Annotated in this window: 56 protein-coding genes (2 of these 56 only partly in view); 20 read left to right on the forward strand and 36 right to left on the reverse strand. The window is 59.0% G+C overall.

Going from position 1 to position 57,062, the window contains the following annotated elements; genetic code table 11:
• The 4 genes from BMZ67_RS16660 to BMZ67_RS16675 form a co-directional block, all read right to left on the reverse strand.
• On the reverse strand, nt 1-121 hold the beginning of the coding sequence (locus BMZ67_RS16660; RefSeq protein WP_092025868.1) for an ATPase. Its footprint begins 338 nt before the window's first position; only the first 121 of its 459 coding nucleotides appear in the window; its start codon is at nt 119-121; its stop codon lies off the left edge, out of view.
• Between the two features lie 205 nt (nt 122-326).
• Complete coding sequence (locus tag BMZ67_RS16665) at nt 327-1,070, reverse strand: copper resistance protein B (protein ID WP_092025871.1); 744 nt, start codon at nt 1,068-1,070, stop codon at nt 327-329.
• Nucleotides 1,067-2,782, reverse strand: a complete 1,716-nt coding sequence (locus BMZ67_RS16670) for a copper resistance system multicopper oxidase (protein WP_092025874.1) — start codon at nt 2,780-2,782, stop codon at nt 1,067-1,069. Before BMZ67_RS16670 ends, BMZ67_RS16665 begins: the two co-directional genes overlap by 4 nt.
• Before the next feature lie 18 nt (nt 2,783-2,800).
• A complete protein-coding gene (locus BMZ67_RS16675) occupies nt 2,801-3,373 on the reverse strand; it encodes a cupredoxin domain-containing protein (RefSeq protein ID WP_092025878.1) in 573 nt (190 codons plus the stop codon).
• 195 nt (nt 3,374-3,568) lie between these two features.
• Between BMZ67_RS16675 and BMZ67_RS16680 the strand changes: the two genes are divergently transcribed.
• Complete coding sequence (locus tag BMZ67_RS16680) at nt 3,569-4,234, forward strand: response regulator (protein WP_092025881.1); 666 nt, start codon at nt 3,569-3,571, stop codon at nt 4,232-4,234.
• Entirely contained in the window at nt 4,221-5,576 is a 1,356-nt protein-coding gene (locus BMZ67_RS16685; protein WP_092025886.1) for an ATP-binding protein, read from the forward strand. Before BMZ67_RS16680 ends, BMZ67_RS16685 begins: the two co-directional genes overlap by 14 nt.
• Before the next feature lie 42 nt (nt 5,577-5,618).
• Here BMZ67_RS16685 and BMZ67_RS16690 read toward each other — a convergent pair whose 3' ends face one another.
• Both BMZ67_RS16690 and BMZ67_RS18625 read right to left on the reverse strand, forming a co-directional pair.
• Nucleotides 5,619-6,968 carry a hypothetical protein gene (locus tag BMZ67_RS16690; RefSeq protein ID WP_092025889.1) on the reverse strand — a complete coding sequence of 450 codons (1,350 nt, stop codon included), beginning with the start codon at nt 6,966-6,968 and terminating at the stop codon, nt 5,619-5,621.
• Between the two features lie 183 nt (nt 6,969-7,151).
• Nucleotides 7,152-7,319, reverse strand: coding sequence for a hypothetical protein (locus tag BMZ67_RS18625; protein ID WP_175481955.1), 168 nt, complete (start codon nt 7,317-7,319; stop codon nt 7,152-7,154).
• 204 nt (nt 7,320-7,523) lie between these two features.
• Between BMZ67_RS18625 and BMZ67_RS16695 the strand changes: the two genes are divergently transcribed.
• A complete protein-coding gene (locus BMZ67_RS16695) occupies nt 7,524-8,453 on the forward strand; it encodes a LysR family transcriptional regulator (protein ID WP_092025891.1) in 930 nt (309 codons plus the stop codon).
• Between the two features lie 75 nt (nt 8,454-8,528).
• Here the strand turns inward: BMZ67_RS16695 and BMZ67_RS16700 are convergent, their stop codons facing one another.
• The 8 genes from BMZ67_RS16700 to BMZ67_RS16735 form a co-directional block, all read right to left on the reverse strand.
• Entirely contained in the window at nt 8,529-9,569 is a 1,041-nt protein-coding gene (locus BMZ67_RS16700; RefSeq protein WP_139214392.1) for a hypothetical protein, read from the reverse strand.
• Between the two features lie 163 nt (nt 9,570-9,732).
• The gene (locus tag BMZ67_RS16705) at nt 9,733-10,707 is read right to left on the reverse strand and encodes a hypothetical protein (protein WP_092025897.1); all 975 of its coding nucleotides are present in this window, start codon (nt 10,705-10,707) and stop codon (nt 9,733-9,735) included.
• Entirely contained in the window at nt 10,707-11,030 is a 324-nt protein-coding gene (locus BMZ67_RS16710; protein WP_092025900.1) for an antibiotic biosynthesis monooxygenase family protein, read from the reverse strand. The genes BMZ67_RS16705 and BMZ67_RS16710 overlap by 1 nt, the downstream gene beginning before the upstream one ends.
• Before the next feature lie 56 nt (nt 11,031-11,086).
• The gene (locus tag BMZ67_RS16715; RefSeq protein WP_092025903.1) at nt 11,087-12,232 is read right to left on the reverse strand and encodes an ABC transporter permease; all 1,146 of its coding nucleotides are present in this window, start codon (nt 12,230-12,232) and stop codon (nt 11,087-11,089) included.
• Nucleotides 12,229-13,161: an ABC transporter ATP-binding protein gene (locus tag BMZ67_RS16720; RefSeq protein ID WP_092025905.1), complete on the reverse strand. Its 933-nt coding sequence runs from the start codon at nt 13,159-13,161 to the stop codon at nt 12,229-12,231. The genes BMZ67_RS16715 and BMZ67_RS16720 overlap by 4 nt, the downstream gene beginning before the upstream one ends.
• Nucleotides 13,162-13,165: 4 nt before the next feature.
• On the reverse strand, nt 13,166-14,116 hold the full coding sequence (locus BMZ67_RS16725) for an HlyD family secretion protein (RefSeq protein WP_092025908.1): 951 nt from the start codon (nt 14,114-14,116) through the stop codon (nt 13,166-13,168).
• Between the two features lie 131 nt (nt 14,117-14,247).
• Nucleotides 14,248-15,081 carry a CPBP family intramembrane glutamic endopeptidase gene (locus tag BMZ67_RS16730; protein ID WP_092025910.1) on the reverse strand — a complete coding sequence of 278 codons (834 nt, stop codon included), beginning with the start codon at nt 15,079-15,081 and terminating at the stop codon, nt 14,248-14,250.
• A 19-nt stretch (nt 15,082-15,100) separates the two neighbouring features.
• Nucleotides 15,101-15,454: a hypothetical protein gene (locus BMZ67_RS16735; protein ID WP_092025913.1), complete on the reverse strand. Its 354-nt coding sequence runs from the start codon at nt 15,452-15,454 to the stop codon at nt 15,101-15,103.
• A 298-nt stretch (nt 15,455-15,752) separates the two neighbouring features.
• Here BMZ67_RS16735 and BMZ67_RS16740 point away from each other — a divergent pair, with 298 nt between their 5' ends.
• The 6 genes from BMZ67_RS16740 to BMZ67_RS16765 all read left to right on the forward strand — a co-directional run bounded on the left by BMZ67_RS16740 (nt 15,753) and on the right by BMZ67_RS16765 (nt 25,285).
• Nucleotides 15,753-18,941 (forward strand): hypothetical protein, encoded by a 3,189-nt coding sequence (locus BMZ67_RS16740; protein ID WP_092025916.1) that lies wholly within the window; start codon nt 15,753-15,755, stop codon nt 18,939-18,941.
• A gap of 8 nt (nt 18,942-18,949) precedes the next feature.
• A complete protein-coding gene (locus tag BMZ67_RS16745) occupies nt 18,950-20,713 on the forward strand; it encodes a hypothetical protein (RefSeq protein ID WP_139214393.1) in 1,764 nt (587 codons plus the stop codon).
• A 225-nt stretch (nt 20,714-20,938) separates the two neighbouring features.
• Nucleotides 20,939-21,724, forward strand: coding sequence for a DUF3348 family protein (locus tag BMZ67_RS16750; protein WP_092025921.1), 786 nt, complete (start codon nt 20,939-20,941; stop codon nt 21,722-21,724).
• A complete protein-coding gene (locus BMZ67_RS16755; RefSeq protein ID WP_092025924.1) occupies nt 21,721-24,012 on the forward strand; it encodes a DUF802 domain-containing protein in 2,292 nt (763 codons plus the stop codon). The genes BMZ67_RS16750 and BMZ67_RS16755 overlap by 4 nt, the downstream gene beginning before the upstream one ends.
• 12 nt (nt 24,013-24,024) lie before the next feature.
• A complete protein-coding gene (locus tag BMZ67_RS16760) occupies nt 24,025-24,666 on the forward strand; it encodes an OmpA family protein (protein ID WP_092025927.1) in 642 nt (213 codons plus the stop codon).
• Nucleotides 24,659-25,285: a DUF2894 domain-containing protein gene (locus tag BMZ67_RS16765; RefSeq protein WP_175481956.1), complete on the forward strand. Its 627-nt coding sequence runs from the start codon at nt 24,659-24,661 to the stop codon at nt 25,283-25,285. Before BMZ67_RS16760 ends, BMZ67_RS16765 begins: the two co-directional genes overlap by 8 nt.
• Nucleotides 25,286-25,288: 3 nt before the next feature.
• Here BMZ67_RS16765 and trhA read toward each other — a convergent pair whose 3' ends face one another.
• Nucleotides 25,289-25,948: a PAQR family membrane homeostasis protein TrhA gene (gene trhA, locus BMZ67_RS16770; protein ID WP_175481957.1), complete on the reverse strand. Its 660-nt coding sequence runs from the start codon at nt 25,946-25,948 to the stop codon at nt 25,289-25,291.
• A 403-nt stretch (nt 25,949-26,351) separates the two neighbouring features.
• Here trhA and BMZ67_RS16775 point away from each other — a divergent pair, with 403 nt between their 5' ends.
• A complete protein-coding gene (locus BMZ67_RS16775) occupies nt 26,352-27,542 on the forward strand; it encodes an RtcB family protein (RefSeq protein ID WP_092025932.1) in 1,191 nt (396 codons plus the stop codon).
• An 11-nt stretch (nt 27,543-27,553) separates the two neighbouring features.
• Complete coding sequence (locus tag BMZ67_RS16780) at nt 27,554-27,814, forward strand: hypothetical protein (RefSeq protein ID WP_139214394.1); 261 nt, start codon at nt 27,554-27,556, stop codon at nt 27,812-27,814.
• Here BMZ67_RS16780 and BMZ67_RS16785 read toward each other — a convergent pair.
• The 5 genes from BMZ67_RS16785 to BMZ67_RS16805 form a co-directional block, all read right to left on the reverse strand.
• Nucleotides 27,763-28,383: a DUF1326 domain-containing protein gene (locus tag BMZ67_RS16785; RefSeq protein ID WP_175481958.1), complete on the reverse strand. Its 621-nt coding sequence runs from the start codon at nt 28,381-28,383 to the stop codon at nt 27,763-27,765. The genes BMZ67_RS16780 and BMZ67_RS16785 overlap by 52 nt on opposite strands.
• A gap of 141 nt (nt 28,384-28,524) precedes the next feature.
• Nucleotides 28,525-29,211, reverse strand: a complete 687-nt coding sequence (locus BMZ67_RS16790) for a DUF4336 domain-containing protein (protein WP_092025940.1) — start codon at nt 29,209-29,211, stop codon at nt 28,525-28,527.
• A 105-nt stretch (nt 29,212-29,316) separates the two neighbouring features.
• Nucleotides 29,317-30,270: a homocysteine S-methyltransferase family protein gene (locus BMZ67_RS16795; protein ID WP_092025943.1), complete on the reverse strand. Its 954-nt coding sequence runs from the start codon at nt 30,268-30,270 to the stop codon at nt 29,317-29,319.
• A 60-nt stretch (nt 30,271-30,330) separates the two neighbouring features.
• Entirely contained in the window at nt 30,331-30,741 is a 411-nt protein-coding gene (locus tag BMZ67_RS16800; RefSeq protein WP_217642515.1) for a hypothetical protein, read from the reverse strand.
• 12 nt (nt 30,742-30,753) lie between these two features.
• Nucleotides 30,754-33,972, reverse strand: a complete 3,219-nt coding sequence (locus BMZ67_RS16805) for a type I restriction endonuclease subunit R (RefSeq protein WP_092025947.1) — start codon at nt 33,970-33,972, stop codon at nt 30,754-30,756.
• Nucleotides 33,973-34,170: 198 nt separating this feature from the next.
• Between BMZ67_RS16805 and BMZ67_RS16810 the strand changes: the two genes are divergently transcribed.
• Nucleotides 34,171-34,431 carry a hypothetical protein gene (locus BMZ67_RS16810; RefSeq protein ID WP_092025950.1) on the forward strand — a complete coding sequence of 87 codons (261 nt, stop codon included), beginning with the start codon at nt 34,171-34,173 and terminating at the stop codon, nt 34,429-34,431.
• A gap of 41 nt (nt 34,432-34,472) precedes the next feature.
• On the opposite strand, the gene BMZ67_RS16815 is transcribed toward BMZ67_RS16810, so the two are convergent.
• From BMZ67_RS16815 to BMZ67_RS16845, 7 genes are all read right to left on the reverse strand, one after another.
• Complete coding sequence (locus BMZ67_RS16815; RefSeq protein ID WP_217642516.1) at nt 34,473-34,862, reverse strand: type II toxin-antitoxin system YafO family toxin; 390 nt, start codon at nt 34,860-34,862, stop codon at nt 34,473-34,475.
• A gap of 2 nt (nt 34,863-34,864) precedes the next feature.
• On the reverse strand, nt 34,865-35,167 hold the full coding sequence (gene yafN, locus BMZ67_RS16820; protein ID WP_092025957.1) for a type I toxin-antitoxin system antitoxin YafN: 303 nt from the start codon (nt 35,165-35,167) through the stop codon (nt 34,865-34,867).
• Between the two features lie 132 nt (nt 35,168-35,299).
• Nucleotides 35,300-35,845, reverse strand: a complete 546-nt coding sequence (locus tag BMZ67_RS16825) for a DUF6933 domain-containing protein (protein WP_092025960.1) — start codon at nt 35,843-35,845, stop codon at nt 35,300-35,302.
• Between the two features lie 250 nt (nt 35,846-36,095).
• Nucleotides 36,096-37,016, reverse strand: a complete 921-nt coding sequence (locus BMZ67_RS16830; RefSeq protein WP_175481959.1) for a hypothetical protein — start codon at nt 37,014-37,016, stop codon at nt 36,096-36,098.
• Nucleotides 37,009-37,593, reverse strand: coding sequence for a DUF6932 family protein (locus BMZ67_RS16835; protein WP_092025966.1), 585 nt, complete (start codon nt 37,591-37,593; stop codon nt 37,009-37,011). The genes BMZ67_RS16830 and BMZ67_RS16835 overlap by 8 nt, the downstream gene beginning before the upstream one ends.
• A gap of 95 nt (nt 37,594-37,688) precedes the next feature.
• Nucleotides 37,689-39,008 (reverse strand): restriction endonuclease subunit S, encoded by a 1,320-nt coding sequence (locus BMZ67_RS16840; protein ID WP_092025969.1) that lies wholly within the window; start codon nt 39,006-39,008, stop codon nt 37,689-37,691.
• Complete coding sequence (locus BMZ67_RS16845) at nt 38,998-40,572, reverse strand: type I restriction-modification system subunit M (RefSeq protein WP_092025972.1); 1,575 nt, start codon at nt 40,570-40,572, stop codon at nt 38,998-39,000. Before BMZ67_RS16845 ends, BMZ67_RS16840 begins: the two co-directional genes overlap by 11 nt.
• A gap of 136 nt (nt 40,573-40,708) precedes the next feature.
• On the opposite strand from BMZ67_RS16845, the gene BMZ67_RS16850 reads away from it, so the two are divergent.
• Both BMZ67_RS16850 and BMZ67_RS18630 read left to right on the forward strand, forming a co-directional pair.
• Nucleotides 40,709-41,371, forward strand: coding sequence for an HAD family hydrolase (locus BMZ67_RS16850; RefSeq protein ID WP_092025976.1), 663 nt, complete (start codon nt 40,709-40,711; stop codon nt 41,369-41,371).
• Nucleotides 41,368-41,544, forward strand: a complete 177-nt coding sequence (locus BMZ67_RS18630; RefSeq protein WP_175481960.1) for a hypothetical protein — start codon at nt 41,368-41,370, stop codon at nt 41,542-41,544. Before BMZ67_RS16850 ends, BMZ67_RS18630 begins: the two co-directional genes overlap by 4 nt.
• On the opposite strand, the gene BMZ67_RS16855 is transcribed toward BMZ67_RS18630, so the two are convergent.
• From BMZ67_RS16855 to BMZ67_RS16890, 8 genes are all read right to left on the reverse strand, one after another.
• Nucleotides 41,521-42,426 carry an EamA family transporter gene (locus BMZ67_RS16855; protein ID WP_092025979.1) on the reverse strand — a complete coding sequence of 302 codons (906 nt, stop codon included), beginning with the start codon at nt 42,424-42,426 and terminating at the stop codon, nt 41,521-41,523. The two genes, BMZ67_RS18630 and BMZ67_RS16855, sit on opposite strands and share 24 nt — an antisense overlap.
• A 22-nt stretch (nt 42,427-42,448) precedes the next feature.
• The gene (locus tag BMZ67_RS16860; RefSeq protein WP_092025982.1) at nt 42,449-44,167 is read right to left on the reverse strand and encodes a putative 2-aminoethylphosphonate ABC transporter permease subunit; all 1,719 of its coding nucleotides are present in this window, start codon (nt 44,165-44,167) and stop codon (nt 42,449-42,451) included.
• Between the two features lie 45 nt (nt 44,168-44,212).
• Nucleotides 44,213-45,283 carry a putative 2-aminoethylphosphonate ABC transporter ATP-binding protein gene (locus BMZ67_RS16865; protein ID WP_092025985.1) on the reverse strand — a complete coding sequence of 357 codons (1,071 nt, stop codon included), beginning with the start codon at nt 45,281-45,283 and terminating at the stop codon, nt 44,213-44,215.
• A 195-nt stretch (nt 45,284-45,478) separates the two neighbouring features.
• Nucleotides 45,479-46,492, reverse strand: coding sequence for a putative 2-aminoethylphosphonate ABC transporter substrate-binding protein (locus tag BMZ67_RS16870; RefSeq protein ID WP_217642517.1), 1,014 nt, complete (start codon nt 46,490-46,492; stop codon nt 45,479-45,481).
• Between the two features lie 134 nt (nt 46,493-46,626).
• On the reverse strand, nt 46,627-47,454 hold the full coding sequence (gene phnX, locus BMZ67_RS16875) for a phosphonoacetaldehyde hydrolase (RefSeq protein WP_092025990.1): 828 nt from the start codon (nt 47,452-47,454) through the stop codon (nt 46,627-46,629).
• A 35-nt stretch (nt 47,455-47,489) separates the two neighbouring features.
• Nucleotides 47,490-48,641 (reverse strand): 2-aminoethylphosphonate--pyruvate transaminase, encoded by a 1,152-nt coding sequence (locus BMZ67_RS16880; protein ID WP_092025993.1) that lies wholly within the window; start codon nt 48,639-48,641, stop codon nt 47,490-47,492.
• 17 nt (nt 48,642-48,658) lie between these two features.
• Nucleotides 48,659-49,891 (reverse strand): NAD(P)/FAD-dependent oxidoreductase, encoded by a 1,233-nt coding sequence (locus BMZ67_RS16885; RefSeq protein ID WP_175481961.1) that lies wholly within the window; start codon nt 49,889-49,891, stop codon nt 48,659-48,661.
• 115 nt (nt 49,892-50,006) lie between these two features.
• Nucleotides 50,007-50,741, reverse strand: a complete 735-nt coding sequence (locus BMZ67_RS16890) for a UTRA domain-containing protein (protein WP_092025999.1) — start codon at nt 50,739-50,741, stop codon at nt 50,007-50,009.
• A gap of 120 nt (nt 50,742-50,861) precedes the next feature.
• On the opposite strand from BMZ67_RS16890, the gene cadR reads away from it, so the two are divergent.
• A complete protein-coding gene (cadR, locus tag BMZ67_RS16895; protein ID WP_092026002.1) occupies nt 50,862-51,311 on the forward strand; it encodes a Cd(II)/Pb(II)-responsive transcriptional regulator in 450 nt (149 codons plus the stop codon).
• A gap of 109 nt (nt 51,312-51,420) precedes the next feature.
• Nucleotides 51,421-52,050 carry a cation efflux transmembrane domain-containing protein gene (locus BMZ67_RS16900; RefSeq protein WP_092026005.1) on the forward strand — a complete coding sequence of 210 codons (630 nt, stop codon included), beginning with the start codon at nt 51,421-51,423 and terminating at the stop codon, nt 52,048-52,050.
• A gap of 3 nt (nt 52,051-52,053) precedes the next feature.
• Here BMZ67_RS16900 and BMZ67_RS16905 read toward each other — a convergent pair whose 3' ends face one another.
• Nucleotides 52,054-52,971, reverse strand: a complete 918-nt coding sequence (locus tag BMZ67_RS16905) for an AEC family transporter (protein WP_092026008.1) — start codon at nt 52,969-52,971, stop codon at nt 52,054-52,056.
• Between the two features lie 206 nt (nt 52,972-53,177).
• On the opposite strand from BMZ67_RS16905, the gene BMZ67_RS16910 reads away from it, so the two are divergent.
• From BMZ67_RS16910 to BMZ67_RS16925, 4 genes are all read left to right on the forward strand, one after another.
• A complete protein-coding gene (locus tag BMZ67_RS16910) occupies nt 53,178-53,573 on the forward strand; it encodes a MerR family transcriptional regulator (RefSeq protein ID WP_425434255.1) in 396 nt (131 codons plus the stop codon).
• Between the two features lie 87 nt (nt 53,574-53,660).
• The gene (locus BMZ67_RS16915) at nt 53,661-55,340 is read left to right on the forward strand and encodes an AMP-binding protein (RefSeq protein WP_092026011.1); all 1,680 of its coding nucleotides are present in this window, start codon (nt 53,661-53,663) and stop codon (nt 55,338-55,340) included.
• Nucleotides 55,341-55,392: 52 nt separating this feature from the next.
• Nucleotides 55,393-56,562, forward strand: a complete 1,170-nt coding sequence (locus tag BMZ67_RS16920; protein ID WP_092026013.1) for an isovaleryl-CoA dehydrogenase — start codon at nt 55,393-55,395, stop codon at nt 56,560-56,562.
• Nucleotides 56,563-56,573: 11 nt separating this feature from the next.
• Nucleotides 56,574-57,062, forward strand: partial view of a carboxyl transferase domain-containing protein gene (locus tag BMZ67_RS16925; RefSeq protein WP_092026015.1) — the start only. The gene runs 1,119 nt beyond the window's last position; the window shows 489 of its 1,608 coding nt (coding positions 1-489); it begins with the start codon at nt 56,574-56,576; its stop codon lies off the right edge, out of view.

Consider the following 57,062-nt stretch of genomic DNA (forward strand, 5'->3'; position numbering starts at 1 on the left):
CCAACAACATCTGGGCTCGCTCCTGTTTATGCGTTTCAGCACAATGGGACAGACACTCAGACAGGTGCTGGTGCAGATCCCGGGTCCAGTCGATCAGCTCACGAAAGGTCTTGATTTCCATAGTAGGCAGTTCCCCCTTGCTCTCATGTTATCTAACCAGAGTTGACTGAATTAAAACTGAAAAATTCACCATGACAGTGATTATCCACCGGCAATTTGACGCAGGTCAGTCATCGGACCAGAAGCACACGCCAGTCGCGCTCACCCATAAAAAAACCGGTAATGGACTACCATTACCGGCTTCATTGATGAGTAAAAACCAACACTCAGAACATCAGCTTAGCACCAATCACCGAAAACCATTGCTCGCGATCTCCACCACTGGCCCGGGTGAAATCAGCGGTATCGCCGTACTGGTTTTCATGGACCACGCCAAGGTAGGGAGAAAAGCTCCGGTCCCAAAGGTCGTAGCTCAGTCGCAGCCCGGCTTCGGTGCTGTTGAGCCCACGCCCCACACCAATCTCTTCATCCTCATCAATCCCATAAACCACTTCGAGCGAGGCGATGAGGGTCAGGTAGTTGGTGAACAACAACTCGTACTCAGCATCGAGCTCCGCCAATGCATCGCCGTCATCACTGAGGTAGAGGCTCGCATCCACTTCGAACCACAAGGGTGCCAGCCCGGAAACACCGAGCACACCATAGGTGCGATCCGGGCCTTCCGGCGTGTCAAACCGCACCCCCAGCTTGGCATCAAAGAAGTCCGACACCGGGGTCTGCACCAGCAACTGGTTCTCCAGCTGCTCATAGGCATCGTGTTCCTGCTCGTATTCGCCTTTGGTGAGCCAGCGGAGCTTCAGTTCATCACGGCCATAGAACAGGTCGCCGTCCCAGGTGAACAGGGTGTCATCCTCGTCACTGTAGCGATACTCGACTTCCTCGAACTGAGCCCCCCAGAAATAACGGGCAGACTGGGTATCTTCCTGTTCACTGCCGGCAGCCTGAGCTGTCGCCAGCGGAGCAGCCATCAACAGAGCGAGCCAAGAGGTGGCGACCATGTGTCTGATCATGCCTCACCTTCCTGGCCGTCAACGGCCTCCGCTTCTCCGTCAGCGACCGAATCCGGGCCACCTTCCACAATGACCTTGCGGAACATGCCGGAGGCTGCGTGATAGGAGAGGTGACAGTGGAATGCCCACTCGCCGGGAGCATCGACTTCCGTTTCCATATACACAGTCGTGGCTGGGGCGACACTGATCACGTGCTTGATCGGGTTCCATTTGCCCTGGCCTACGTCGAGGATCGACCACATGCCATGGAGGTGCATGGGGTGGGTCATCATGGTTTCATTGACGAACTTGAAGCGAACCCGCTCCCCGTATTGCAAACGGATCGGGTCGGCATCTTCGTATTTCACACCATTGATGCTCCAGACATACCGTTCCATATTGCCGGTCAGTCGAAGCTCAATCTCACGGGTCGGCTCCCGTTCTTCATACAGTGGTCGCTGTGCCCGCAGATCGGTGTAAGCCAGGAAACGGCCACCATCTGCAGCTTCGGGGATCAGCCCGCTGCCATCGGCATAGAACGGGTTGTCGTCTGCCTCAGGCATGGCATGCCCCATGGCCGCATGATCCATCACCATGGTGGAGCCAGACATATCCATACCGCTGTGATCCATGGTCATGCTGCTGTCATTACCAGGCATGTCACCATGGTCCATGCCACTGTGATCCATACCACTGTGTCCCCCCATATCCGCCATCGTCAGCAACGGCGCTGGACGCAGTTCGGGAACCTCGGCACTCATGCCTGCCGCCGTCGCCAGGGTGCCACGGGCATAGCCGGAGCGCCCCATGGACTCAGCAAAGATCGTGTAGGCTCGATCTTCCCGGGGGCGAACGATCACATCGTAGGTTTCCGCTACACCAATCCTGAACTCATCGACCGTGACCGGCTGGACATAGTTGCCATCGGCTTCCACCACGGTCATTTCCAGGCCCGGGATGCGCACATCGAAGTACGTCATCGCCGATGAGTTAATGAAGCGCAGCCGGATTCGCTCACCAGGCTCGAACAGTCCGGTCCAGTTCTGCTCCGGACTTTGCCCGTTGATCAAACCAACGAAGCCCTGAACATCTTCAATATCGGCCTTCATCATGCGCATATCACCCCACATCAGCCTGTCCTGCAGGGTGGACCAGAAGCCCTGGTCCGCCACGTCGGAAAAGAAGTCCCCAACGGTCTGCTGCTGGCGGTTGTAGTAGTCTGCCGACATTTTCAGGTTCCGCAGGATCCGATCACCGGAATGCGGGTGCTTGTCGGTCAGCTGTACCACGTATTCACGATCGAAACGAAACGGCTCCCGCCCTTCCGGCTCAATGATAATCGCCCCGTAGGCACCATCCGGTTCCTGAAAGCCACTGTGGCTGTGGAACCAGTAAGTCCCGTTCTGCACGATGGGAAACCGGTAGGTAAACGTTTCCCCGGGCTCAATGCCGTCAAAACTGATGCCGGGCACGCCATCCATCTGAAAAGGCAGGACCAGCCCATGCCAGTGGATGGACGTGGACACGTCCAGGTTATTGGTGACGTGGATAGTGACATCCTCGCCCTCTTTGAAACGCAGAACAGGCCCTGGCGAACTGCCGTTATAGCCGATGCCTGATTTGGTGAATTCCCCGGTGTCGATCATCACCCTGTCGACCGTCAGGTTGTATTCGCCTGCCTGGGCGGTCCAGGACAGCAGGCAAGCCAGCACAAATAGAGCCAATACTTTCATAATGAACGCCTACGCCCTTCAGATATCGATTTCGCCGTACATGCCCGCCTGGTAATGCCCCGGGACATTACAGGCAAACTCCAGGCTGGACTGCTGACTGAAGGTCCAGATGATCTCCCCACTCTGGCCAGGTTCCAGCAACACGCTGTTGGGGTCGTCGTGCTTCATGGTATGGCCATTGCCCATGTCCATGTTCATCATGTCGTGATCAATACGGTCACCGAGCAGCACGCCGTGCTCCACCATCATCATCATTTCTTTCTGGTGAGCCTGGTGCATAGCCGCCGTACCGATGTTGAACTCATGAACCAGGGCCCCCTGGTTCGTCACCCGAATGCGCACAGTTTCGCCCTGGCTGACATCGATCACTTCAGGCTCGTAGTAGTTGTCGTACATGGTGATATCGACGGTACGAACCACATCCTCGGCCTTGCCCGGCTGGCCAATGCTACCGGCACTATGGTGCCCATCTGCGGCGTGGCCGCCCTCTTCTCCGTGGTGGCCACCACCGTGGGCACCCGCGGCAAAGGCTCCGGCCGACAGGCCCAGGGTCACAGCAGAAACAAGAACTTTCAGCGACAGGGACGTCATACACGCTCCGTTTAATTATCTTCGTTAATCACATGGTTACGTTGTCAATCGGACAACCACCGTTCACACTGACGAGTACTCTGCCGGACAAAACTGAATTCTTTCTGAAAGCCTCCACCGGAAAGCCGTTTCAGTTTGAATTCAGCCGGCCACCGTAGACTTGCGGGTTTGGGAAAATCGCGGGAACACCACTGTATGCGTTTGCTGCTTGTAGAAGATGACCCACTCCTGGCCGAAGGGCTGGCACGACAGCTGGCCAATGCCGGCTACAGCGTGGATTGTGCGGAGACCGCCGCCCAGGCACGCCAGCTGGGCAATCAGGAAGAGTACCGGATCGCCATACTCGACCTGGGGCTGCCAGACGGCAACGGTCTTGATGTACTGCGGCACTGGCGCGATCAAAAGCAGGCACTGCCAGTACTGATCCTGACCGCCCGGGGGGACTGGCAAGACAAGGTCAATGGATTGAAAGCCGGTGCCGACGACTACCTCGCCAAACCGTTCCAGACCGAGGAATTACTGGCTCGTCTCAATGCCCTGATCCGCCGCAGCGAAGGCCGGGTCGAGAGCTGTCTCAGAGTTGGGAACTACGAACTGGATGAAAACCGCCAGTGGATCAAAACACCCAATGGCGAAGAACACGCCCTTACCGGCACCGAGTTCCGGCTGCTGCGCTGCCTGATGAGCCGCCCCAAGCAAGTCTTTTCGAAGGAAGATCTAATGGAACAACTGTACAACCTCAACGAAGCGCCGTCAGACAACACCATTGAGGCTTACATACGCCGCCTTCGCCTGCTGATCGGCAAGGAGGCCATTCTCACCCAACGTGGCCAGGGTTACCGCTTCCATGCTCCGGACTAGCCCCGCTCGTTCGATACGTACGACACTGTTTACCTGGCTGTTGCCCGCCGCTGTTGTGGTGATCGCCCTGGCCTGGCTGATCCATGGCCAGTTGCTGGCGCACATGTCCCGCTCATTCGCCGAGTCACGACTGCTTGAAGAAGCCAACTTCATTGAGCACCAACTGAGAAAATCCTGGGGAAACGACCAACCGCTTGGTGAAGCCGGCCGCTCGGTGGAGGAGGTTTTTCACCATGCGTTTGCAATCGGGACGGAAGGCCAGCGCCATATCTCTCCGGAAATCTGGCAACCGGCCCTGGCACCGCTGCTTGCATCCAGGGTCACCGGCACCATCAGCGGCAAAGCTGAATTAATCGGCGCAACATCCGCTACCTCCTTTCTCGCCTATCGCCGCAGTGGAAATATCGATGGCAGCCCATTCACCATCGTTGTCGCCGAAGATCTGACCGTACTGACGCAGGGGGAGAAAAGTCTCCATCTGTGGACAGCTGCCTTGTCGGGCGCCCTGTTGTTGATGCTGATTGGCATGATATTCCTGGCGGTGCACCTGTCCCTGCGCTCCGTGAAAGGCATACAGCAGTCGCTACTGGCACTCCAGGCGGGAGAACGGGAACGGCTGGATCAGGACACCCCGGTGGAATTTGCGCCTCTGACGGGCCAGATCAACGGCTTGCTCGACACCCTTGAGCAGCGACTCCACCATTCCCGAAATGCCCTTGCCAACCTGTCCCACAGCATTAAGACGCCGATTGCCGCCGTTCGTCAGGTGCTCGAAGACGACCAACGGCCACTGGACAAGCCGTCAAGGCAGCAACTGGTTCGCAAACTGGCCACCATTGACCAGCAGCTTGAAGCTGAACTGCGGCGGGAGAGAATTGCCGGCCCGCGGATCGGCCACCGCGCACATCCGGTCAAACAGGCAAGAGAGCTGCTTTGGATGTTGGGGCGACTGTATCCAGATAAGCGCTTTGACCTCACCACCGACCTGCCGCCAGACACGGTCTGGCCGGTTGACGAGCATGATCTCAATGAAATGCTTGGAAACTTGCTGGACAACGCCGGCAAATGGGCCACAACGCAAATTATCCTGGAACTGGCCGACACTGGTCAAAGGTGGGTGGTGCGGGTGAAGGATGATGGCCCCGGGGTTGAGGCATCGCAACTCAAGCAGCTGGGCACCCGTGGGGTTCGCCTCGACCAGCAAACGCCCGGCCACGGCATTGGCCTCGCCATCGTTCGCGACCTCGCTGGCCGCTACCAGGGATCGCTGACGTTCGGGATCACCAATTCCGGCGGGCTGGAGGCCTGCCTGGAGCTTCCGGCCACACTCACAACCCCATAAAAAAGGCAGGTCGACGTACGCCGACCTGCCTTTAGCTCGCTCTTATCGATGCTGAACCGACAGTGAGTAGATACCGCCGTTCTCTTCGTAGCTGCGAGCCGTTACGCGATAAACGCCTGGCTGGAAGGTCCCGGTGATGCGAGAGTTGTAGTTGTCACCGCCATCATCGTCCTCGGCACGGAAACCGTCCGGGCCCTCGACCGCCAGCACTGAGTCCAGCCTGGTGGATTTCATATCGATCTGATACACGCCTTCCGCTTCAATGGTCAGTGAATAGGTGTCAGAACCTGAACGCATCCACGCATTGATTTCCGAACCGACCTCCAGGGTATCGGTATCGGTAATGTCGATATCCATGTTGGAAATTTCGATGGTGTACAGACCGGTGCTCCGCTCTTCGTAGCTGCGAGCCGTTACGCGATAAACGCCTGGCTGGAAGGCCCCGGTGATGCGAGAGTTGTGGTTGTCACCGCCATCATCGTCCTCGGCACGGAAACCGTCCGGGCCCTCGACCACCAGCACTGAGTCCAGCCTGGTGGATTTCATATCGATCTGATACACGCCTTCCGTTTCAATGGTCAGTGAATAGGTGTCAGAACCTGAACGCATCCACGCATTGATTTCCGAATCGACCTCCAGTGTATCGGTATCGGTAATGTCGATATCCATGCTGGAAATGTCGATGGTGTACAGACCGGTGCTCCGCTCATAGGAGGTTGCCGTCAGGGTGTACTCACCCGGTGCCAGTATGTCATCAAGGCTGGCGTTGTAATCCTCACCACCATCATCGTCTTCCGCGCGGTAGCCGTTAGGGCCCTGCAATACCAGCTTGGTGTCAAAGTCGCCGGAGGTCATGTCGATCTGGTAGGCACCGGCGGTTTCCACGGTCAGGGTATAGGTACGCGGTTCCATCTGCAGCCAGCCCATGGTTGAGCCCGGCACACTGAGTTCGCCGGTATCGTTCAACTCAATAGTTCTGGAGACAAGTTTGAACGGGCCATAGCTGTCAGCCGTCGCGCCACTGACCACCACTGCGTAGTCGCCGCTTTCCTCGGCACGGAAGCGCAACGGCGACGCACTCGCCAGCAGCTCATCCTGGTCATCGTACAGCGACATTATGCCTTCAATGCTGCCATCGATCTCAATCTCAACCAGTCCCCCCTCAGCCAGCGACAGCCGGTAGGACTGGTATCGACTGCCATCCTTGACGTTGAGCGGGCTTTGCGTCGTCAGTTCACCACGCAAGCGCTCACCCACTACTAACTTATCAGCGCTGCTACCAACAATGGTCACTCTGGTATCAGAATCCGGGGTCGACAGCGGGCAGCCGGCCAGCATGGTCACCGTCGCGGCACCCAGAGCACCTTTAACCAGAGAAGAAGCCTTACTCATAATTTATCCCTGTACTTCCATAACTTGATGAATTTATGGGCACTTGCCGTGCGCCTTCCTTGCAGGAAATCAAACGGGCTACATCATAGCCGTTTATTCCGCCCAAGTTGAAGTTAGCGAAATTATCTTCCCGTTTTCGGATGAACAACTTCAGCCATCGACGGGCCACAGGGTTTCAGCCACTCAGGCACGCCAGAATGGCTTGCCGGCCTCTTCCAGCAAACTGCCTGCGGGCAGGCCAACATCCCGTTCCGCGTCAAAGGCCGATATTTCCCGCAGCTGGCGCCTCAACTGCGCCCGCGACCGATGGCGTTGCCACCACACTGTCAGAATTTGCCGAATCCGTTGCATCCTGCGTTTACCAGGCGAGGGCAAAGTAACGGGTTCATATGGCTCCAGTGGAGGAATGAATAGGGGTTTCTTTGCTTCGGCATGAGACGATTGCATGGTGTTTCCCTCCAGGAAATGTGAATTGAGGCAGGCCTGCCATTCACATTAAACTGCTGCTATAGAGGGCAATCCATCAGTCTTAATTGAAGGGAGCGTTCGCAAAACATGAATATAAAACTCGATAAGCTACGCTCCTTTGTACTGGTGGCTGAGGAGGGCAACCTGACGCGGGCGGCCAAGCGTCGGCACACCACCCCTTCCGCCGTCAGCGAACACCTGCGCCAGTTGGAAGAACTGTTCGGCCTCAGCCTGTTTGAGCGTTCGCCCCGGGGAATGATGCTCACCGACGCGGGTAAAACCATGCTGGTCCCGGCCCGCCAGGCGCTGCAACAAATCAAAGAGCTGGACGAAACCGCCCGGCGCCTGCGCAGCGAAACCCCTACCCGGCTGTTCATGGGGCTGAATGCCCCACCGGAATACCTCAAGGTGGACCAGATGCTACGACTGGCCGCCAGGGAGCTGCCGGATGTAGCCCTCGAGCTGTGTACCAGCTCGTCGTTTTTCATTGCCGAGCAGGTCCGTAATGGCGACATGGACCTGGGCTTTGTCTACGGTGAATTTGCCGATGATGACATTCACAGCATCGCCCTGGCCCCTATCCGGGTGTGCGTGGTGGGGCCAACCGACGGCTGCCTGGCGTTCCCCGAATCCCTGTCAGAACGGCGGGCCCTGCCCTGGATCTGGCCGTCAGCCAACTGCCCATTTTCGAAGATGATGCCCGACCTCCTCGGCGGAGGACGCGAGCAAGCCACCGTTGTGACCAGTTCCGAGGACGAACACACCACCTTGTCGATGATCCGTGCCGGGCTGGGCTATGGCGTTGTTGAAGGTGAACTGGCTGATCACTGGGCAGAACGAGGCGGCATTCGCATCTACCCACAACCGGAAATGAGTGTTCGGCTCAATTTGTTGATCCGCAGGGACCAACTGGAACGCCGGAGCAACGCAGCGATTGCCGCTCTGATCGACCGGCTTTGGCACCCGGTGCCAGCAAACAGCGATACCGAGGCTGTGGGCGAAGTGACGACCCCATAAAAAAAGGCAGGTCAACATACGCTGACCTGCCTTTGAGCATTGCGGCAAGCCTCACGGCCTGCCTTAAGCCCGCTCTTATCGACGCTGAACCGACAGAGTGTAGATACCGCCATTCTCTTCGTAGCTGCGAGCGGTTACTTGATAAACGCCCGGCTTGAAGGTTTCGGTGATACGGGAGTTGTAGTTGTCACCGCCATCATCATCTTCAGCATAGAAACCGTCGGGGCCTTCGATAGCCAGAACCGAGTCCATGCTGGTGGAGCGCATATCCAGCTGGTAGACGCCTTCTTCAGCGATGTTCAGGGTGTAGCTGTTGGGCGAGGAACGCATCCAGCCATTGATTTCAGAGTTCACTTCCAGGGTATCGGTTTCGGTGATCTCGATATCCAGGCTGGAAATCTCGATGCTGAACAGACCAGCGCTTTGCTCGTAGGAGGTGGCAGTCAGGGTGTACTCACCCGGCTCCAGCATGTCGCCGATGCTGGCGTTGTAATCCATGCCGCCGTCATCGTCTTCGGTGTGGTAGCCGTTAGGGCCCTGCAGCACCAGCATGGTGTCAAAGTCATCGGACAACATATCGATCTGGTAGGCACCAGCGGTTTCCACGGTCAGCTCGTAGGTGCGCGGTTCCATCTGCAGCCAGCCCATGGTGGAGCCAGGAACAGTCAGCACACCGGTGTCATTCAGCTCCATGCTCTTGGAACGAATATTGAACGGGCCGTAGCTGTCGGCGGTCAAACCGCTGATAACCACCGCGTAGTCACCACTTTGATCAGCCCGGAAACGCAGCGGCGAGGCGCTGATCAGCAGGTCATTCTGGTCGTCGTACAGGGACACAACGTTTTCCACGCTGCCATCCACTTCAATCTCAATCAGGTCACCCTCTTGCAGGGACAGGCTATAAGCCTGGTAACGGCTACCGTCCTTGAAGTTGAGCGGGCTTTGGGTGGTCAGTTCACCACGGGAACGCTCCCCGATCACCAGCTTTCCATCAGTGCTGCCAACGATGGAAGCGCCGCCACTGCTTGCGCCACTCATGGCCTGACATCCTGCCAGCATAACTACGGCTACACCGCCCAGGGTGCCCTTTACCAGAGAAGAAGAATTCTTGCTCATATACTATCCCTATACATCCTTAGTTTGACGATTGACTGGGCACACAATGCACCCATTCCTTGACGGAAATCCAACGACCTACATCATAGCGATAAATTCTTGTCTTATCGTTGAATTTTGAAAAATTTTGTAGAATCTTCCGGGGTCAGATCAGCCCCGGAGCTCAGGCGAGCTTCAGGTCATCATGGGCCTGACAAAGACGGTCATGCAGTACCCGTACCCTCTCGGCCTTGGGGTCAACCGTCCGGCTGCCGTAGCTGGCTTCAAAACGGCAGGCCGCATAATCCCGGGCCTTCTTGCTGTAGTCCTGAATCCAGGCATTGCGAGCGGGCATCCGCTCCGGACGAATCGGCCAAATCCCTGGCCGGGGCGTTAGCCGCTCCAGGCCAATACGCCAGGGCTTGGGACTGACCCTGGCCCGGAAACACTTCTGGTTGCGGCACATCTGCAGGTACAGTGGGTCCGCTTTCAGCGCCAGCAACAGCTGACGACTGTCCTCCGACATCGGGTCATACGTGGTGTGCATGGCCAATACCCGGTAACCCATGGGCGTGCGGTATAGCCTGAGATGAACGTCGGGATGACGCTGGGCGTAAGTTTCAACAGCACTACGAACAAGCGCAGGTTGACCTCCGTGGCGACGCTCATGCCATCGCACCAGCGTTCGGGCCAGCCCGCCCGAGCCCCAAAGTCCCAGGCCGGCAACGCCAACAAACAGCCAGCCGGAGCCCGCAGCCACCGCCAGTGCAGCGGCCAGCACCAAAACAATCAGCACAATGGCGAAGGTCAATCGCGTCGGCGGGTTCTGGGGAAAGTCGATATCGGCAAACAACACGTCCGGGGTGTTCAGGCACAGCGCGCCGTAGACGTTGCGGGTCATGACCGTTTCGCCATCACGGGACACGACCTCTTCCCGAATGGGAAGCCCCTCGGCACCGTTGTACGTCAGTTTGTGGTCAACACGGCGAACACGCTCACCAGCCCGGGCTCGGGTCATAGCCTCTTCGGCCCGCTGCCGGGCATGGGCTTCAGCCGCAGCCTCGCTGTCATCGGACCAACCAAAACGTTTGATGGTCACCTGCGCGCCGCTGATCCGATCTTTGACTTTGGCCTCTGCCCAATACTGGGGAACGATCATTACTTCTCCTTGTAACCTGCTGGCATCACCACCCACTCAGGGTCTTCAAATGAGCCTACCCGGTGAATTTCGACGAACGGGGCCGCGCTGCGGATGATACCTGCGATGCGTTCATCATGCTGGGCTTCCATCGCATCCCGGGCCGCCTTGCTGTCCCAGTGGGCGATGGCAATCAGGCCATTGGGATCTCCAATTTTCCGGTGCAGTTCCGTGCCTCGGGCCCCCGGCGCCTGCTGAATCAGTTCCGACGCCCGGACCCAGACATCCGCATACTGCTCGGCGGTATACCCTTCCTTGATGCGGACTTCGAATATGTATTTCATACGCCCCCCTTGTTCCTGCCTAATGACTCTTTCGTATCGAGCCATTCATCTGGCCGTCAGTCCAGCCGCTTTTTGAACCGCAACGACGCCAGCACCAGCCCCAGAACGGTGAAGCCGAGCAACCAGAACGCATCGTCAGACATGTCCGCCAGACTGGCATCCCGCAACACCACACCACGGACAGCCCGCATGAAGTGTGTCGCCGGCAGCACCTCAGCAATATGCTGGGCCAGCTCCGGCATGCCCTCGTAGGGAAACATGAAGCCCGACAACAGAATCGATGGCATCAAAACAAACACGGTCATCTGCATGGCCTGCAGCTGGTTTGACGCCAGCGTCGAGATCACCAGCCCGAGGGACAAGCTCGCCGCGATAAACAGACCGGTAATGGCCGCCAGGTGACCAAGGCCACCGACCACAGGCACCTGGAATACCCAATACCCCAACCCCAGGATGATGGAGACCTGAACAAACCCGATGAACACATACGGAATGATCTTTCCGAGCATCAGTTCCATCGGACGGACGGGTGTGTTGATCAGCATTTCCATGTTGCCACGCTCCCGTTCCCGCACGATGGCGGCCGACGTGAACATGATCATCGTCATGGTCAGGATAATACCCACCAGCCCGGGCACAATGTTGACCACGGTTCGTTGTTCGGGATTGAAATAGAGTGCCACTTCAAAGGTGGGCACATTCCGGTTGGCCGGCTGGCGAAACAGCTCCTGCAGAGGCATGGCGCGAAGCCCCTTGATGGCTGCGGCGATCATGGTATCGGAGCCATCCACCACCCATTGCGCCACTGGGCGGCTGGTTTCCTGATCCGTCGATGGCGGGGAGCCCAACCCCACCGCAGGGTGGCGGGCCACCCGCTCACTGAGGTCCGCCGGAATAATCAGTGCGGCCCTGACCGTGGCATCCACAATCGCGGCCTCGGCCTCCTGCGGCGTGGCATAACGCTCGGTGAACTCAACCACCTGGGTGGCCGCTATGGTTTGCATCAATACCCGCGACAAGCCACTGTTGCTCTGATCCACCACGGCGACCGGGATATGCCGGATGTTGGTATTGATTGCAAACCCGAACAACAGCAGCTGGATCAGCGGGATCATCACCACCATGCCAAAGGTCATTCGGTCCCGCCGCAGCTGGGTCAGCTCCTTGGCGATGATGGCCAGAATACGCCGGAGCCCGTTCACTGCCCCTCCCTGGCTGCGCCGGTGCAGGTCACAAACACGTCCTCCAGACTCGGCCGCACCGCTTCCAGGCTGGTCGCCATCCGGGCTTGCGGCAGCCCCGCCAGCCATTGCTGCGGACGCTCAACCCGGTCATCAACCAGCACGCGTAAGCGCGCACCAAGCTGTGCCGCAGACACCACCTCCGGCAGTCCCAACAAGTCCTGTTTGAGCTGCCGCAGATCGGGGGCCTCCAGCTCAACCACCCGCGCGCCCATGGTGGCCATCAGCACCTCTGGTGGCCCATCAGCCCGCTTCTGCCCTGAGTCCAGAATGGCCAGCCGGTGGCATCGTTCGGCCTCGTCCATATAGTGGGTCGACACCAGGATGGTGGTGCCACGGTCGCACAGGTCAAACAACTGCTCCCAGAAGTCACGCCGGTTCTGGGGATCGACCGCAGAGGTTGGTTCATCAAGAAACAGCAGGCTCGGGTTGTGGAGGGTTGCCGCAGCCAGGGCTAGGCGTTGTCGTTGCCCCCCACTCATACTGCCTGCCCGCTGTCTGGCCAGTGCCTCCAGGCCATAGGTCGATAGAAGCTGCTGAATCCGCTTGCGGGCTTCCCTGAAGCCAAGGCTGTAGATTCTGGCCACAAACTGGAGGTTTTCCCACACGGTCAGGTCTTCATAAAGGGAAAACCGCTGGGTCATGTAGCCGATCTGCCGCTTCAGCGCCTCGGCCTCTTGCGGCAGTGAAAGCCCCAGCACTGAAACGTGGCCATCGGACGGTTTGAGCAATCCGGTCAGCATCCGAATGGCGGTGGTTTTGCCGCTGCCGTTCGGCCCCAGAAACCCATAGATGGAGCCGCTCGGCACCTGGAGATCGAGACTGGACACGGCGGCCAGCTCGCCGAAGCGACGGGTAAGTGCCGTAGCCTCGATTGCCCATTGCGTCATTGAATCACTCCCCCGCCGGCATCCGGGCCTGTACCGGCACGCCGTTCGGCAGGTCGGCGGCAGACGGCGGCAACTGGATCTCCGCCAGGTACATCAACCGGCTTCGCTCCTCCTGGTTAAGCGCGTAATAGGGAGAGAACGCCGGGTCGGTACTGATCCAGCGGACGGTACCTTCAAAGGCGTCCGTCAGGCCATCCACCTGCACAGGGAGAGTGTCCCCCTCGCGGATTCTGACCCGGTAGGGTTCAGGCACATACACCCGGGCAAAGGGCACATCACCGGCCAGCACCACCGCCACCGGGCTGCCCACCGTAACCCGTTCGCCAAGGTTCCAGGGCAGGCTATCGAGCAGTCCGTCGCGGGTTGCGGTAATGGTCAGATCGTTCAGGCGCTTGCGTTCGCTGGCCAACATAGCCTGGGCAGCGTCCAGCTCTGCAGAGCCCATGCGCAGGTCCTCCTCCCGGGTGCCATTGGTCAGTTCACGCAACTGCTCCTGGGCGCTCCGCAGGTTGGCGCTGGCTGAATCCCGGTTGGCCAGTGCACGATCCAGCTCAGCCTGGCTGACCATCTGGCGGGCTCGCAGGTCACGATTTCTGAGGTAGGTATGCTGGGCGTCAACCAGGGTTGCCCGTGTACCCTCTACCCGGGCCTGTGCCGCAGCCACTTCCTCTTCCCGGGCACCGTTGCGCAACTTTTCCAGGTTGGCTTCGGCCCGGGCAACATTGGCCTGGGCCTGGGCCACCATCGCCTGCTGCTGGCGCGTGTCGAGCTGAACCAGCAGGTCGCCTGCGGCCACCATACTGCCTTCGGCAACCGGCAGTGCAACAATGACTTCGTTCACCGTCGCCGTGTGGGCCACCCTATCCCGCTCCAGGGTGCCAAGGGCCACGGGGGCAGAGCGGTCACTGCAAGCAGTGAGCAATACGCAAATCAGAATGACGACTGTCCATTTCATGCATGACCTCACGTCACGGGCGAAGCTCAGTGATCAATCGGTTGATGATTCGATCATAGGACAAAACCAGGGGCCGGCGCGATGCGAAGGCTCCTGCCGGGGCGCTGAACTCACAAACCTGGTCGCGTTCGTCAGGCCGAAAACGGGTATGTGAACAACATCAGGTGAGACAGGTTGAGCAGCCAGTGAACCAGAACGGCCCAGACCAGCCGCCCCGTCCACAAATACGTCAGGCCGTAGACCAGACCTGCCAACGAAGCCACAGCCACAAAGCTCCAGCCGCCGGGCACATGGGCCAGACCAAACAACAGCGACGTGCCCAGCAAAGCCACAATCCAACCAAAACGGATCTGTAACTGGCGCTGTACCAGACCCCGGAACAGCATTTCTTCGGCTATGCAGGTATTCAGCAAGTTGGCAATCGCAAACACCCAGAACCATTCGGGAAGCCCGTGCTGCCAGTGCACCAGCTCCAGCACTGTCGCCAGCAGCATCACCAGTGCCAGGCCGGCCAGCAACAAAAACGGAGTCAGCAAGGGCAGGAACCCGCGCCTTGGTGTCAGGCTCTGGCGTATCATCGGCAGCCAGCCCAACAATGACCAGGCCACCCAGATCTTGTCGTGATTGAAGTAGAGATCGATCGCTACGCTGGCAGGCTTCATGACCACCTGCTCCGCCAGCAGCAGACCGTCATAGCCCGGCGCGGTATGGACCAGCAGGGGTAGGCTCGCACCGCCCCACAGGGCGAAATGGAGGTATCGCAAGCCGTTCCGGGCCGGGCGTTCCACCATCCAGGCCGACAGCAGCAGGTATCCGAGGACATACACCGAAAACTGCCAGGAACTGTAACCCACCCACAGCGCCAGCAAGCAGGCCAACAAAGCACCGCCATAACGCAACCGGCGATCCAGACTCAGGCCGGAAGCAATCAACAGCACCGAATAGGCAATTCCAAATGCCAGCATGTATCAGCCTAAAAGGACGTTATAGGGGCCGGGCACCCTGCTTGCCCCGACTCTGCTCAACCGATTCAAGAATGGTCGCTGCCCGAAACCCGTATTCTGTGTCCGGGTACTTATAAGCAAGATAGCCATACAGGGCCAAAGCCGTCTGGTAGTCCTCCAGGTTCTGATAGCTCACGGCTTTCATGAATAGCAACTGCGCCCGTTGGTCATCGCTGTAGTCGTAGGCGTTCAACGCCCGGTCAGCAATGGCTATGGCATCGGCATAATCGCCATCGGCGAGGTTGTCCTGAACCCGGATAATAGCGCCGTCCCTCACCATGGATGCACAACCGACCAACATAACCGCCAATAACACCACCAGCACTGACTTCATGCTTACTTCTCCCTTTGAAGCTGGACACCCGGGCCTGGGCAGTAACATCGCAACGTCCGGCGGACGCCCGTTATTCGGCCTACCTTATCTCAAACCCCAGAGCGTTCACCAGTTGGGAAACGGCACAACGGGGTTCATAGGCAATTGTCACAATTACCAGGTCCCGCTGACCGGCAGCACCACCATCGCCAGCGACCGAGAATGTAAAGACCGGCAAAAGAATAGAAAAAACAACTTTTATATCAACTACCTACTGGTACTATTTCGCCTTTACCCCTGAACAGCGGCGAGCCTTCTGATGAACCAGTTCGACAAGCACATCCACATTCCCCTGAACCCCTCCAGTACCGACAGCATTCGCCACGCACTGGTTCGCTACCAAGAGCTGCTCCAGTCCGGCGACGCTTTCCGCCAGGAGTTTGGGCTGATGTTCAACGTCGAGTTTGTCGCCGAGACAGAGAACGGCCACCGCCGCCTGCAGCCCGACGATGCCGGAAAGAATCAGAAACTGTTGGCCTTCGCCCTGGAGATCACCCGGGAAGGCACCCACAAGGAAGTGGAAGCGGATGAGGAAACCTACATCAGTGAACCGATCCTGTTCGCCCGGGCGCTGACCTATCCGGAACTGACACCGGAGCTGCTGCGCACCGCCGAGGCCATGGTCGCCTTTGCCCGCCGCCGTAACGACAGCGCCGATTTTTGGGTCGACGACATGTACGTGTTTGGCCTCGAAGCCCTGTTCATGCTGGCCATCGAGCACGAAGAAACCGCCTGGCTGCTGGCCAGTTTCTTGATTCCGTACTGGGATACCGAACATGAGCACGCCCACGCCGAACTGATGCCCATCCTGGTTCAGGCCGGCGGCTGGACCCGCGACCTGATCAAGGCCTACGTCTACTGCGACAACACCGAGGTTCGCCGCACCTTCAACCATCCGGGCAACACCCCGGACCTGGCGGATTACCTGCAGCAGCACCCCGAAGACTACGACTGGTTCTGCAACCAACTGGCCGAACGTCTGCGCCGGCAGCCGTTGCTGGCTCACCCCGGCGAAGCCCCCAAAGGCGAGGCCTTCCCGGTACTGACCTTCTTCCATACCCTACGTGCTCGCTGGCCGGTGGACGCCGACCCGTACGATGAAGGCGACTGGATCGACGAGGTCAGCCAGTTGCCGTTCCTGGACACCACCCTGGAAGGTGCCGCCCTGGCAGTATTCGAGACCGTTCAGCAGCAGACCTCATCGCCCCTGATGGTGGTGGCAGAAGCCCATCAGGAGGATGACGAGTGCGGTGAGCCGTTTGGCAACCGATTCGAGAACGCCCTCAGTTTTGTCGGCAACCTCAACAATGGCCCGGACCTGCGGCGCTATGTCCTGGGCGAACTGACGCCCGACCAAGCCATTGAACTGCTGGCGCGGATAAAGCCCTACGACTTCGATGCCATGGGTCGCTTCGGTACCGGGCCGGATACGCTCTACCCATTTATCGTGAACCTGACAGACTGGCTGGAACCACCGTTCGCCACCGCCGACGTGATCGCGAACTTTCACGACTACTTCGCCTCCCTGCTGCCCAGCCTGCGGGCGAACACTGAGGGCGCAGAACGGAATGAAAATGCCCTGCGCATGCTGGACGTGTTCTGGCGAGCGCTGGGCTGCCCTCAATTCCCCTATCGCCTGTTAGAGAAGCTGCAGGAGTGGTCGTTGCTGAGCGAGGCCGACTACCGCCAGCGCTATCAGCAGCAGCCTGCCGCCGACGACCAGCGCTTTGTCGCCTTTGCCCATAGCCTGGATCGCCTCAACCACTCCGGGGAAGCCCTGCAACTTGCAAGACTCCAGACGCTGGATGACAAGGTCGCGGGGCACAAGGCCCTGCTCGATCCCGGCCATTGGCCTTCTCACTTGGGCGCCTTAACCTACGCCACCTGGTGCGCCCAAAGCCTGACCGTAGCCGACAAGCCTGCGCAGCAACTGACGGCCTGGCTGGAAGCCCGCTTGCCGGAGGCGATGTACGATGCCCTGAGTGACTGGGCAGACAGCGACACCCTGCCCCCGCAACTGCGGGAGTACCTGACCGATCGCCAGCCCGCGCCCTTTGATTCCGCGATCCATCAGGACATGTTCCGGATGCTGGAAAGCAGCCTGCACCGCGATGGCGGCCGGAGTGGGCCCCGTGTATCGGACCAGCAACCCGCCTACGCGCTGTTCCAGTTTGAAGGTGGATTCCAGTTGCCCCTGTTGAGTCTGTTCTGGCTCCAGGTCGCCGGCTGGCTGTCCCGGGTCTCGCCGGAGCTGATGCTGCTGCGGGAACGCTGGTGGCGTCTGATGCTCGACCTGGCTCCCCAGAAAGTGATTCGGCAGATACTGAAACTGCACTCCAACTACCCGCTGTACCAGGGTATTGATGACCCGGCGCTGGAAAACACCCTGCACAATCAGTTGACCAAGAGCGGCGTCCGCGAAGCCGAACTGGACGTTTTCCAGCTGTGCAGCGATGCCCAGGTGGCCGGTTACCGGCCCGCCAATGAACGCTACTGGCAGCGCTACGTTGGCCAGTTGGATCACTTCGGCGAGATCGATCCGGAGGACCGCAGCATGCTGGGCGCCAGTGCCCGCCGGCAGTATGCCGACATGCTCGAGGCGCTGCGTAAACGGGAAGACCGGGACCGCATCCGCTTCTTCACCGACCTCAGGAGTCGTCACCCCGACGCGCCCCTGCCGGACTGGCTGGAAGCCGATTTTGAGCAGGCACTGACCGAGTACCTGGTCGCCAACAGCAAGGTCGACAAGGGTCTGGAGTGGGACCAGGTTGGTCCGGCCAAACGCAAGGTGGGCGAAGAAACTGCGGCCCAGGTACTGGCCTACCTGAACGCGTCCGAGCCATCGCCCGACCGCAAGGCGATCCAGACCCGGCTGAAGAAAACCCTGGATCAGCAGCTCAGCTCTGATACCACCGCGGAAACGCTGGCGGGCCCGCAGTTCTACCTGTGGGGCTTGCTTGACGAGGTGCGCAGCAACCGCTTGCTGACACTGATGCTGAACCATTCCCGCACTGGCCTGAAAATGCTGGACTGGCAGGCCCTGCACCCCACCTATGTGCACCACCTGATCCAGAGCAGCGAACTGACGATGGAGGAGCGCTGGCACCATGAGATCGTCGGCCACAACAGCATCAGCGACCCGGACGTCAGCCAGGAACTGTATCGCCGTGCCGCCGCCTGGGCCCTGCAAAAACTGGAACCGCTGGACATTCCCGACGCCCTGCGCCTAGCCTTTGCCTTCGAGAACGGCATGACCGACTACCTGTTCGAACGTGCCAGCCAGGGCCCACTGCCGGATCTCAGCAAGGCCCTCAACGGCAAGGACCGACAACGCCTGGCAGAACTGCTGGGTACCCGCAGCGAAGCCTGCGAACCGGGCCTCGCCAGCCTGCTGAAAGACAGTTCCAGGGCCGTCGCGGCCCTGGCTTCACGATACCTGAGCAAGTAACGCAGACTATGGACAGAAAAATGGAGCACCCGGAACTCATCCTGTCGCCCCGCAATGACGGTGGCTGGAACCAACTGCAAGTACTCACGCCCTGCGACAATGGCCAGCAACTGATCTGGCAGGCCGAACTGACCGGCAGCGAGCGCAATATCCTCCTAGCCGCGGAGATCGACGGCCGGAACTTCGTGGTGGCCGATCAGGCTGGCCATGTTTTTTTCGGCAACCTCGACACCCAACAATGTCGGAAAGTCTTCACCCTGCCGGTGCATGGTATCTGGGGCGCCTGTTTCCTGGATCAGGAGCGCCAGGAATTCTGGTATTCCGCCACGCTGGCTAAAGAGGGAGCCACCGACGCCCACGGAATACAGGAGGAAGTCGACAAGCTGATGGGCTGGTCGCTACCGGATTGGCAACCGATCGCCGACATTGAACTCCCCAGCTATATTGACCACCGGACCATCGTCCGCCGCACCGATGGCTGCTTCCTGTACTACCACAGCATGGACGGCGAGCACGGTTTCTACCGCTGTAGCCCCGATTCCGGCGCAATCGAACTGCACACCTTGCCGTCGCACCCCATACCTGACATCCACCGCAAGGAACGAGTGATGGCCTTCAGTCCGCGGCTGGGACTGGCCCTATTGCCCGCCATGGACAGGATCACCATCGACGCCGGGGGCGCGCGCCTTGGCTATGGCATGCAGCTGATTGACCTGAACAGTTTTGACATCCTTTGGTCCGACACCGTGCGCTATCTGGCCCAGCAGGCGAGCGGTTGCAACAAGGCAGAGTTCAATTGCCTGCTGAAGCATGCCCGAGGCGAAGAGGTCAACACCGGTGCACTTGAGGACGCATTGGAAGAACTGACCGAGAGTTTGAAAAGGGTGCACTTCTGCGACAACGAAGTCGCCTTCTGGCTCGGTTGGGGGGATACGTTGCAGAAAATCACCCTGGACGCTTCCGGCAAGCACGCCATCACCCAACGATCGGCTCTCTACAAACTGCAACCGGAGCCCGCCCACTTCGGCAATCAAACTAACCCGCTGAACCACGAGGCCTATCACCTGTTTGGCTACAACCTGAAGCAGCTCCCGGACGGTTCGCTGTTGACCATCTACTTCGGGATCGACCAGGTTGACCTGACCCATGGAACGCCCTGCCCGGCCCCGGATGGCTCCGACGATGAATGGCAGCAACTACCCTGCCGGAGCTTGCCGGAACCAGAGCTGATCCTGACCGAGCAACAGGCGCAGGCCTTCACCAACGCCGGCAAACTGACCATTGACGTCAACTACTTCGCCCTGCCCGATGAACTCCTGGACGGCGCCCGCCAGCTTGCCAGCGCCATGCAGGATATTCCCGCCAACGCCAAGGGCCAGCGGCTGGAATTGCTGTTCTGCGACCGGGACGGCGGCGAATGGAACGAACGCCAGTTCGTGTCCCGTACCATAGAGGTGCCGGGGGTGGCGGAGCAACTGGCTACGGCAGTGCGGCTGTTCAACGCGTTCCCTGACGCCGGGTTCCTGCGCAGCGGCGACAGCCAGCCGGCGCTGTCAGACACAGTTCTGGCCCTGGCCGGACACAGCGTGGACCACCTGCCATTGCTGGCGGAGTACTTCAACGTGATCGATGGCGAGCACTGTGCTTTCTTCCACATGGAGCACACCCTGCCACTGATCGAAGAACGCTACGGCCAGCCCGGCAGCAGTACCTACGAACCCTATCGCCAGTTCATCCAGTCGCTGCCGTGGCCATTCAATGGCGAGGAGTAACTCCATGGCACGCCTCAGCCAGTCGAATGCAACCAGGCTGACTCCCCAGGGCCGAGAACAACCTCCCAAGATGAAAGAATAGTTTCAATCGTTTAACGATGACGGTGCGATAACGGCCCGGAAGTGAATGTCATCGTTACCCGTTAACGATTAGAATAGGCCCCTTTCGTTATTGCCTCCGGCCCGGGAATCTCCCGGGCCGGCGCGTTATTCAGGGGCCGCCAGATGACAATTGCCCGGACAATTCCCCAAGCCGCCCCACACAGTGCCCGACTGGTGCAACTGGTGTCGGCTCTCGGCCAGACAGCCACTACCGATAGCCACGCTTGTTTTGCTGAGCGGCTCGGGCGCCTGTTTGGCCTGGCGGACACCATGGAACTGGACAGTGCCATCGGATTTCGCGCCAAGGGTCCTTTTGAAGCCGACTCTGAAAAGGCCGACAAGCTCAGGTCCGACCTGGTAACCACCCGCAGCAAGCTGATGGAAAGAGTGCGCCAGAGCTTCACCGCCTCGCCCTCCGACACCATGCCCAGTCTGCCACCTCTGGATCAGGACCTGGAGGAAGCGGGCAACGTACCGCCGGAGCGTGCAACGTACCTGAACTTTTACTTGGCGCGACAGCGGGAGCTGGCCGCCGGCACACGTCAGCTGCGCACCCGCATCCGCACCGCCATAGCGACCACGGGCCCGGCAATGGCCCATCTGGCGCAATTGGATACCGTGTTTGATCACACCCTGGCCGGTTACACCAGCCAGGGTTTCGCCACACTGCCGACGGTACTCGAAAAACGCTTCGACGCCCTCTGGCAAAGCCGGCAACAGATGAATTTCGACCAGCAAGACCATGACCCGGCTCACTCCCCCGCACAGGGTTGGACCAAGCCCGGCGGCTGGCTCCACCAGTACTGCAATGAAATGCAGATGTTGTTACTCGCTGAACTGGATGTTCGGCTGGAGCCCGCCATCGGTTTGCTGGAGGCATACACCAACGAGGTAAGCAACACCCCATGACACGCCTTCTTTTTCTCCTGACCTTCCTGCTCGGCGCTGGCGTCGTTGGCTGGATCGGGCTGGGTTTTCGTGAATCGGACCCGATCGCCCTGACCGTGACCCTGCTCATCGGTGCGGTTTACGGCTTCGGGTTTCTGGAGCTGATGCACTTTCGCCGTACCACCGGCCAGCTCGACACCGGTCTGAACACCCTGCCACAAACCCGGGAGCAACTCGGCGACTGGATCGCCAGACTGCCCCCGTCTTTGCAGAACGCAGTACGTCGTCGGGTTGAAGGCGCCCCCATCGCCCTGCCCGGCCCCATGCTGACCCCCTACCTCACCGGGCTTCTGGTCATGCTGGGGCTGCTCGGCACTTTTGTCGGCATGATTGTGACCCTCGACGGCGCCGCCACCGCCCTTAACGGCAGCAGCGAACTGAGCGCCATTCGCAGCGCCCTGGCGGCACCGATTCAGGGCCTGAGCCTGGCCTTTGGCACGTCCATTGCCGGCGTTGCTGCTTCGGCAATGCTGGGACTTGCAGCAACCCTCAGCCGCCGCGACCGCACCGTCGTATCCCGCACACTTGAAAACAAGGTACGCCAGGAACTGCACCACCTGTCCCTGAACCATCAACGGGAACAGGCCTTCACCGCCCTTCAGACACAATCACAGACGCTCCCGGAGCTGGTCACCGCCATGCAGGCCATGACCAGCCGACTGGAACAGATGAGCGAGCAACTAACCGGCACCCTGACCCGCAACCAGGACGACTTCCACACCGCAGTGTCCGCCCAGTACCAGCAACTGGCGGAGTCGGTGGCGCAATCCCTGCAGGACACCCTGCGCGACAGCAGCCGCCTGGCAGCCGAAGGCCTTACGCCCATCATGGAGCAGGCCATGGCCCAGCTTGGCGAGCAGGCTGGCCACACCCACCAGCAACTGACCGACATTACCGAGCGCCAGCTAAGCACCCTGGCACAACAGTTCCAGCACACCACGGAACAGGCGGCCACGCATTGGCAACAGGGTCTGGCTGAACAGAACCAGGCCAGCCAGGCGTTTGCCGACGACATCAGGCAGGCGCTTCAGACTCACAACGCGGATTTCCGTGACGGTGCCCAACAGGTTCTCGAACAGCTCGCCAACACACAGCAACAGCTCACCGAGCAAACCGGCAAGCAACTGGCCGACATCAACCAGCAGTTCAGCGCCACCACAGAGCGTGCCGCCAGCAGCTGGCACAACGGCCTGTCAGAACACCAGAAAGTCAGCGCCGAGCTGGCGAAAGAGGTGGGCGAGTCCCTCAAGAGCCATCGCGAGGAGATCCGTGATGAGGCCCGGCAAATGCTGGAACACGCAGGCGAGGTTCACCAGCAGCTGACCGACCGTACCGGAGAGCAGCTCGCACAGCTCAGCAACGAGTTCCGAGCCACCACGGAGCAGGCTGCCAATAGCTGGCACCATGGCCTCGCCGAGCACCAGAAAAGCAGCGCCGACCTGGTCCGTGACATCAGCGCGTCACTCACATCGCATAATGAGTCGTTCCAGACCACAACCCAGAGCCTGCTGAACGGCCAGCAACATGGCCTTGAGGCACTGACCGAGGCCATACGCCAGCAGCTGGGCAACCTGAACGATGAAGAACGCAGGCGTGGCGAAGCGGCGGTGCAGAGGCTGGCAGAGCTGGAAGCGACTGTCGCCAGCCACCTCACCCAGCTTGGCACGGCCCTCGAAGCCCCAATGACCCGGCTGATCGAAACCGCATCGGAAACTCCCAAGGCGGCCGCCGACGTCATTACACAACTGCGTCAGGAAATGGCCCGCAACGCCGAGCGGGACAACGAGCTCCTCAGCGAGCGTCACCGCATCATGAGCGAGCTGGATGCCCTGCTCAACAGCCAGCGTGATGCTGCGGCAGCGCAGCGCGAGGCCATCGAGACCTTGATCCGCTCCACCAGCGAAACCCTCAGTGGCGTCAGTGACACCTTCTCCGCCCAGGTCAGCGAACAGAATGCCCGGCTTGCCGATGTAGCCGATGAGGTGACCGGCAGTGCCCAGGAAGTGGCCAGCCTGAGCGATGCCTTCAGCCTCGCCGTGACGCTGTTCACCGAATCCAATGACAAGCTCCTGGCCAGCCTGACCCAGGTTGAACGTTCACTGGAAGCCTCCGCCACCCGCAGCGATGAGCAACTGGCCTATTACGTTGAGCAGGCCCGCGAGGTCATCGAGTTAAGCATGACATCGCAGAAAGACGTCATTGATGCGCTCGGTGCTCTCCGCGGCCAGCCAGCCGCCGTCACGAGCTAAGGAGCGCAACGGATGGAGGAGCTTCACGACGTTGACGGCCAGGCAACACCGGTCTGGGCCATTTTCTCTGACCTGATGGCCGCACTGGTCGGCATCCTGGTACTCGTGCTGGTGTGGGTAATTGGTGTCCAGCTCGAACTGAGCCAGTCCCTGGAACAGGAAAAACAGGCCCGCCTGGCGGAAGAACAGCGGCGCATGGCCCTTGAGCAGGCGCTGGCCGACCCGCTGGCCAGTGGCCGTATCACCTTCCGTGACGGCCGGATCGGCATCAGCGGCAACGTCCTGTTCGGACTCAATTCCGACCAGTTGCAGCCCGAAGGCAGCGAACTTCTGCAATCACTGGTGGCGCCCTTGCAGGTATACCTGAGCCAGCACGATGAACTGCTGATGGTCAGCGGCTTTACCGATGACCTGCCAATCCGGCGTGGCAACGGCCGCTACGACGACAACTGGGGGCTATCCGCACAACGGGCACTGACCGTCACCCGAACCCTGATCGAACAGGGAATGCCGGAAAACAGAGTGTTCGCCGCCGCCTTTGGTCCCAACCATCCGGCAGTTCCCAATGCCGATGAACAATCCCGGGCCCAGAACCGTCGGGTCGAAATCAGCACGGTGCCGCGCCTTTCCCAGGAGAGCATGGCCAGTGAGTGACGGCCTCATTCAGGAGCAGGCCCGCCGCCTGGATCAACTCAAAGCCCAGGGCGCCGACGGCTACGACCCAGTCCGGTTCTGCTACCTGACTTCCCTGACCCAGCGCCTTCAGGGCCGGCCCCGGGTGAACCAGAACGTAGCCGACCGGCTGACCGGTGCCATCGATGAGTTTGAGACCCGCTTCACCGAGTCCCAAACCCGCGCCCGGAAACCGAAAGCGGAGGCACAGGACTCCACCCCGGACCAGACCGGACCGACCCCGTTAGCGGCACTGCTGCATGTGTTGAGGGCGCCGGACGAGACAGCCAGCGCTGACGAGATTCCTGCAGGAGGCTCTTGGCAGGTGCCGGTCCCCGTAGGTTCACTCGCCGTCGCACCACCTCGCCGTGAGCTGAAAGCCCTTGGGGAGCTGCGGGCCTTACAGGCACGACAGACCATAGAACAGCTGATTGAGGATGCCATCGCACGCACACCAGCGGACGCCGGGCCCATGAACCCGCACCGGCTGGTGACCCGGGCGCTCAAGCAGATGCGCGCGCTGTCACCGGAGTATGCCCGCCACTTTGCGGGCTATGTCGATACCCTGCTTTGGCTGGAATACGTAGGGAAGAAAGCCTGAGCGTCACACAACGTCGGCAAACACCGCGATGTAGTGACAAACGCTTCCACCCAGGACAAACAGGTGCCAGATGGCATGCATGAACGGCACCCGGTCCAGCATGAAGAAGATCACCCCCACCGAATAGGAAATCCCACCGGCGATGATCATGTTCACGACAAATTCGGAGCTTTGGGCCAACAGCTCGTCATACGCCAGCACCATCAGCCACCCCATCACCAGATAGTTCAGCAAGTGGGCGGTTTCGTATTTTCGTGACTTGACGATCTTGAGCACGATCCCTACCACCGCGAACGTCCAGACCACCCCGAAAAGGCCCCAGCCCCAAGGGCCACGTATCGTCACCAGCAGAAACGGTGTATAGGTGCCCGCAATCAGCAGGTAGATTGAGCAATGGTCGAAGATATTGAGGAGTGTCTTTGCCTTAACGTGCTGAATACCGTGGTACAGCGCCGAAGCCGTGTACAGCAGAAACAGACAGCCGCCGTAGATGGATACGCTGACGATCTTCCAAGGATCACCATCCAGGCTGGCCAGGGTAATCAACAACGTCGCAGCAGCCACCGCCATCAGTGCCCCAACGCCGTGGGTCAGCGAGTTCACCATCTCCTCGACGAAGGTTTGTTCCCTGACGACAACTTGTTCATTATTCGGATCAGACATCGTGAACCCTCCACTTCCTTTATTCATACCCCGTTCGTGTGTCAGTTCCATGATCCATTGGTTGAGTATGGCCTACTTTTTCGCTGATCACATAACAACCAGCTTGGCAAACCGGATAAACCGGCGTAAGCTTGCCCCCCAATTAATCACACACCCTGCGGCATGGCCGTCGGGTACAACGTCAAGGGAGGAAATCATGTCACAACTCAAGCAGGTATCCAGTAACTGATACTGCCTTCCTCCCTATCGGCTGGAAGGCATTAAGGTCTTCCGGCGCAGTGATATGCAGAACGCATAGAAACCCTGGTGGACCCTGTTCATCAGGGTTTTTTCGTTTCAGGCGGTTAGCTATCCCCTCAAACGGGCTGCGTCGGCACTTAAGTTTTATGAGAAGGAATTCGTTATGCCGATTCGGACAACGATCAACAAAGGCAGGGTGCCGGTCAAAATTTACACCGACCAGGTGGAATACGGCGCCCTCAACCAGCTGGCCAATATTGCCCAGCTACCCATCGTCCATAGCCACATCGCGGCCATGCCGGATGTACACATGGGCATTGGCGCCACGGTAGGCTCGGTCATCCCGACCCTCGGAGCCATCATCCCCGCAGCGGTTGGCGTGGATATTGGCTGTGGCATGAACGCGGTTCGGCTGACCCTCAAGGCCAGCCAGCTGCCAGAGAGCCTGCGCAGAATCCGCAGCGCCATCGAAGCCGCGGTGCCGGTGGGCTTTGACATGCACAGCCGCCCCAGCATCCAGCGCAAGTCGGTGGCCCAGCTGGACGCTGTGCTGGATGAAATTCTGGGCAAACACCCGGGACTGACCAAGATGCAAAAGCCGCAGGTTTGGGCGAAGCAGCTTGGCACCCTCGGTGGCGGCAACCACTTCATCGAGCTGTGCATCGATGAAAGCCAGGATGTGTGGATCATGCTGCACTCCGGCAGCCGGGGCATTGGCAACGTCATCGGGCGCTACTTCATCAGCCTGGCGAAGAAGGATGCTCAACGCCACCAACTGCATTTGCCGGACAAGGATCTGGCCTACTTCTCGGAAGGGGCAGATCACTTTGACGACTATGTGCAGGCGGTGGAATGGGCCCAGGAATACGCCCTGGTCAATCGTCGCGAGATGATGCGGCTGGTAGTGGAGGCCATCCGCCCTCACCTGCCAGAGTTCCAAGTGAGCAAGGAGGCCATCAACTGCCACCACAATTACGTGGTGCGGGAGACCCACTTCGGTGAACAGGTGTTCCTGACCCGCAAGGGGGCGATTGCCGCTGGCAAGGATCAGCTCGGGATTATTCCGGGGAGCATGGGGGCCAAGTCCTTCATCGTCCGGGGCAAGGGCAATGCCGAGTCGTTCTGTTCCTGCTCGCACGGTGCCGGACGGATCATGAGCCGCACCCAGGCCAAACGGCAGTTCAACCGTGCCGACATGGAAGCCCAGACTCAGGGCGTGGAGTGTCGGAAAGACAAGGGCGTGCTGGACGAAATTCCGGGCGCCTACAAAGACATTGATGAAGTCATGGCCAACCAGAGCGATCTGGTGGAAGTCGTGCACACCCTTAAACAAGTCGTGTGTGTTAAAGGTTAAGGAGAAAAGTTATGGCTAAAGGACCAAAACCGATGCGTAACTGGGCCGCGTGCGACCCGCTGATGCGCAAGGGCGGCGCCCATCAGGACGCCAAACTCACCCACCGTCCGCGCCTGGACAGACGTCAGGCGCTGGATGAATTTGAAGACTGGCAGGATGAGCTGTCAGACCGGGAGCAACCGGAACACCGCGAAGGGCCGAAAGGCCCTTCTTTTTTGCCTCACCCGACACAACCATCCTCGGTAAACTTCACCCTGGCCACCGCACCATAGCGGTCGGCGTAGCTGGCCAGCAGGTCTTCATCCCGCCACCACCAGCGTTTGGCGTTGGTCATTAACCCCTGTTTGTACTCGATGCCGTGGGGCAGCCCAAGCTCCGGACGAATGATGGTGCCATCGGGGTAGCTCAGCAACTCGCTCTCGGCCTCACCGAACCCTTCGATACTGACCTTGCCGGTACCGTCCTTGAATTCAAACTCAATGGGCACGATTTTGGTGGGCAGCCAGTTTGTCACCAGTTCGGCACCAAACAATCCGAAAATTCCGCCCCCGGCCTTGCCAGTACCAATGGCGGCCAGGGCTTTCTGCTGGGCCTCGCTGGCTCGCGAATCGATATAGGCACAGGCAACACCACCGCCCTCCTCTACCGGTCCGGGAAATTTGTAGTACAGGGCAAACCGGGTTCCATCCAACGGCACATCATCAAACTGCCCTTTGAGCACATTCCACACGCCCCACCCCATGCAACGTCCCTCGGAGGGGCGGGCGTTGAAGTTACAGGGGCATCCCCAGTCACAATTGCAGGCCGTAAAATAATCGGCCTCGAAGCTCCACTTGCTCATAGCGTCACCTCCTGGCGGCATGCTCCGCTCAGTTACCCCAAAGTTTAACCGTTGCAAACGGTGCAGCTAAGACGGATGGGGCCTAAGGCCCTTAACTGAAAGAAGATCAGGCAGTAAAGACCAAGACCGCAGGAGATCGGTCTACAACAACCAGCTGAATGAGCGCTTCAGGAAGTCAACACCGCCGTCTTCCACCACTTCGCCGTGGGCCATAACCACTGACCTGGGGCTCCAGCTGAGAATGCGGAGCATGTGTCGCCGGGCTTCACGCTTACCAAACAGGAAACTGAGTCGCCAATCCAGTGGCGTCTTGCCGTTGGGGGCAACAATCCCAACCGCACGGGCCATGACCCGCTGCCAGGGGCTGAGCTTCTCCGGCGCGAAGTTCTCCACCAGATCGGTCAGGATCAGGGTGCTGGATGGCTTGTGGAAAAACACACACTCTTCCATCGCACTGGAGCCGGTAAACAGCAGCTGATCAATGTCCCCGGTCCACGGGAAATAATCTCCGGCATTCAGCTCGCCGCTGAATTTCAGGTCCGGGCGCTTGCGGATCAGCTCTTCGGTGCCAAACAGCGCCGCTCTCGGATAGACCTGCTGCCAGTCCGCCAGAAACAGGTGGTGCAATGCGTTCGGGGCCACCAGATAGGCAACCGGTCCCATGGCATCAAGCTCCAGTCGTAACCCCGGAGTCAGCGCTACCGGGCTGTGAATCCACAGTTGCCCGGAGGCCAGCCGAACCACCGTCATTCGGGTGGAGTAAGGCATCCCGCAGAAAGACACCGTTCCACCGTCGAAAATCCAGATTCCCTGTCCCAATGATTTCATGAACGATCCCTTGCCGTCTGGGCAACATGGTTAATCAGAACTCCGCCACTTCCCTGTTACAACGCCACGGCAATGGCCAAGGTTCCCTTAACGTAACAAGAGCGCTCAGGCATTGGATGACTTAGCCCCGGCCACATTTCGGGCAATTTCTTCAAGATGGGTTTCCCAGGTTCCACAACAGCCGCCCCACATATCGATATGGGGATAACGCCGGGCCAGGCTGCCCATCAGCTGCCCCAGCTCGACCGGGTCCCCCTCCTCCAGGTGTCCCAGTTTGCACAGCGAAATCTTGTCCATCTTGGCCGCATTGGGGCGCAGGCTACGGATGCGCTGGATCCAGTCACCGGGCTCAAGTGCCGGTTCGAACTCGACAGGATGGGAACAGTTGATGCCGTAGCAGCCTGGCCTGGCGACACCGGTTGACCGGTCCACCGACTCAATCGCATCCTTCAAGCTGGGGCCCGAATTCAGCCGGTGGCGGCTGTCGAGGGTAAACGACAGGCAAAGCGGAAGCCCTTCGCGGGCCGCAGCACGGGCAACGCCAACAGCTTCCGGCACATTATTGAACGTCGCCCCCCAGACCATATCGACACCGGCCGCCTTCAGGGTGGCCATCTGGATGGCATGATAGTCTTCCGCCTCCGCTTCGGTAATCGACCGGTTCAGGGCATAGGCATCCCCTCTCGGCCCAACCACCCCGGCGATCCGAATGTCCGGAAGCTGGCTCTGGTAGGGCTTGGCCACGTCGCGCAGGAACCCGATGCAGCGGTGCTGCATATCCGCCAGGCCCTGGGGTGAATAACCCAGCAGCTCGCCCCAATCCGGACTGGCCCGGTAATCCAGACCACTCACCAGCGCGCCAAACCCATGCCGGGCAGCAGTATCCAGATAGCGTTGGTACATGCCGGTCAGCGCATCCACAGCCGCGGGGTTATCCAGCAGCGGAAACATGGCAAAGTGCGGCAACTCGAAACCGAACTTGTACATGATTTCGGTCTCAGCGCCGCCTTCGGTGAGATAGAGCGCGCCCTCAGGCTGATTCGGAAACAGCGGTGTCATGGGATTTCCCCGCTCAGTTTCCTTCAAGATAGTTCAACCTCAGGGGATGTCACGGTGGTCTCAGCGGGTATAAAGCCAGGCCACCAACCGTGGCGCTATCAGGGACACCAGCAACACCAGAACAAACAGATCGCCCCTGAGCACATTGAAGGTCTGCAGCAACTCCGGCCAGGACTTCCCAGCCACGTAGTGGCCAAAGCCAAACTCGAACAGCAGTGTCATTACCACCCATTGGATGCCGATCAGCCAGTAGGGGCCTGCCAGCCAACGAAAGCAGACAAACGTCACGATCAAAACGATCAACGCCAGTGCAACACCACTCACAGGCAGCGCCAACCGAGCCCCCAGCAGCGGTTGCAGGATAGCTTCCCTCAAGAAGCCATTGAGTACCGCCAACACGGCGATCAAGAGCCAAACGGCAGCGTTATTCCAGTACGGGTTCATCTTGGCAGTATAGTGAGTGTCAGGCACCACCGGGGCACATCAAAGGCGGTTCGCCTTAAAATTCTCCGCCTGCACAAAAATCTCCTTGTAAACCTCATCCCGGTCTACTGGCGGATAACCATGCTTGGCCAGCACCAGGATCAGGCCCACCTTCAACTCCGCCTTGATGTCTTCACGCTGGTTCCAGTCGGTGTATTTCACCTTGTCGTCCACCACCACTTTCACTGCTTTGGCCAGATCCAGCAGTTTGTCGTCCGGGTAGGTGAAATCGTATTTGATGGCCAGATCACGAAGGATGTCGTAGAACGCTTTCTCTTCGAGATCGATTCCCAGGTCCGCAAACGATCCCCGTTCATTCTTCAGAGCACGAATCAGGTCAATAATCTCGTCGGAGAAGTCTTCCAGGACGTTGCTGACCAGCACATCGTCTTCTTTACGCTCGTTATATCGCTCCACCAGGGCCCTGAACTGTTTGGAGAAATCCACACCCCGGGCGCGGTTTACTTTCTTGAAGTCCTCAATGGCCTTCGCCAGCAATTGCTGTAGCAACTTGATCTTGGTATTGGGCAGTTTGATCTTCTCGATCTTGGCCAGGTAGTCATCGTCAAAGATGTTGGTGGCTTCGGCAGTGTCCTCACCGAGTTTGAATATCTCCTCCACGCCATCGGCTTTCAGGGCTTCGGTGATCATCTCCCGCACTTTGGCATTCATCTGCGCGGTATCCGGCGCATTACCCTTGGTAAGTTTGAAGACGATGGAGCGCACCGCCAGGTAGAAGTGAATCCGGTCCCGCTCAACCTGGGAGACCCCTTCAGAGCCACTGCAAATGTCGTAAGCGGCCTTCAGACGTTTCACCATAGCCATAAAGCGTTTTTCAATCTTGTCGGTGACCTGCACATACTCCGCCGCACGATTCAGGCAATTGAGCTGCTCCAGCGCGCTGCCCTCAAAATACGGACGGGCATCGAACTTGTGGAACAGTTTGCCCAACAGGTCCAGGTGATCCTTGACCACGATAATCGACTGCTGGATCTCCTCGATGTTCTGCTGGTCTGCCTTGTTGTAGTGGGCCAGGGCCAGGTTCATCTGCTTCTTGATGCCGATGTAGTCCACCACCAGACCTTTCTGCTTGCCCTCGAACTTGCGGTTAACCCTGGAGATGGTCTGAATCAGGTTGTGACGCTGGATAGGCTTGTCGATGTAGATGGTATCGAGGAAGGGCACATCAAACCCGGTCAGCCACATATCCACCACAATGGCGATCTTGAAATTGGAGCGAGCATTCTTGAACTGCCGGTCCAGTTCCTTGCGATACTCCGCTGACCCCAGCATGTCGTAGAGCGCCTTGGGGTCGTCCTTGCCCCGGGTCATGATCATCTTCACCCGCTCCATGGGTTTGATTTCTTTCTTCTCCTGTTCCGTCAGCTTGGCGCCATCTTCGGCGCTCAGCACCTCGTTCCACTGGGGCCGTAGCGCCACCACCTGTTGCCAGAAGTCGTAGGCCATCTGGCGGCTACTGCATACGAACAGGGCCTTGCCCTTCACCGTTGCGCCTTCATCCAGGCGCTGCTCGTAGTGCTGGACAAAATCCGCCGCCAGTGCCCGAATCCGGTCCGGGTCGCCGAGAATCATGTTCATGTTGGCGCTGGCTTTCTTGCTCTCTTCAATCTGGTAATCGCTGGCGCCGTCGTCCGCACACTGGTCGTAGTAGGCTTCGATTTCCTTGAGTTTATCGTTATCCAGCACCACTTTCGCCGCACGGCCTTCGTAAACGATAGGCACGGTGATCTCATCCTTCACCGATTCGGTCATGGTGTAGCTGTCCACCACCTCACCGAACACATCCAGAGTGGCGTCAATGGGAGTGCCGGTGAAGCCCACAAAGGTGGCGTTGGGCAGGGAATCGTGCAGGTACTTGGCGAAGCCAAAGGTGCGTTTGACACCCTTCTCCGTCACTCGCACCTTCTGGTCCAGGTTCACCTGGCTGCGGTGGGCCTCGTCGGAGATACAGATGACGTTATCGCGGTCGGTCAGCAGTTCGGTGTCTTCGGTGAACTTGTGGATGGTGGTCAGGAACACCCCGCCGCTGGTTCGGCCTTTCAGCTGCTGCCGCAGGTCGTCCCGGCTCTCGACACTGATCACCGTCTGGTCACCGATGTACGCTTTGGCGTTGGTGAACTGGGCGGAGAGCTGGTCGTCCAGGTCGGTACGGTCGGTGATCAACACAATAGTGGGGCTTTCGAAGTCCACGCTTTTCATCAGCAACCGGCTGAGGAACAGCATGGTAAAACTCTTGCCACAGCCAGTCGCACCAAAATACGTGCCGCCCTTACCATCGCCTTCAGGCTTTCGGTGAGCCTTGATGTTCTCGAACAATTTGCGGGCGGCGTAGAACTGGGGATAGCGGCAAACGATCTTGTCTTCCCGATGGGACTTGTCCGGGAAATAGACAAAGTGGCGGATCACTTCTCGCAGCCGGCACTTATCGAACAGCCCCTGGATCATGGTATGCAGCGCATTGATGCCATCCTGATCAATGGCCTCGTCGCCGGTTACCTTGCGCCAGGTGTAGAAGTACTCGTAAGGAGCAAACAGGGAACCCATACGAGAATTCACCCCATCACTGATCACGCACAGGGCGTTGAACTTCATCAGTTCCGGGATATCCCGGGCGTAGCGGGTGGTGAGCTGCACGTAGGCGTCATGAATCGTGGCCTCTTCCCGGATCGCACTCTTGAACTCGAACACCACCAGCGGCAGGCCGTTGATGTAGAGAATGGCATCGGGGATGCGCTTTTCCAGGCCTTCAATTTCCATCTGGTTGACCAGCCGGTAGCGATTCTTGGCTGCGTTGAAGGCCTCGCCATCATCAGCAATCACTGTCTGAAGTTCATCGGCTGAGGGTTGCCGTTGCTCCGGCAAGTCGCTGTAATCCAACAGCTGGATATACAAATCTTTCTGATTGGGGTCTTCCCGCTTTAGCAGGAAGCCATCAGCCACCATCTTGTGGATGGCGCGGTTGGAGCCATAGAGGTCTGCAGAGGGAAGCTTGTCCAGCTTATTGATGACCGCTGTGATTTCGCCATCGGTAATACCGTCACTTTTATAACGGACTGCCAAATAGCTGGCCAGGTCGTCTTTCAGCAACACCTCCGAGGGCTGGCGCGAGAGTGTCACACCAGAGCTATGGGGATAACCTCGTTCCCCAAGCAGCGCAATGATGGCTTGTTCCAGCCTTTCCTCAGTGAACTTTGACATGCGGCGTCCCTACTGCAAATGATGGTGTTCCAATTGGGCAGTCGATGAATCGATGTTAACTGATTTTATACAGGTTTTGCTGAGTATATGTCTTCTTTGTCGGCAGGTATCTTGTACCAAAAATCATAATCGACAATTGCCAGGTAGCAATCGCGCATACAAACTATCCATAGCTAGCCAAGAGGGGAATCATAAGCAATGACGAACGAGTTTAAATTTACGCTTACGTTTGCGATTCCAGAAGCCCTTGAGCCAGAGAAACTGGAAGAGCGCCTATTTGAAGCCGGCTGCAACGACGCGATTCTCGGCCTGGGTCAAGAAGGACGACTCGCCCTGAACTTTACCCGCGAAGCCAGCTCTGCCGAAGCCGCCATGGCCAGTGCCCTGAAAGACGTACGCAAGGCCATACCGGAGGCTCGTCCACAGCTCTCTGGACATGCGAATGGAATACTAAAATAGGATGGGGCAAGGAGTGGTGCCGACCCAGTAAAGGCTAAAGCCTAATAGATACTACGGAAGCGCTCCGCCACCTTGCCAACCTGATACATAACATTGTTGTCCCGGGCAAGGTCATGGGCGTTTGGTTTGAGGATGGCGATCAACAAATAGTGGTCATCGTTCATCGCACCCTGACAATAGAGTAGATGGCAGTCACTGGTCATCTGAAACTGCATGGCACGTATCGGCCAGTCGGACTCAGCTTCTTTCAGGTGAATATGCTGAACCTCTTCGTCTCGAATTATCTTGAGGGTGACATCACTGTCGTAAGGTACATCGCGTCCAAAACTATCGGGGCGCCGCCCGGTCGACTTGTATTCCCTGAAATCTTCTACCAGTTCCTTTAGCTGTCCTTCCGGCACTGCACCATCAATAATTTTGGACGTGAACACCGCTACCACTTGGTGAATTCCTCCAGATTCTCAGGCTTGGCATCCTTCAGCGCTGCTGCACTGCTTTTACAGTACTCAGCCAACTCGGCGCCAGACGGACGGAAGCGACCGCGAAAAGCCCGGGCTTCCTCCCTGTCTCCAATCAGCCTCATCATCTCCTCAAAGAGCTCTGCACCAATCACGTAGCCAGCGGGTTTGTTGTGGCTCAAAACCGCAATGGGTTGATCGCCAAAGTATTGCGCAGGATTATTGCGCAACGCAGAGATGCTTACGGATTTCTCCGCCAAGATGGCGTGAGTTTCCATAACGAAACCTCTCTTAATAATCTTGATAGTTTTAGATCAAACTAATGCACAATATTTTGTGCATATTTATGCCAAATATAATGCTAGCCTTCTATTTTGTCAAAGTAACGGACCAGAGCACAGGAGGAGCGCTTACCTTCCCAGCAATTCCAACATCGCCTTTTTCGGCCAGATAAATCCCTTACCCTTCACCGTACACGGTCGCTCCGCCAGCCAGACGCCGGTGCTGTAGGGCGCCAGGTCGGTAATCGACAGGTTGTCGTACCAGACCTGGTGTTCCAGATCCTGCTTCATCTGGTTCATCGTGCCCTGCACGGAGCGGTCGCACTCCGTGTCACACACCAACGGCCCGAGCGCACCCGCAGCGACCTCCATCTGAGCGTCATTGGCCCCCGCCTTGAGCAGGGTGTTCATCAGGGCATCCTGAAACCACCAGTCCAGATCGGCAAAATCCGGTTTGGTCAGGCAGGTGGCCAGCACCGGGAACCGGGTGGCGTCGTGGATAAACAGCACACAGTTGCGGCGCTGGATGGTGAGCAGGTTGGCGTGCCAGCCACTGAGCAGGCTCTCGGCCTCGTCGTTGGCGGCGAGGGGCAGTGGCCGCTTGCCGTTCAGCCTGCCGGCGCTGGTCAGTGGGAGTTTGGCGAGGAGCTTTTTGGTGCAGCGGAGGTGGATCATCAATTAGCCGACGTCATGCCAGTATCTGGGATTAGGGTCCTTATTGCTTTTGGATTGTGGTGTCCAGTTTTCCATCGGCTCAAGTCCCTCTCGAACATGAGCTGTCGCAAATTTTGCGACAGCTGGGCTCAGCACCACTCAGTCGTGCCCCACTTTACCAAAATCATCGTGCTCACTCGCCCCTCGGTTCCAGTTGCGATGAAATGAGGTATCACTTACCTTTCAGCAGGTTATGAGCTTCTAAACAAGGTTATGGCATTAATGGTGAAATATCCGCTAGTGCCGACAGCGTGTAACGTGGTTGCCCTCGGCCGACCTGCATGATTTTCAGCGTTACTTTCACAGGCTTATGCAACCACTCCCGGTTCAGCACATCCGCATCATCGACAGTCTGATCGACCTTGCCTCGAACCAGCGTGCCGTCTTTCGCACAACTGAACTCAAACGTCCTGCCCGCTGGAAGTACACCCTGAAATTCCCCTTCAAAGGTTTCCGTGGACTCCCGGATATTGTCCTCCTTCAACCGCAAACTGGAGGACTTGAGCTGATCGAAGTTCTGGTAACTGAAGGCATGTTCACCGAACTCGAGAGCGCACCAGGCTTGTTGCTGTACCAGCAAGTCGAGGAAGTCATGAACCTTTTTGACAGAGCGGGGATGGATTTCATCGATCAACTCAGCCACGTCGTCGTCACTGCCGATTGCCGCCAACCGGAATAACGATTCGATCTTCTCCATGGCATCCGCCGACTGGGCCAACTCCGGAAACAGACTGGACTCCTGAGACGGCAGCTCAAATTCAAACCCGAACGAGCCAATGGCGGTGCCGGTGATCAGCAGTTGATGTTTGTCTTTATTGGGTAAGGGGCCGATGTGCTTGAGATTCTCGGCCAGCCCTGCGGCAACTGCAACAAAGGCATCCGAGAAAGCGCCAGCGGCTTTGGCACCGAAGTCTGCGGCTATCCCGTAGCTTCCCAGTACCGGCTTGCCCCGAAAGGTCAACTTCGCTTTCTTTTCCATGGACGGCTTGGGGGTGCGTTCCAGTGCGGATTTCACCGACTCGAGCCGAGCCTCAAGACTCATTCGCTCAATGACATTTTCTTCCGGAATCTCCGCAAGCATGGATTCGAGTTGCCAGGCTTCGGAACTCAGAGAGGTATAGTTGTTACCCATGGTCCAAACCTCCTTTGGCGAGCAGTACCTGCGTTGCGGCAGCGTCCTGATCCGGGGCCAGGCTCACTTGCACGAAGCCTTTCCAGAGACCGTCCCGGCGATGGGACCACAGGCTGTACCAATAGGAAATCTGCTTGACCATGGGTGAACTCAGCGGCTGTCCCAGAATTGAAAAGTACGCATCTACATTATAAACCTGCTTGAGGCGTGAGTGATCAAACAGGGTTTGGGCACGGCCTGCCAACGACCCTTGCGTTTCCCCGGCAGGAAGATAAAAAAACGTCACCACATCCACATCCCGTGGCGCCCGCCCTTCCGTCACCTCGACCTGTTCCATGAAACTGCCATCCAGCCACTGGAAGCCCTGCACCACACCGGCTTGATGTAGTGCCTGCCGAAAATCCAGCAGGCCCGAGAGAATGGCGCGACGTTCGGGTGTGGTTCCCAACTGCTCACAAAACTGAGCCAGTTCGACCTGATAGGGCGAACGGTCAGCACTGGTTCCGTCCGCGCCAGGCCGGATGGGCGGTACAATACCGACACTCGTCCAGCCAGGTATGGGTTGTTGCAAGGTCATCCAAAAATCCTTTTTCGGTGATTAATTATTTGTTGGAAACAGACTAATACGCAGCCCGAGGTTTGGAAAGTCGGCCATACAGCCCGCGGGGCATGTCACAGCACCTCCGCCACCTGCCGTTCCGCCTCCGGCACCCGGAGTTCGCCTGAGAGGAGTTTGGGGAGGAGAGTGTCGCGGAGGCTGCCAAGCGCGCTGCTTTCATCTCGCAACGCCTTACAACGGGCGAAGATAGCCTCGACCTGATTGGAGTAGTGACCAAGAGCTTCTTCTGGTGGAACAACCAACTTCGTCGCGTAAACAACATTCCGGTTAACACCGGGAACAGCCGAATCAGCTCCCATTGACTTTATGTCAACCAGCTTTAGGGCTTGGAATACCCAATGAAGTGGAAGGTGTGATTTGTTGGCCACGTGAAAAACGGTATCGATTGGAAAACAGTCTTCTTCCACCCAATACAACGAGCCAACAGTACCCTTTCTTCCAACAATAATGCTAGGCCCCTGAACAAGCGAGGCATTGTGATATCCCGACAGTCCACCTGAACCATACACAGGGACGCTTCCTTCAATCCTTTTGGTCGCAGGTAACGATTTGCCATACGCGAGCTCGATCAAATTGCCTATAGGCTCAACCCCCCACCCCTCCGGCACCCACCCCAACGCCTCGGTAAACACAAACCGATCCGGAAACTGATTGCGAATGGACTCGGGCAGCGGCTGGCGCTGGTCGCCCAGGGCGGCCCTGGCCTGGGCGCGGGCTTGCAGGGGGTCCGGAATGGGGTTGCCGGCGGCGAGGGCGTTGTCGATCACCGGGTCGAAATCCACAAACCAGCTTTTGAACAGGGCCTGGGCCATGGATTCTAGGGTGGTGTTGATTTGGCGGTTTAGGGTGATTTTGTCCTCTAGAGAGCCAAGAACTTGAGCAATTGCAGCTTGCTCGCCCAATGGGGGAACTACAATTGGAAGCTTTTTCAAATCAGCGCCAGTAATTCCCGCTACTGCGACTTGACGGAGAATTGAGCCAATCAAATGCCGACCGCGCGGGGAAAGAAAGAAATAATACAGATACTCAGAAAGCGCCTTTGCTTGGTCAGGCCTAGCCCGGATTATTGAAGACTCAAACGTTGTGCACTCTTTTATTTCTTTAACAATCGAACACTTACCAGCCCCTTCAGCAGTAAGCGATCTCCGGGCGAATAATAAATCCCCCGCCTTGAGCGTTGCTTTTTTGATTTCGTTCTCGGTTAATTCAACTCGTTTCATAGGCACATCGAAAAGTCTGGGGAATCCGAATAACTCCCCCATATTTACAATCTTTGCGCCTGATCCATGAAACTCCTTCTTTTTATAGATCCCGTTCCGCACGGGCTCCGACAATAGGTCCTCGAAAGGGACTTCCAGCCACTCACTCCCCATACCCAAGCCCCTCCAGATTCTCCCGAATCACCGCATCCAGTTTATCCCCTGCCGCCATCTGCCGGTACAGGGTCTGGGTCAGGTCCTTCATCTTTTCCTCGAAGGGGATGCCGTCGTCCTCAATCTCTGCCGCGCCCACGTATCGGCCGGGGGTGAGTACGTAGTCGTTGGCCTGGATGTCGTCACGGGTGACGGACTTGCAGTAGCCGGGCACGTCCTCGTAGTCGCCGTCTTTCGCTTCGCCCCGCCAGGCGTGGTAGGTGCGGGCGATGTGGGCGATGTCGTCGGCCGTAAGTTCCTTGTGGATGCGGCTGGTCATGGAGCCCATATTACGGGCGTCGATGAACAGGGTTTCGCCCTGGCGGTTGCGGTGGTTGCTGTCGTTGTGGCCGGGGATGGTCTGGGCCTGTTTGTTCTTGGTGAGGAACCACAGGCACACCGGAATCTGGGTGGTGTAGAACAGCTGGCCGGGCAGTGCGATCATGCAGTCCACCAGATCGTTCTCGATGATCTTCTGGCGAATGGCGCCCTCACCCTTGGTGTTGGTGGACATGGAACCGTTGGCCATGACAAAGCCCGCCGTGCCATGCTCGGAGAGCTTGGAGATCATGTGCAGAATCCAGGCGTAGTTGGCATTGCCCACCGGGGGCACTTCGTAGCCGGCCCAGCGTGGGTCGTCAGTGAGTTCGTCCGCCGTCCGCCACTGGTCCAGGTTGAACGGCGGGTTGGCCATGATGAAATCGGCCTTGAGGTCCGGGTGCTGATCCTTGAAGAAGCTGTCCGCCGGTACCTCGCCGAGGTTGCCGGCAATGCCCCGGATGGCCAGGTTCATCTTCGCCAGTTTGTAGGTGGTGGCGGTGTATTCCTGGCCGTAGATGGAGATGTCTTTCTGGTTGCCCTGATGGCTCTCCACGAACTTCACCGACTGCACGAACATCCCGCCGGAGCCGCAGCAGGGGTCGTAGATCTTGCCCTGGTAGGGCTCGATCATCTCGGCAATCAGGTTAACCACGCACTTGGGGGTATAGAACTCGCCCCCGCCCTTGCCTTCGGTGGCGGCGAACTTGCCGAGGAAGTATTCGTACACCCGGCCTACTACGTCCTGTTCACGGTCTTCTACCGTGTCGATGTTGTCGATGGAGTCGATCAACGCCGCCAGTTTGCTGACGTCGATGCCCAGGCGGGAGAAGTAGTTGTCCGGCAGCGCGCCGCGCAGGGATTTGTTGGTCTTCTCGACGGTGCTCAGGGCGGTGTCGATCTTCAGGGCAATGTCGTCCTGCTTGGCGTGCTTCTGGATATGGGACCAGCGAGCTTCTTCCGGCAGGTAGAAGACATTCTTCATGGCGTAGAACTCCACCATGCCCACATAATCGCCCTGGCCCTCGTCGATAAGTTCCTGCTTGCGTTCCTCGAACTTGTCGCTGACGAACTTGAGGAAGATCAGGCTGAGCACCACGTGCTTGTACTCGGAGGACTCAACCGTGCCCCGAAGCTTGTCGGCGGTGTCCCAGAGGGTTTGCTCGAAGCTTTTGGTGGACTTCTTGGCGGCGGGTGTTCTGGCCATAAACTGCCTTCTTATGGAGGTGCGAAAAGTTGAGGGGCATTGTTGCGTTTGCTGGAGAGTGGATCAAGCCCGGAGAACTGTCACACGCCGGTAATACACCTCCGCGACAATCTGGTGTATACCAAAGGAGTGAGACATGCTTGCCGTATTTGACCTGGATGAAACCCTGATTCGCGGAGACAGCTCTCAACTGTTTACCCACTTTCTGCGCGACCAGGGGATTGATAACACTGCCGATGTTGAGGCCAAGGATCAGGCCTTTATGGCCGCGTACCACGCCGGCGAACTGGACCTGGAAGATTATATGACCTTCAGCCTGGCACCCCTGAAAGGCTGGCGCCGGCCAGAGGTGACCGAACTGGTCGAGGAGTTTGTGAGCACCATCATCCAGCCACTGGTGCTGCCAACAGGCCGCGAGCGGGTGGAGTGGCACAAAGGCCAGGGGCATGAGGTGCTGATTATTTCCGCCACCGGCGAGCACCTGGTGTCTCCCATTGCCGCAACCCTGGGTATTGGCGAGGGCATTGGTGTCCAGCTGGAGTGGCAGGATGACACCCTTACCGGCGCCATCGGCCAACGCCGGCCATTCCGCGATGGCAAGATCAATGCACTGCAACAATGGCTGTCCGGACGCGCGTCCACGCCCGAAAAAGTCTGGTTCTACTCAGACTCCCACAACGACCTGCCGTTGCTGAAGCATGTTGATCACCCGGTGGCCATGAACCCAGACCCGCAGCTGGCGTCCCATGCCCGCGCCCATCGCTGGCCAATCCTGATTGATGAGTCCGTAAGGGCATGACCCTGCGCTTTCTCAACCTCGCCCAGACTCACCTTCGCAGCGGGGCTTTCATCAAAGTGACGGCCCTGCGTGAGCGGTCGCCGGCTTCCCCGGAGCGAGCGGCCCGTCGCCGCCGCCCCGCGGGCCTTCCCATTGCCCTGTCCCCAGACCTACCCCAGCACCACCAGCAGTAGCCCGGCCAGAATGACCGCAACGCCCAGCAGTTTGGGCGGGTGCAGCTTCTCCCCAAGGAAATACCAGCCCATGGCCACACCCATAGGAATGCTGATCTGGCGGAAGGCCACCACGTAGCTGACATCCTCGACGTAAGCCATCGCCCACACCACCAGCGCATAGGTACCCAGCATCAGGGTTCCGGCGGCCATGGTACTCGGCCAACTGGCCCACATCCGCCGCCAATGCTGACGTTCCGCAGCCTGCAGGGACAACCCCAGACTGAGCCACAGCACCGTCGCCCCTGCCTGGAGGATGACAAACACCAGGGCCACTTCGCCGTCCAGCCAATGGCCTTGCAACAGGTCACGCATGTGTGACGTTGCGGCGTCATCAACGATGGAATAACCGGCGGTACTGGCAGCGGTCAACAGCGCAAACAGAGTGGCCAGGTTACGATAGTTGTTGAGACTGAAATCCCGGAACCGCTGCATCGGCAGCACCACACAACCGGCCACAATCATCACAATCCCAAACACCGCCGGGACGGTAATCCGTTCTGCAGTGCCAAGGAAGATTGCGCCCACCAGCAGGATCAGCAGTGGGGAGGAGCGAGCCAACGGATAAACCACCGACAGCTCACCATGACGATAGGCGGCGGCGAGGAAACTGAGGTAGGAAGCCTGAAACAGCCCACTCAGGGCCACCAGCCACCAGAGCCGGGCATCCAGCCCCACCAGCATTCCGGAGTACCAGACCAGCACCGGCAGGGTGATGACCACACTCCACAAGGTGCTGTGCCAGAAGAATGCGGCGCTGGGGCTGACTTTCTTGCCAAACAGATTCCAGCCCGCATGGGCCAGGGCTGAAATCAGGACAATGATAATTGCGGACAGGGTCATCGGGAGGCCCCGGGCTGCGGAATCACTCCGTGCCCTGACGCCAGGCCCGGGTGGAACGATCCACCCAGTAGCGTAACGCCCCCTGGATCAGCTTGGCACCAGCGCAGGTCACCGTGATCAGCACCGCCATCGCGGCCGCCGGAGCGATGTCGCCAGCTTCATCCATGCTCAACACCGCTACTGACGCCAGCTGCGAGTTCGGGCCGTACAGGAACACCACCGCCGAGACCGTGGTCATGGCATTCACGAACAGGTACAGCGCCACATCCAGGATTGCCGGCAGGCACAGCGGCAGAGTCACGGTGAACAGTACCCGCCAGCGGGACGCCTTGAGGGACTCGCCTACCGCCTCGAACTCTTTATCCAGCTGTTTCAGCGCCGTGACCGCCGTCAAATGAGACACCGCATAGAAATGGCTAACGGTACAGAGAATGAGGATCAGCAACGATCCATAGATCACGTTCAGCGGGTTGTCCGGGTGGTTGAAGAAGAAAATGTAGGACAGGCCCAGCACCAGCCCCGGCACCGCCAAAGGCAACAGCGACAGGAACTGGAAAGCACCGGACAACAGCTTCGGCTGGGGAGTACGCTCCATCAGCCAGGCATTGAAGAACACCAGGCCAGTACCCACCAGCATGGTGCCCAGCGCCATCTGCAGGCTGTTGATGTAGGCCCCCCAGCCACCGCCGTCCATGCGGCCAAACTGATAGTTATTGAGACTCAGGTCCAGGTTGTAGGGCCAAAACTTCACGAACGAGGCATACACAGCCATACCGATAATCGCGAGAATGAAGATCACGGTCGGGGTCAGCACCATCGCGCCAATGGCATCGCGCTTGCGGTCCACCCGGGGCTTATAGGGCACTGAACGGGCGGTAAAGCTGGCCGACTGCTTGCGTTGTACATAGCGGTCAGCGAAGAACGCCAGCATCGCCGGCAGCAGCAACAGGACACTGACCACAGCCCCCATCTCGAACTTCTGCTGGCCGATCACCTGCTTGTAGATATCCGTGGCCAGTACATCGAACTGGCCACCAATGACCTTGGGCACCCCGAAATCGGTAATCACCAGGGTAAAGACCACGAAAGCGGCACTCACCAGGCCGTAACGGGCCCCCGGCACCGTCACCGTCCAGAACGTCCGCCAGGCACTCGCCTTGAGCGCCGTTGCAGCTTCATAGTGACGGCCATCGGCGTTATCCATCGCCGTCAGCAGGATCATCAGCGCATGGGGAAAGGTCCAGAAACAGGAGCCCATGATAATACCGATAGGGCCATAGATTTCCGCGCCCATCAGCCAGTCCTTCAGGACACCCTGATTGCCGAACAGGTACACCAGACTGATCGCAGGCAACAGCGACGGCGCAAGGATCGGCAGCACCAGAACACCCCGGACCCACCCGGTCATTGGCAGCCGGGTACGGGTCAGTGCCCAGGCCGCCATGAACGCCAGCGACACCACGATGACGGTACTCAAACCGGCCACCCACAGGGAATTGAAGAACGCCGACTCGATACCGCCGGAACTGAGGTAACGGGCAAAGTTGTCTAAGCCGACAAACTCACCGGCCTTGTTCTCCACACTCTTCGAGAGCAGCGTATACAGGGGCGCCAGCACCAGCAGTGACAAAACGGCGCAGCCGGCCACCAGCAGGACAGAGAACAGCCAGCGGCCAGACAGTTTCTGGCGCAGCCCGGTCAGGGACCAGGCGCGGTTGGGGAGCACAGCGGAATCAATCATGAACGAGTTGTACCAAGGTAAATCAGGTTGCTGAAAACAGGACCGTCAGGCCGCAAAACAATGCAGCGCATCCGACGGCAGGTGCAGGCAGATCGAGCGCCCAACCACTAGGTCAAGCTGACGGGCCGAGCGTGGATCAACATCCACCACCAGGTCGAGTTCCACGTCAGACAGGCGAATCTGGGTACGGATAAAGGCGCCCAGGTAATCCATCGCTTCAACGCGACCTTCCCAGTCTCCATCACCGACCGGCATCAGGTGTACGTCTTCCGGACGGATCGCCAGGCGTACACTGTCCTGAACTTCTGGCATCGGGCGCACCAGTTCCAGTTCCCGGTTGCCGACCTTGACCCGCTGACCGTTGAGCGGGGCGCTGTCGATGAAGTTCATGGCGCCGATAAACTCCGCCACAAAAGCCGACTTCGGCTGCTGATAGATTTCCAGCGGCGTGCCCACCTGCTCAATAACGCCGTTATTCATCACTACCACCCGGTCTGCCATGGCCAGCGCTTCTTCCTGGTCATGGGTCACCAGGATGGTGGTCACGCCCAACTTTTTCTGCAGGTTACGAATCTCACTGCGCAGGTGATGGCGAACCTTGGCATCCAACGCCGACAGCGGCTCATCCAGCAGCAACAACCCCGGAGAAGGCGCCAACGCCCGCGCCAGTGCCACCCGCTGCTGTTGACCGCCGGACAACTGGGCCGGGTATTTCTTTGCGTGGTCGCTCAGACCAATCAGCTCCAGCAGCTCCGATACCCGCGCCTTGATCTGGGTCTTGCCCATACCGATGCTGCGCAGGCCGTAAGCAATGTTGTCGCACACCGTCATATTGGGAAACAGCGCGTAGGACTGGAACACAATGCCGAAATCCCGGTCTTTGGGCGGCTTGAGGGAGATGTCATCACTGCCCTGGAACAACTGGCCAGCGCTCTGCTGCTCCAGCCCGGCAATGATTCGCAGCAAGGTGGTTTTGCCACACCCCGATGGCCCGAGGAAGCACACCAGCTCACCGGGTTCGATGGTGAGATCAATGCTCTTTAGGGCAGTAAAATCGCCGAAATTCTTTTGAACTCCCTGGATTTCCAGGCGACTTCCTTGGGTTTGTTGGGTCATGGTAAAAACCTCACCGCGTTAAAAATTAGATGTATCTCGAAATCCAACGGTGGCCGATGGCTGGTCTTCCGTAGCAGCGGCATGGATGCCGCGGAGCCCCGCCAGGTACATGGATGTACCTTGAGGGGCAGCGAAGGAAGACCAGCCATCGGCCACTCGCACACTTTCCCAGGCTACGCCCAGGAACGAAGCCGATTACTCAGCCTCAGACTTGTTGTCGTAACGGTTCGCCCACTCGGCCAGGATGGCTTCGCGGTTGCCGGCAGCCCAGGCAAAATCGTTCTGGATGATCAGCTCTTCCGCGTTGTCCGGGAAATGCGGGATCGGCTTGGCAACACCAGGCATTGCCACGATGGCGTAGCCTTCGTTGTACATTTCCATGGCCTGACGGCTGATGGACCAGTCAACCAGAGTCTGAGCCGCGTCCAGGTTGTCGGTACCGTTTACGATAGCGGTCGCTTCCACTTCCCAACCCAGACCTTCATCCGGGAATACCAGCTCCAGAGGCGCGCCCTGCTCTTTCAGACGGGCACCACGGAAAGCAAACGAAACACCGATCGCGGTTTCACCAGAAGCCGCCATCTTGCAAGGCTTGGAACCGGAGTGGGTGTAGCGGCTGATGTTCTGGTGCAGGCCATCCATGAAGGTCCAGCCTTCGTCTTCGCCCATCATCTGCAACCAGGCAGACACGTCGAGGAAGCCAGTACCGGAAGAGTTCGGGTTCGGCATGACCACGTGCCCCTGATAAACCGGGTTGGTCAGATCCTGCCAGCTGGTCGGCATCGGCAGGTTGTTGTTCTCGGCTTCAACCGTGTTGACACAGATCGCCGCCATCCAGGCATCCATACCTACCCAGGACGGGGTTTCATCGCTGTCACGGAACTTGGAAGACAGCGCTTCCAGACCTTCCGGCGCGTACGGAGCCAGCATGCCTTCGTTCTTCAGCATCAGCAGGCTAGTGCCCGCCAGACCCCAAACAACGTCAGCGCGGGGATTTTCTTTTTCTGCCAGCAGGCGAGCGGTAATGACACCTGTGGAGTCGCGCACCCAGTTGATCTTGATGTCTGGATGATCTTCGTTGAAACGCTCGGCGTATTTCGCCAGATCTTCAGCTTCCACCGCGGTGTAAACGGTCAGTTCGGTCTGAGCCTGGGCGCCCATGGCAAAAGTCAGTGCGGACAGGGCAAGCGCTTTCTTCAGGTGTTTCACAACGTTCTCCTTAATACTTTGGCAAGTGGGTGAGGTTTCTTTTATTTGGTCTATACCAGTTTTCATCCTCACCACCTTAGGTGTATTTGATTGCAAAAACGTGACAAGCAGATGACGTTTCTTCGGCGCCGGAATCAGGGGCGCTCGCCCGCAGCCAGCCGGTGATCAATATCCGCCAGCACCTCGGGCAGATCCGCAATGCTGTCAATCACATAGTGAGCGCCTGACGGAGCCATATCGCGATAGCCACGAGCCAAATACTCAATCCGCTCCTGCTCATCCAGAGCCGCCATCGCCTCTGCACTGAGACCAACCGCGTTTCCTGATGCCACCACGGCCACGGTCCACATGCCCGCATTCAGACCTTCCTCGATCCCGGTAGCGGTATCGTCCACCTTGACGCAGGCCTGCACTGCGGTCACACCCAGCTCAATGGCGTTCTTCAGACTCATATGCGGTGCCGGACGCCCCTGGGGCACTTCCGTGGCCACCACCACACTGGCAGGCTCAAAGCCCTGCTCTTTCAGGCGGGGCAACATCACCTCAACCATCTCGCGGCTGTAGCCGGTGTTCACGCCCATGGCAACGCCCTCTTCCTGCAGCAGCGCCTGCAACTCCAGCGCCCCCGGGATCAGCGTTGCCCGCTCCGCAATCGCGGCGGTTTGCAGGGGCAGGAATGCCTGGTAGAGCCGGTCGATGTCAGCGTCGTCCGGGGCCTTGTCAAAACGGCTCTGCCATTGCTTACTGATTCTCGGCATCGCCAGCAGCCGGCGGATGTGTTCACGCTTCTCGGTACCCATGGGCTCACGGGCTTCGGCTTCAGACAGCTCAATGTCCTCTGCCTCGAACAGCTTGAGGAACGCCTCGATCGGTGCCAGGGAACCGAAGTCCACACAGGTTCCGGCCAGGTCCATAATCACCGCCTGCAGCGGTCCGGTGTAACGACGGGTGTAGCTGTACATAATGGTGTCCTTGCTTGAAATCAGTGTTGGTCAGGTCAGGCGTTTTTCAGGTCATCGGGGGCGTCAGCAGGCGCCGGTACCGGAAGCGGCAGCCCCAGCTCCTGGCAGGCGCCCGCAATGGCAGAGATCACCGCGTCGATCTGCTCATCGTGAAGCTGGCCGATACAGCCGACACGGAAGCTGTCAGCAACCGTCAGCTTGCCCGGGTAAATCACAAACCCGTGGGCCTTGATGGCGTCGTAGAAACGACGGAAATCAAAAGCCGGACTTTGCGGAGACAGGAAAGTGGTAATGATTGGAGACAGCCACTCATCCACCAGCAGAGTCCGGAAACCGAGTTCCCGCATGCCGGCCACCAGCCGGTCACGGTTGCGGGTATAGCGGGCCAGGCGACCATCAACGCCGCCTTCGGCCTCATGTTCTTTCATCGCCTGCAGGAACGCCGCAACCACGTGGGTGGGCGGGGTGTAGCGCCACTGCCCGGTCTTTTCCATGTAGGCCCATTGTTCGTACAGGTCGAGGGAGAGGCTGTGACACTGGCCGGCAGACGCGGCCAGCAAAGCCCGGTCAACAATGGCAAACCCAAATCCAGGCACACCTTCGAAGCACTTGTTGGCGGATGACACCAGCGCCGCGCACGGCAGCTCGGCGACATTGACCGGCAACGCCCCAAACGCGCTCATGCTGTCGATGATGAGACGCTTGCCAGCCTGGCGGCAGGCCTCGGCAATTTCCTCAATCGGGTTCAGGATGCCGGAGCTGGTTTCACAGTGGACGACCACCACCTGCGCAATAGCCGGGTTCGCGGCCAGTACTTCGGCCACTTCGTCACCCCGGGGCGGATGGTAATCCCCTTTGTCGATGGCGATGTACGCCCTACCCAGAGTGTCGAGGATCTTGCCGATGCGCTGGCCATAGGCGCCGTTCATCAGCACCAGGGTCAGACTTTCCGGTGCGATCAACGTTCCCAGCGTCGCTTCTACCGCAAAGGTGCCGCTGCCCTGCATCGGGACACAGACGTGGGTATCGCTGCCGCCAGCAACCGCCAGCAAGCGACGGCACACGTCCGCCGTCATGCCGTTGAAATTGTCGTCCCAGGAGCCCCAGTCGTGGAGCATGGCCTGCTTGACCGTGGCACTGGTGGTTAGCGGGCCTGGTGTGAGCAGATAGGGGTCTTTTTGGTTCATGAGAGTCTCCATGGGTATTAGCCGGTACGCTTCCGGGCGCGGGCCTCGGCACAACGGCGGATAAAGGCAAGGTCGTAACTGTCGATGGTCCCGAAACGGTCCAGTCGGAACCGCTCCGGAGAAACAAAGGGGGTCTGTCCTGTCACCAGCTCGGCCATCAGCCGGCCAATGCCACCCGACATACCAATACCGGCGCCAGAGCAGCCGGTGGCAGCAAAGAAACCATCCACACCAGGCATCGCGCCCAGCAGGTAAAAACCATCCGGGGTATAGCTGGAGACGTTGCTCACGTAATGCGCCAGCTGCAACTCATCCAACAATGGGCACTGGGTGTGCAAGGCCTCATAGCCTCCCGCCAGGGCTTCCTCTCCCGTCGGGTCAACGTCAAAGCAATAATCGTGGAGGCTGTCCGGGAGCTGGTCGGGGTGGGCAAAGACCGCCTGCTGGTCACGCAGACCAAACAACAGACCTCCCACTTCCGGGCGGGCATAGGCACCGCTGTCGGGCAGGATGGTCATTGGCGCATCCACCGGAATACGACCGTGGGGCGCAGATATCCAGTAATGACTGCGAACCGGAGCCATACCCAGGTTAACCCCAAGCTGACGGGCCAGAGCCGTGCTCCAGGGGCCTGCTGCATCGATCACAGCACCCGCCTCAATACGCTCCCCTGATGCCAGTCGAACACCGGTCACGGTGCTCCCCTGCTGGAGGATATCGGTCACCGTCTGGCGCAGACGAAAGCGGACGCCCTGCTTGCGAGCTTGGGCGGCATAGGCCATGCACAAGGCGTAAGGGTCGATGTAGCCGTCATCAGGCAGCCACAGCGCCGCCGTGTCTGGGCTCAGGGCCAGCCAGGGCGCGCGCTCCACTGCTTCATTCGCTGTGATCGAGTGGGCGATAACGCCAACCTCGGCCGCCCGCTCAGCCGTTTGCTCCAGTTGCTGCCTGCCCGCTGTAGTGGCGGACACCTGAAGGCTGCCAACCTTGCGCAGGGGTAAGGGCTCACTGACCTGGTCACTCAGGCGCTCAATCGCCTGGAAGGTTTCCATCACCAGCCCGGTCAGCTCCCGATAGGGACGCACGCGAGTCAGCAGTGCCGCTGCGTAGCTGGTGGTCTGTTCACCCAGGCCGTGGCGTTCCACCACCGTCACCGACAGGCCTGGCTGCTGGCTGAGGTAACTGGCGATGGCGCACCCGAGGATGCCGCCGCCGATGATGAGAATGTCTGGGTGTTGAGAGGTGGACACAGTGTGTTTCTCGCTTATCTGGTATAGACCAGTTTGGCGAGACACTATGACGGTTTGATGACGTTTTGAAGACTGCGCTATGACAGATGGACGTTGGCGAACCAGAAGCCGCGAGCTATCTCACGTCTACCTGAATACTCAGGGTATCGTGAAGCCAGAATTCCTCATCGAACTCCACAAAGCAGCCTTCATTATCGCGACTGCAGCGGGTGACGTAGAGCCCTGCCGTACCGGCATTGACCCCCAGCGCCTCAGCCTGGGGATCAACCAGGGCGGTCGGGAACATTTCGATCTGCTTGCGGGCCAGCTCCAGGCCATAATGCTCCCGCATCAGCTTCCACAGCGAACGGTTGAAGTCGAAGGTCTCAATACCCGGCAGGCGCCTGGCGTTCAGGTAAATGTTCTCAACCAGCACCGAGCGGCCATCAATCTGTCGGCGGCGGTGCAGCCTTACAATGGGATCGCCTTCAGCCAGGCCGGTTTTGGCAGCCAGCCAGGCATTGGCCTCAATCGTTGTAACGTCCAGTGTTTCCGTGGCAGGGACACGCCCTTGGGCAACCACGTTATCGGAGAAGCTGTAATCCTCGGTCGGGTTATAGACCAGGCGTGGCGGTGACACGAACCAGCCCCGACGGTTGGAACGGTAGATTCGCCCTTCCGCCTCCAACTGGGCCAACGCCAGGCGCGCCGTCACCCGTGTGGTGTGGTTGCTTTCCGCCAGCACCCGCTCGGAAGGCAGGCGGCTGTTGGGTTGCAGCAACCCATTTTCGATCTGATCCGCGATCTGATCCCTGACACGCAGATAGATGGGGCCGTTGGCTGAACTCTGTTCCTGTTCCCGCTCACGCATTCTTTTTTGTTTCCTGTGGATTACAAAACCCGCGAACCTACCGCAGATAGGTGACGCAAGTATGACAAAGCCGCTAAGCTTTTCGTACCTAACCGGCACATAAGGAGCAGGAAAGCCGCCATGAAAATCGGCCAGGTATCGAAACAGACCGGCATTCCCGTCGAAACCATCCGCTACTATGAAAAAGTGGGGCTACTGCCAGAGCCAGCCCGCGAGGACAGCGGATATCGCCGCTATGGCAATGAACACGTCCAGCGACTCGCGTTCATCCGCCGCTGCCGCACCCTGGATATGACCCAGGAGGAAATCCGCGAGCTGTTGCACCTGGCGCAGCAACCCGGTCGCAACTGCCAGGATGTGGATGACCTGCTGGCCCGTCACCTGAACCATGTGCGGGCAAGGCTGCGGGAGCTTCAGGATCTGGAGCAAGAACTGGAACAACTGAGGGACGCCTGCTCCAATGACGGCACTATGGCGCAATGCGGCATTCTCGGCGGGCTCACGGAAGCGGTGAAGCCCGCGGAAAAGAATGGGCATGGTAACCACATTCCCGGCAGCCATGGCCACTGATTGCGATGCAGCCATGGCCACCGATTACGAAAAAGTTGTCACACATCATTGACCCTATAGCCACTACAGGGTTTTAAATACCTCCATAACCGAAATCAAGGAGGTACCCATGCCCTGCCAATGCTCCGCCCCGGAACCCAAAGTGCCCGACGCCCGCTTTCGCAGAGCCCTGTGGATTGCCCTGTGGGTGAACCTGGGCATGTTCCTCGTCGAAGGTATTGCCAGCTTTCAGGCCGGCTCCGTTTCGCTGATGGCGGATGCCATTGATTTCTTTGGTGATAGCGCCAACTACGTCCTGTCCCTGAGCGTACTGTCCATGGGATTGCTATGGCGAGGCCGGGCCGCACTGGTCAAGGGTGTGACCATGTTGCTGTTTGGTCTGGCCGTCTTAGCCAGGGCGGGCTGGAACCTGCAGGCGGGAGTGCCACCGGAAGCGATGACCATGGGGGCCGTCGGCGCACTTGCACTGGTGGCCAACATTTCGGTCGCGATGCTGCTGTTTGCCCACCGTGACGGCGACTCGAATATGCGTTCGGTGTGGTTGTGCAGTCGTAACGACGCCTTGAGCAACATTGCCGTCATGCTGGCCGCGGTTGGCGTGTTCGGCACCGGCAGCGCCTGGCCGGATTTGCTGGTGGCGGCAATTATGGGCGGACTTGCGGTCACCTCGGGGCTTAGCATCATCAACCACGCCCGCAGCGACATCTCCGAGGCCAAAGCCAATGCCTGCACGTCGTGAACGCTACATGAACAAGGCGACCATCACAGGAATGTAAGCCAACGCAAACACCGTAGTCAGCAAGGCGGTGCCAGCCACCTGCCTGGGCGCGGTGTCCAGCAAGGTGGCAATGACCACGGTATTGGCTGCGATCGGGGTAATGGAAATCAGGAAGATGGCCTGGTGAACCTGCAGGCTGTAGAGGTGGAAAAACTGGCTATCCAGCCACGCCAGGGACAGCGCCATCAGCGGCCAGGACACGAACTTGCCAAAGAATGCCAGGCCGGTGAAACGCCAGTTACCGGCCAACCCGCTGAAGCTGACAATGCTCATCCCGATGATCATCATGCCAAAGACGCTGTACGCTCCCCGCAGGTTATCGAACAACGGCTGGAACACGTCGGAAATCTGCACGCCGGCCAGGTTCAGCAGCACCGCCAGGGCAAAGGCATACACGGCCGGCAGCTTCACCACCCGCTTCAGCGAATCTTTCACCCCCTCCCGGCCCCTGGCCGCCAGATAAAACCCGACCGAGGACTCAAACAGGGTGGTGCCCAACATGGCCACAATGTAGAGGCTGAGCCCTTCTTCACCGAACAGCAGCAATGCGACCGGGATGCCAAAGTAGCCGGTATTCCCCGTGGCGGTTGCCAGTGGAATCACGCTGGCACTGTCATCACCAACCCAGCGCTGGGCCAGAGCCCGGTGAACCAGGGCAATCACGGTACACAGACAGAAGGTAAGCAGCGGCAGCAACACAACGCCGGTGGACAAGGGGGCACTCATCACCCCGGCAAAGATCACCGACGGCGTAATCATGTACATCATGATGCCGGCGATGTGACGACCACTGGCCTCCAGGTAACGCCCGGCAAACCACCCCATCGCAACGGTGATGTACAAAGGGAACAGTTTGTAGAGCAATGCCATTGCTGCGGCCATGGGAACTCCAGACAGATCAATGAATTGGCAGTTTAGCAGCGCCAGAGGCATTGCCTGAAGCAAACACCCATGCCCTAGCGGTTTTTACTGAGCTTGCCCGCCCCTCACCCACGGCCTAGACCTTTGGCTAAATCCTGATCAAAAAGCCATTGACGCCCTCCTCAACCGGAGTTACCTTTACGTTAACGTCAACTTGGGTCCGCACTATGAACGGCATGACCAAAACACGCACTTACTCCATCAGCGACCTCGCCCGGGAGTTCGATGTCACCACCCGAACCATCCGCTTCTACGAGGAAGCCGGCATGCTGTTGCCGGAGCGCAATGGCCAGACCCGCATCTACACTGACGAAGACCGGGTCAAGCTCAAGCTGATCCTGCGAGGCAAGCGCCTGGGGTTCAGTTTGGCGGAATCCCGCGAGCTGATTGAGATGTACGACCCGACATCCGACAACCTCAAGCAATTGCATGCCCTGCGGGCCAAGATCCAGCAGAGCCGCGAAGCGCTTCAGCAACAATTGACCGACATCCAGTTGATGCAGACCGAACTGGATGCCGCTGAAGAGCGCTGCCTGGAGGCTATGCGGGAGCTAGAGTCCTGATTGAGTAACACCCTATAGCAATAACAACAGCCAACAACGACGAGCAGTTACCGACTTACCAGTACAAAGACAAAATTGAGGTGAGTAATGGCAACACAGAACAGCTACATCAGTGGTATCAGTACGACTCCCTTGCTGGGCATGACCATCGGCGAGGCGTTTGACCAAACCGCCAACCGGGTACCGGACAGCGACGCCCTGATCGTTCACCACCAGGACCTGCGTTACACCTACCGGGAACTGCAGGCGGAAGTGGATCGCTGTGCCAGAGCGATGATGGCCCTGGGAATCGCCAAGGGCGACCGGGTCGGCATCTGGTCCCCCAACTGTGCCGAGTGGTGCATCAGTCAGTTCGCCACCGCCAAGATCGGCGCCATTCTGGTCAACATCAACCCCAGTTACCGCCTGCACGAAGTGGAATACGCCCTCAAGCATTCCGGCACCTCCACGCTGATCCTGCAGGGCCAGTTCAAGACCTCGGACTACGTGGCCATGACCACCGAACTGGCCCCGGCGCTCAACTCGGCACTGGACGGCCCACTGCACAGCGACAAGCTCCCCGACCTGAAACAGGTGATCTGCCTGGACGCTGCCCACAAGGCCCCCGGTATGCAGCACTGGGACGACCTGATGGCCCTCGCCGACGCCACCAGCGATGCGGATTACCAGCAACGCCAGCACACCCTGCAGTTCGACGACGCGATCAACATCCAGTACACCTCCGGCACCACCGGTGCGCCCAAGGGCGCCACCCTGTCCCACCACAACATCCTCAATAACGGGCTGTTCGTGGCAAGGCGGATGAACTTCAGCGAACAGGACCGGCTGGTGATCCCGGTGCCGCTGTACCACTGCTTTGGCATGGTGATGGGCAACCTGGGCTGCATCACCCACGGCGCCGCGATGATCTACCCGTCGGAAGGCTTCGAGCCGGAGGCCACCCTGAAAGCGGTGGTCCGGGAAAAGGCCACCGCCCTCTATGGCGTGCCCACCATGTTCATTGCCGAACTGGAGCACCCGGACTTTGCCAGCTTCGACCTGTCCTCCCTGCGCACCGGCATCATGGCCGGCTCCAACTGCCCGGTGGAAGTGATGAAACAGGTCATCGACAAGATGCACATGACCGACGTCACCATCTGCTACGGCATGACCGAGACCAGCCCGGTGAGCCTGCAAACCGAGCCCACCGCGCCGCTGGACAAGCGGGTGACCACCGTTGGCACCATCCACCCGCACCTGGAAGTGAAGATTGTCGATCCGGCCACCGGCGCCATCGTGCCCCAGGGCGAGAAAGGCGAACTGTGCACCCGCGGCTACAGCGTGATGCTGGGCTACTGGAACAACGAGGAAGCCACCCACAAGGCCATCGACAGCACCGGCTGGATGCACACCGGTGACCTGGCCACCATGGACGACGAAGGTTACGTCGCCATCGTTGGCCGCATCAAGGACATGATCATCCGCGGCGGTGAGAACATCTACCCACGGGAAATCGAGGAATTCCTCTACACCCACCCTGCCATCTCCGACGCCCAGGTGATTGGCATACCGGATGAGAAGTTCGGCGAGGAAGTGATGGCCTGGGTCAAGCTGGCCGAAGGCCAGCATGCCACCGAAGAGGATCTGCGGGCCTTCTGCAAGGCCAACATAGCCCACTTCAAGGTACCCCGATATTTCCGCCTGGTGGACGAATTCCCGATGACCGTCACCGGCAAGATCCAGAAATTCAAGATGCGCGAAATCAGCATCGAAGAGCTCAATCTCTAATTCAACAGTCAAAAACAATATTTCTGCCCTTGGCAGCACATGGAGCACACAGATGAAAAGCCAGTACACCTCCCTCAACTACAGCCTCGGCGAAACCACCGACATGCTGCGGGACCAGATCAACCAGTTTTCCGCCGACCAGATCGCACCGCTGGCTGACAAGACCGACAAGGACAACCAGTTCCCCAACGAGCTGTGGCCCAAGCTGGGCGAGATGGGTCTGCTGGGTATGACCGTCAGCGAGGAGTACGGCGGCAGCGCCATGGGCTACCTGGCCCATGTCATCGCGATGGAAGAAATCAGCCGCGCCTCTGCCAGCATCGGCCTGAGCTACGGCGCCCACTCCAACCTGTGCGTCAACCAGATCCACCGCAACGGCACCGCCGAGCAGAAGGCCAAGTACCTGCCCAAGCTGGTCACCGGTGAGCACATCGGTGCGCTGGCCATGAGTGAGCCCAACGCCGGTTCCGACGTGGTCAGCATGAAGCTGCGGGCCGACAAGAAAGGCGACCGCTACATCCTTAACGGCAGCAAGATGTGGATCACCAACGGCCCTGACGCCAACACTTACGTGATCTACGCCAAGACCGACGTTGCCAAGGGTCCCCACGGCATCACCGCCTTCATCGTCGAGCGCGACTGGGCCGGCTTCAGCCGTGGTCCCAAGCTGGACAAGCTGGGCATGCGCGGCTCCAACACCTGTGAGCTGATCTTCCAGGACGTGGAAATCCCCGAAGACAACGTACTGGGCGGCGAGAACCAGGGCGTGAAAGTGCTGATGTCCGGCCTCGACTACGAGCGCGTGGTGCTGTCCGGTGGACCGGTCGGCATCATGCAGGCCTGCATGGACATCGTGGTGCCCTACGTCCACGAGCGTAAGCAGTTCGACCAGCCCATCGGCGAGTTCCAGCTGATCCAGGGCAAACTGGCCGACATGTACACCGAACTGGCCGCCTCCCGCGCCTACCTCTACGCCGTGGCCCAGGCCTGCGACCGTGGCGAGACCACCCGCAAGGACGCCGCCGGCGCCATCCTCTACACCTCCGAGCGCGCCACCAAGATGGCCCTGGAAGCGATCCAGATCCTCGGTGGTAACGGCTACATCAACGAATTCGCCACTGGCCGCCTGCTCCGTGACGCCAAGCTCTACGAGATTGGTGCCGGCACCCAGGAAATCCGCCGCATGCTGATCGGCCGCGAACTGTTCAAAGAATCCCGTTAAGGGCGATTGTTATGGCTATTCTCCATACCCAGGTTCAACCCCACTCCGAGGAGTTCCACCAGCGCCGCGAGCACATGCAGGCCCTGGTGGACGAGCTTCGCAGCCGCTTCGACACCATCGCCCAGGGCGGTGGTGAGAAGGCCCAGAAGCGCCACACCGACCGAGGCAAACTGCTGCCCCGGGACCGAGTCCAGCGGGTACTGGACCCCGGCTCGCCGTTCCTGGAAATCGGCACCTTCGCCGCCGACGGCGTCTACGACGACCACGTACCGGCCGCCGGTGTGGTCGCCGGTATTGGCCGGGTCCACGGCATCGAGTGCATGATTGTCGCCAACGACTCCACCGTGAAGGGCGGCACTTACTACCCGCTGACGGTGAAGAAGCACATCCGCGCCCAGACCATTGCCGAGGAAAACCACCTGCCGTGCATCTACCTGGTGGATTCCGGCGGCGCCAACCTGCCCCAGCAGGATGAGGTGTTCCCGGACGCCGAGCATTTC

This window comes from Marinobacter zhejiangensis (genome assembly GCF_900114775.1).
GTDB classification, from domain to species: Bacteria; Pseudomonadota; Gammaproteobacteria; order Pseudomonadales; family Oleiphilaceae; genus Marinobacter; species Marinobacter zhejiangensis.

Bases quoted from the DNA above. Each gene is read 5' to 3' on its own strand.
- BMZ67_RS16735 (WP_092025913.1), bottom strand. From the start codon at position 15,454: ATGAAGTCAGTGCTGGTGGTGTTATTGGCGGTTATGTTGGTCGGTTGT.
- BMZ67_RS16860 (WP_092025982.1), bottom strand. From the start codon at position 44,167: ATGATTGATTCCGCTGTGCTCCCCAACCGCGCCTGGTCCCTGACCGGG.
- BMZ67_RS16855 (WP_092025979.1), bottom strand. From the start codon at position 42,426: ATGACCCTGTCCGCAATTATCATTGTCCTGATTTCAGCCCTGGCCCAT.
- BMZ67_RS16755 (WP_092025924.1), top strand. From the start codon at position 21,721: ATGACACGCCTTCTTTTTCTCCTGACCTTCCTGCTCGGCGCTGGCGTC.
- BMZ67_RS16780 (WP_139214394.1), top strand. From the start codon at position 27,554: ATGGCTAAAGGACCAAAACCGATGCGTAACTGGGCCGCGTGCGACCCG.
- BMZ67_RS18630 (WP_175481960.1), top strand. From the start codon at position 41,368: ATGACCCTGCGCTTTCTCAACCTCGCCCAGACTCACCTTCGCAGCGGG.
- BMZ67_RS16705 (WP_092025897.1), bottom strand. From the start codon at position 10,707: ATGATCGTTCCCCAGTATTGGGCAGAGGCCAAAGTCAAAGATCGGATC.
- BMZ67_RS16835 (WP_092025966.1), bottom strand. From the start codon at position 37,593: ATGACCTTGCAACAACCCATACCTGGCTGGACGAGTGTCGGTATTGTA.
- BMZ67_RS16690 (WP_092025889.1), bottom strand. From the start codon at position 6,968: ATGAGTAAGGCTTCTTCTCTGGTTAAAGGTGCTCTGGGTGCCGCGACG.
- BMZ67_RS16695 (WP_092025891.1), top strand. From the start codon at position 7,524: ATGAATATAAAACTCGATAAGCTACGCTCCTTTGTACTGGTGGCTGAG.
- BMZ67_RS16725 (WP_092025908.1), bottom strand. From the start codon at position 14,116: ATGAAATGGACAGTCGTCATTCTGATTTGCGTATTGCTCACTGCTTGC.
- BMZ67_RS16825 (WP_092025960.1), bottom strand. From the start codon at position 35,845: ATGATCCACCTCCGCTGCACCAAAAAGCTCCTCGCCAAACTCCCACTG.
- BMZ67_RS16750 (WP_092025921.1), top strand. From the start codon at position 20,939: ATGACAATTGCCCGGACAATTCCCCAAGCCGCCCCACACAGTGCCCGA.
- BMZ67_RS16880 (WP_092025993.1), bottom strand. From the start codon at position 48,641: ATGAACCAAAAAGACCCCTATCTGCTCACACCAGGCCCGCTAACCACC.
- BMZ67_RS16900 (WP_092026005.1), top strand. From the start codon at position 51,421: ATGCCCTGCCAATGCTCCGCCCCGGAACCCAAAGTGCCCGACGCCCGC.
- BMZ67_RS16865 (WP_092025985.1), bottom strand. From the start codon at position 45,283: ATGACCCAACAAACCCAAGGAAGTCGCCTGGAAATCCAGGGAGTTCAA.
- phnX (WP_092025990.1), bottom strand. From the start codon at position 47,454: ATGTACAGCTACACCCGTCGTTACACCGGACCGCTGCAGGCGGTGATT.
- BMZ67_RS16850 (WP_092025976.1), top strand. From the start codon at position 40,709: ATGCTTGCCGTATTTGACCTGGATGAAACCCTGATTCGCGGAGACAGC.
- BMZ67_RS16810 (WP_092025950.1), top strand. From the start codon at position 34,171: ATGACGAACGAGTTTAAATTTACGCTTACGTTTGCGATTCCAGAAGCC.
- BMZ67_RS16680 (WP_092025881.1), top strand. From the start codon at position 3,569: ATGCGTTTGCTGCTTGTAGAAGATGACCCACTCCTGGCCGAAGGGCTG.
- BMZ67_RS16670 (WP_092025874.1), bottom strand. From the start codon at position 2,782: ATGAAAGTATTGGCTCTATTTGTGCTGGCTTGCCTGCTGTCCTGGACC.
- BMZ67_RS16685 (WP_092025886.1), top strand. From the start codon at position 4,221: ATGCTCCGGACTAGCCCCGCTCGTTCGATACGTACGACACTGTTTACC.
- BMZ67_RS16845 (WP_092025972.1), bottom strand. From the start codon at position 40,572: ATGGCCAGAACACCCGCCGCCAAGAAGTCCACCAAAAGCTTCGAGCAA.
- yafN (WP_092025957.1), bottom strand. From the start codon at position 35,167: ATGGAAACTCACGCCATCTTGGCGGAGAAATCCGTAAGCATCTCTGCG.
- BMZ67_RS18625 (WP_175481955.1), bottom strand. From the start codon at position 7,319: ATGCAACGGATTCGGCAAATTCTGACAGTGTGGTGGCAACGCCATCGG.
- BMZ67_RS16775 (WP_092025932.1), top strand. From the start codon at position 26,352: ATGCCGATTCGGACAACGATCAACAAAGGCAGGGTGCCGGTCAAAATT.
- BMZ67_RS16740 (WP_092025916.1), top strand. From the start codon at position 15,753: ATGAACCAGTTCGACAAGCACATCCACATTCCCCTGAACCCCTCCAGT.
- BMZ67_RS16905 (WP_092026008.1), bottom strand. From the start codon at position 52,971: ATGGCCGCAGCAATGGCATTGCTCTACAAACTGTTCCCTTTGTACATC.
- BMZ67_RS16760 (WP_092025927.1), top strand. From the start codon at position 24,025: ATGGAGGAGCTTCACGACGTTGACGGCCAGGCAACACCGGTCTGGGCC.
- BMZ67_RS16730 (WP_092025910.1), bottom strand. From the start codon at position 15,081: ATGCTGGCATTTGGAATTGCCTATTCGGTGCTGTTGATTGCTTCCGGC.
- BMZ67_RS16745 (WP_139214393.1), top strand. From the start codon at position 18,950: ATGGACAGAAAAATGGAGCACCCGGAACTCATCCTGTCGCCCCGCAAT.
- BMZ67_RS16840 (WP_092025969.1), bottom strand. From the start codon at position 39,008: ATGGGGAGTGAGTGGCTGGAAGTCCCTTTCGAGGACCTATTGTCGGAG.
- BMZ67_RS16700 (WP_139214392.1), bottom strand. From the start codon at position 9,569: ATGAGCAAGAATTCTTCTTCTCTGGTAAAGGGCACCCTGGGCGGTGTA.
- BMZ67_RS16830 (WP_175481959.1), bottom strand. From the start codon at position 37,016: ATGGGTAACAACTATACCTCTCTGAGTTCCGAAGCCTGGCAACTCGAA.
- BMZ67_RS16795 (WP_092025943.1), bottom strand. From the start codon at position 30,270: ATGACACCGCTGTTTCCGAATCAGCCTGAGGGCGCGCTCTATCTCACC.
- BMZ67_RS16720 (WP_092025905.1), bottom strand. From the start codon at position 13,161: ATGACGCAATGGGCAATCGAGGCTACGGCACTTACCCGTCGCTTCGGC.
- BMZ67_RS16790 (WP_092025940.1), bottom strand. From the start codon at position 29,211: ATGAAATCATTGGGACAGGGAATCTGGATTTTCGACGGTGGAACGGTG.
- cadR (WP_092026002.1), top strand. From the start codon at position 50,862: ATGAAAATCGGCCAGGTATCGAAACAGACCGGCATTCCCGTCGAAACC.
- BMZ67_RS16910 (WP_425434255.1), top strand. From the start codon at position 53,178: ATGAACGGCATGACCAAAACACGCACTTACTCCATCAGCGACCTCGCC.
- BMZ67_RS16805 (WP_092025947.1), bottom strand. From the start codon at position 33,972: ATGTCAAAGTTCACTGAGGAAAGGCTGGAACAAGCCATCATTGCGCTG.
- BMZ67_RS16920 (WP_092026013.1), top strand. From the start codon at position 55,393: ATGAAAAGCCAGTACACCTCCCTCAACTACAGCCTCGGCGAAACCACC.
- BMZ67_RS16890 (WP_092025999.1), bottom strand. From the start codon at position 50,741: ATGCGTGAGCGGGAACAGGAACAGAGTTCAGCCAACGGCCCCATCTAT.
- BMZ67_RS16710 (WP_092025900.1), bottom strand. From the start codon at position 11,030: ATGAAATACATATTCGAAGTCCGCATCAAGGAAGGGTATACCGCCGAG.
- BMZ67_RS16675 (WP_092025878.1), bottom strand. From the start codon at position 3,373: ATGACGTCCCTGTCGCTGAAAGTTCTTGTTTCTGCTGTGACCCTGGGC.
- BMZ67_RS16785 (WP_175481958.1), bottom strand. From the start codon at position 28,383: ATGAGCAAGTGGAGCTTCGAGGCCGATTATTTTACGGCCTGCAATTGT.
- trhA (WP_175481957.1), bottom strand. From the start codon at position 25,948: ATGTCTGATCCGAATAATGAACAAGTTGTCGTCAGGGAACAAACCTTC.
- BMZ67_RS16915 (WP_092026011.1), top strand. From the start codon at position 53,661: ATGGCAACACAGAACAGCTACATCAGTGGTATCAGTACGACTCCCTTG.
- BMZ67_RS16665 (WP_092025871.1), bottom strand. From the start codon at position 1,070: ATGATCAGACACATGGTCGCCACCTCTTGGCTCGCTCTGTTGATGGCT.